At 68.0% G+C, this 57,033-nt stretch carries 49 protein-coding genes, 3 pseudogenes and 2 riboswitches (1 of these 54 only partly in view); of the genes and pseudogenes, 29 read left to right on the top strand and 23 right to left on the bottom strand.

All coding sequences use genetic code 11. The features are described 5' to 3' along the window. Nucleotides 1-129, bottom strand: a pseudogene (locus EBB59_RS06005) (oxygen-dependent coproporphyrinogen oxidase); the annotation flags it as partial. Between the two features lie 215 nt (nt 130-344). On the opposite strand from EBB59_RS06005, the gene ppa reads away from it, so the two are divergent. Next, entirely contained in the window at nt 345-899 is a 555-nt protein-coding gene (gene ppa / locus EBB59_RS06010) for an inorganic diphosphatase (protein ID WP_122101254.1), read from the top strand. Between the two features lie 67 nt (nt 900-966). Here ppa and EBB59_RS06015 read toward each other — a convergent pair whose 3' ends face one another. From EBB59_RS06015 to metE, 3 genes are all read right to left on the bottom strand, one after another. Beyond that, nucleotides 967-1,578, bottom strand: coding sequence for a DUF4136 domain-containing protein (locus EBB59_RS06015; RefSeq protein WP_122101255.1), 612 nt, complete (start codon nt 1,576-1,578; stop codon nt 967-969). Between the two features lie 113 nt (nt 1,579-1,691). Continuing rightward, nucleotides 1,692-3,572 (bottom strand): phosphomethylpyrimidine synthase ThiC, encoded by a 1,881-nt coding sequence (gene thiC / locus EBB59_RS06020; protein WP_122101381.1) that lies wholly within the window; start codon nt 3,570-3,572, stop codon nt 1,692-1,694. Nucleotides 3,573-3,645: 73 nt separating this feature from the next. Continuing rightward, nucleotides 3,646-3,739, bottom strand: a riboswitch (TPP riboswitch). A gap of 69 nt (nt 3,740-3,808) precedes the next feature. Continuing rightward, nucleotides 3,809-6,094: a 5-methyltetrahydropteroyltriglutamate--homocysteine S-methyltransferase gene (metE, locus tag EBB59_RS06025; protein WP_122101256.1), complete on the bottom strand. Its 2,286-nt coding sequence runs from the start codon at nt 6,092-6,094 to the stop codon at nt 3,809-3,811. A 198-nt stretch (nt 6,095-6,292) separates the two neighbouring features. Next, nucleotides 6,293-6,514: riboswitch (cobalamin riboswitch) on the bottom strand. Between the two features lie 275 nt (nt 6,515-6,789). Here metE and EBB59_RS06030 point away from each other — a divergent pair. From EBB59_RS06030 to EBB59_RS06110, 17 genes and pseudogenes are all read left to right on the top strand, one after another. After that, nucleotides 6,790-7,806 (top strand): annotated as a pseudogene (locus EBB59_RS06030) (threonine dehydratase); the annotation flags it as partial. 35 nt (nt 7,807-7,841) lie between these two features. Then, nucleotides 7,842-10,334 (top strand): bifunctional aspartate kinase/homoserine dehydrogenase I, encoded by a 2,493-nt coding sequence (gene thrA / locus EBB59_RS06035; protein WP_122101258.1) that lies wholly within the window; start codon nt 7,842-7,844, stop codon nt 10,332-10,334. Then, a complete protein-coding gene (locus EBB59_RS06040; protein ID WP_122101259.1) occupies nt 10,331-11,272 on the top strand; it encodes a homoserine kinase in 942 nt (313 codons plus the stop codon). Before thrA ends, EBB59_RS06040 begins: the two co-directional genes overlap by 4 nt. Continuing rightward, nucleotides 11,269-12,600 (top strand): threonine synthase, encoded by a 1,332-nt coding sequence (thrC, locus tag EBB59_RS06045; RefSeq protein WP_122101260.1) that lies wholly within the window; start codon nt 11,269-11,271, stop codon nt 12,598-12,600. Before EBB59_RS06040 ends, thrC begins: the two co-directional genes overlap by 4 nt. A 239-nt stretch (nt 12,601-12,839) precedes the next feature. Beyond that, nucleotides 12,840-14,537, top strand: coding sequence for a dihydroxy-acid dehydratase (gene ilvD / locus EBB59_RS06050; RefSeq protein WP_122101261.1), 1,698 nt, complete (start codon nt 12,840-12,842; stop codon nt 14,535-14,537). 44 nt (nt 14,538-14,581) lie between these two features. Then, nucleotides 14,582-15,574, top strand: a complete 993-nt coding sequence (gene ilvC, locus EBB59_RS06055; protein WP_122101262.1) for a ketol-acid reductoisomerase — start codon at nt 14,582-14,584, stop codon at nt 15,572-15,574. A 1-nt stretch (nt 15,575) separates the two neighbouring features. After that, complete coding sequence (gene ilvG, locus EBB59_RS06060) at nt 15,576-17,387, top strand: acetolactate synthase 2 catalytic subunit (RefSeq protein WP_122101263.1); 1,812 nt, start codon at nt 15,576-15,578, stop codon at nt 17,385-17,387. Continuing rightward, nucleotides 17,371-17,607, top strand: a complete 237-nt coding sequence (locus EBB59_RS06065) for an ACT domain-containing protein (protein WP_122101264.1) — start codon at nt 17,371-17,373, stop codon at nt 17,605-17,607. Before ilvG ends, EBB59_RS06065 begins: the two co-directional genes overlap by 17 nt. After that, nucleotides 17,598-18,503, top strand: a complete 906-nt coding sequence (locus EBB59_RS06070) for an aminotransferase class IV (protein WP_122101265.1) — start codon at nt 17,598-17,600, stop codon at nt 18,501-18,503. Before EBB59_RS06065 ends, EBB59_RS06070 begins: the two co-directional genes overlap by 10 nt. After that, entirely contained in the window at nt 18,500-20,071 is a 1,572-nt protein-coding gene (locus EBB59_RS06075; protein WP_122101266.1) for a 2-isopropylmalate synthase, read from the top strand. Before EBB59_RS06070 ends, EBB59_RS06075 begins: the two co-directional genes overlap by 4 nt. Continuing rightward, complete coding sequence (leuC, locus tag EBB59_RS06080; protein ID WP_122101267.1) at nt 20,068-21,483, top strand: 3-isopropylmalate dehydratase large subunit; 1,416 nt, start codon at nt 20,068-20,070, stop codon at nt 21,481-21,483. The genes EBB59_RS06075 and leuC overlap by 4 nt, the downstream gene beginning before the upstream one ends. Next, a complete protein-coding gene (leuD, locus tag EBB59_RS06085) occupies nt 21,480-22,058 on the top strand; it encodes a 3-isopropylmalate dehydratase small subunit (protein ID WP_122101268.1) in 579 nt (192 codons plus the stop codon). The genes leuC and leuD overlap by 4 nt, the downstream gene beginning before the upstream one ends. Next, nucleotides 22,048-23,133 carry a 3-isopropylmalate dehydrogenase gene (gene leuB / locus EBB59_RS06090; RefSeq protein WP_122101269.1) on the top strand — a complete coding sequence of 362 codons (1,086 nt, stop codon included), beginning with the start codon at nt 22,048-22,050 and terminating at the stop codon, nt 23,131-23,133. The genes leuD and leuB overlap by 11 nt, the downstream gene beginning before the upstream one ends. A 207-nt stretch (nt 23,134-23,340) precedes the next feature. After that, nucleotides 23,341-23,547 (top strand): annotated as a pseudogene (locus tag EBB59_RS14540) (TetR/AcrR family transcriptional regulator); the annotation flags it as partial. Nucleotides 23,548-23,583: 36 nt separating this feature from the next. Continuing rightward, nucleotides 23,584-23,982 carry a TetR/AcrR family transcriptional regulator C-terminal domain-containing protein gene (locus EBB59_RS14545; protein ID WP_425451805.1) on the top strand — a complete coding sequence of 133 codons (399 nt, stop codon included), beginning with the start codon at nt 23,584-23,586 and terminating at the stop codon, nt 23,980-23,982. 103 nt (nt 23,983-24,085) lie between these two features. Next, nucleotides 24,086-24,739, top strand: coding sequence for a protein-L-isoaspartate O-methyltransferase family protein (locus tag EBB59_RS06105; protein ID WP_122101271.1), 654 nt, complete (start codon nt 24,086-24,088; stop codon nt 24,737-24,739). Nucleotides 24,740-24,800: 61 nt separating this feature from the next. Then, nucleotides 24,801-26,204, top strand: coding sequence for a TolC family outer membrane protein (locus EBB59_RS06110; protein WP_122101272.1), 1,404 nt, complete (start codon nt 24,801-24,803; stop codon nt 26,202-26,204). Nucleotides 26,205-26,666: 462 nt separating this feature from the next. Here the strand turns inward: EBB59_RS06110 and EBB59_RS06115 are convergent, their stop codons facing one another. The 4 genes from EBB59_RS06115 to waaA all read right to left on the bottom strand — a co-directional run bounded on the left by EBB59_RS06115 (nt 26,667) and on the right by waaA (nt 30,155). Beyond that, the gene (locus tag EBB59_RS06115) at nt 26,667-27,218 is read right to left on the bottom strand and encodes an OmpA family protein (protein ID WP_122101273.1); all 552 of its coding nucleotides are present in this window, start codon (nt 27,216-27,218) and stop codon (nt 26,667-26,669) included. Further along, nucleotides 27,215-27,742, bottom strand: coding sequence for an OmpA family protein (locus tag EBB59_RS06120; RefSeq protein WP_122101274.1), 528 nt, complete (start codon nt 27,740-27,742; stop codon nt 27,215-27,217). Before EBB59_RS06120 ends, EBB59_RS06115 begins: the two co-directional genes overlap by 4 nt. Beyond that, the gene (locus tag EBB59_RS06125) at nt 27,742-28,434 is read right to left on the bottom strand and encodes a hypothetical protein (RefSeq protein ID WP_147455519.1); all 693 of its coding nucleotides are present in this window, start codon (nt 28,432-28,434) and stop codon (nt 27,742-27,744) included. The genes EBB59_RS06120 and EBB59_RS06125 overlap by 1 nt, the downstream gene beginning before the upstream one ends. Before the next feature lie 440 nt (nt 28,435-28,874). After that, nucleotides 28,875-30,155: a lipid IV(A) 3-deoxy-D-manno-octulosonic acid transferase gene (gene waaA, locus EBB59_RS06130; protein WP_122101276.1), complete on the bottom strand. Its 1,281-nt coding sequence runs from the start codon at nt 30,153-30,155 to the stop codon at nt 28,875-28,877. 48 nt (nt 30,156-30,203) lie between these two features. Between waaA and lpxL the strand changes: the two genes are divergently transcribed. Next, complete coding sequence (gene lpxL, locus EBB59_RS06135; RefSeq protein ID WP_122101277.1) at nt 30,204-31,118, top strand: LpxL/LpxP family Kdo(2)-lipid IV(A) lauroyl/palmitoleoyl acyltransferase; 915 nt, start codon at nt 30,204-30,206, stop codon at nt 31,116-31,118. Nucleotides 31,119-31,272: 154 nt separating this feature from the next. Here lpxL and EBB59_RS06140 read toward each other — a convergent pair whose 3' ends face one another. The 8 genes from EBB59_RS06140 to EBB59_RS06175 all read right to left on the bottom strand — a co-directional run bounded on the left by EBB59_RS06140 (nt 31,273) and on the right by EBB59_RS06175 (nt 37,310). Continuing rightward, complete coding sequence (locus EBB59_RS06140) at nt 31,273-32,037, bottom strand: glycosyltransferase family 2 protein (RefSeq protein ID WP_122101278.1); 765 nt, start codon at nt 32,035-32,037, stop codon at nt 31,273-31,275. Then, entirely contained in the window at nt 32,034-33,365 is a 1,332-nt protein-coding gene (locus EBB59_RS06145) for an O-antigen ligase family protein (RefSeq protein ID WP_122101279.1), read from the bottom strand. The genes EBB59_RS06140 and EBB59_RS06145 overlap by 4 nt, the downstream gene beginning before the upstream one ends. After that, entirely contained in the window at nt 33,362-34,471 is a 1,110-nt protein-coding gene (locus tag EBB59_RS06150; RefSeq protein ID WP_122101280.1) for a glycosyltransferase, read from the bottom strand. Before EBB59_RS06150 ends, EBB59_RS06145 begins: the two co-directional genes overlap by 4 nt. Nucleotides 34,472-34,481: 10 nt before the next feature. Continuing rightward, nucleotides 34,482-34,679, bottom strand: a complete 198-nt coding sequence (locus EBB59_RS06155) for a zinc-finger domain-containing protein (RefSeq protein ID WP_122101281.1) — start codon at nt 34,677-34,679, stop codon at nt 34,482-34,484. 334 nt (nt 34,680-35,013) lie between these two features. Then, on the bottom strand, nt 35,014-35,394 hold the full coding sequence (locus tag EBB59_RS06160; protein ID WP_211327696.1) for a hypothetical protein: 381 nt from the start codon (nt 35,392-35,394) through the stop codon (nt 35,014-35,016). A gap of 14 nt (nt 35,395-35,408) precedes the next feature. Continuing rightward, on the bottom strand, nt 35,409-36,122 hold the full coding sequence (locus EBB59_RS06165) for a pirin family protein (RefSeq protein WP_122101283.1): 714 nt from the start codon (nt 36,120-36,122) through the stop codon (nt 35,409-35,411). 7 nt (nt 36,123-36,129) lie between these two features. Continuing rightward, nucleotides 36,130-36,705 (bottom strand): YceI family protein, encoded by a 576-nt coding sequence (locus EBB59_RS06170; protein WP_122101284.1) that lies wholly within the window; start codon nt 36,703-36,705, stop codon nt 36,130-36,132. Between the two features lie 14 nt (nt 36,706-36,719). Further along, on the bottom strand, nt 36,720-37,310 hold the full coding sequence (locus EBB59_RS06175; RefSeq protein ID WP_122101285.1) for a malonic semialdehyde reductase: 591 nt from the start codon (nt 37,308-37,310) through the stop codon (nt 36,720-36,722). An 87-nt stretch (nt 37,311-37,397) separates the two neighbouring features. On the opposite strand from EBB59_RS06175, the gene EBB59_RS06180 reads away from it, so the two are divergent. After that, nucleotides 37,398-38,345 carry a mitochondrial fission ELM1 family protein gene (locus EBB59_RS06180; RefSeq protein ID WP_122101286.1) on the top strand — a complete coding sequence of 316 codons (948 nt, stop codon included), beginning with the start codon at nt 37,398-37,400 and terminating at the stop codon, nt 38,343-38,345. Between the two features lie 16 nt (nt 38,346-38,361). Here the strand turns inward: EBB59_RS06180 and glnE are convergent, their stop codons facing one another. Beyond that, the gene (glnE, locus tag EBB59_RS06185; RefSeq protein ID WP_122101287.1) at nt 38,362-41,148 is read right to left on the bottom strand and encodes a bifunctional [glutamate--ammonia ligase]-adenylyl-L-tyrosine phosphorylase/[glutamate--ammonia-ligase] adenylyltransferase; all 2,787 of its coding nucleotides are present in this window, start codon (nt 41,146-41,148) and stop codon (nt 38,362-38,364) included. Between the two features lie 566 nt (nt 41,149-41,714). On the opposite strand from glnE, the gene EBB59_RS06190 reads away from it, so the two are divergent. Then, complete coding sequence (locus EBB59_RS06190) at nt 41,715-43,520, top strand: monovalent cation:proton antiporter-2 (CPA2) family protein (RefSeq protein ID WP_122101288.1); 1,806 nt, start codon at nt 41,715-41,717, stop codon at nt 43,518-43,520. A gap of 878 nt (nt 43,521-44,398) precedes the next feature. Here the strand turns inward: EBB59_RS06190 and EBB59_RS06200 are convergent. Beyond that, the gene (locus EBB59_RS06200; protein ID WP_122101382.1) at nt 44,399-45,184 is read right to left on the bottom strand and encodes a crotonase/enoyl-CoA hydratase family protein; all 786 of its coding nucleotides are present in this window, start codon (nt 45,182-45,184) and stop codon (nt 44,399-44,401) included. 1,023 nt (nt 45,185-46,207) lie between these two features. Then, nucleotides 46,208-47,062: an alpha/beta hydrolase gene (locus EBB59_RS06205; protein ID WP_122101383.1), complete on the bottom strand. Its 855-nt coding sequence runs from the start codon at nt 47,060-47,062 to the stop codon at nt 46,208-46,210. A 65-nt stretch (nt 47,063-47,127) separates the two neighbouring features. On the opposite strand from EBB59_RS06205, the gene EBB59_RS06210 reads away from it, so the two are divergent. Next, entirely contained in the window at nt 47,128-47,886 is a 759-nt protein-coding gene (locus EBB59_RS06210; protein ID WP_122101289.1) for an SDR family NAD(P)-dependent oxidoreductase, read from the top strand. 15 nt (nt 47,887-47,901) lie between these two features. Here the strand turns inward: EBB59_RS06210 and EBB59_RS06215 are convergent, their stop codons facing one another. Genes EBB59_RS06215 through EBB59_RS06225 form a run of 3 tightly spaced genes read right to left on the bottom strand, consistent with a single transcriptional unit; the run spans nt 47,902 to nt 51,330 of the window. After that, nucleotides 47,902-48,108, bottom strand: a complete 207-nt coding sequence (locus EBB59_RS06215; RefSeq protein ID WP_122101290.1) for a hypothetical protein — start codon at nt 48,106-48,108, stop codon at nt 47,902-47,904. Next, entirely contained in the window at nt 48,105-49,244 is a 1,140-nt protein-coding gene (locus tag EBB59_RS06220; RefSeq protein ID WP_122101291.1) for a PepSY-associated TM helix domain-containing protein, read from the bottom strand. The genes EBB59_RS06215 and EBB59_RS06220 overlap by 4 nt, the downstream gene beginning before the upstream one ends. A 22-nt stretch (nt 49,245-49,266) precedes the next feature. Continuing rightward, on the bottom strand, nt 49,267-51,330 hold the full coding sequence (locus EBB59_RS06225) for a TonB-dependent siderophore receptor (RefSeq protein ID WP_158601727.1): 2,064 nt from the start codon (nt 51,328-51,330) through the stop codon (nt 49,267-49,269). Nucleotides 51,331-51,692: 362 nt separating this feature from the next. Here EBB59_RS06225 and EBB59_RS06230 point away from each other — a divergent pair, with 362 nt between their 5' ends. The 7 genes from EBB59_RS06230 (at nt 51,693) to EBB59_RS06260 (ending at nt 56,369) form a co-directional block, all read left to right on the top strand. After that, complete coding sequence (locus EBB59_RS06230; RefSeq protein WP_122101384.1) at nt 51,693-52,274, top strand: hypothetical protein; 582 nt, start codon at nt 51,693-51,695, stop codon at nt 52,272-52,274. Continuing rightward, nucleotides 52,271-52,591: a hypothetical protein gene (locus EBB59_RS06235; RefSeq protein WP_147455520.1), complete on the top strand. Its 321-nt coding sequence runs from the start codon at nt 52,271-52,273 to the stop codon at nt 52,589-52,591. The genes EBB59_RS06230 and EBB59_RS06235 overlap by 4 nt, the downstream gene beginning before the upstream one ends. Before the next feature lie 83 nt (nt 52,592-52,674). Continuing rightward, nucleotides 52,675-53,256, top strand: a complete 582-nt coding sequence (locus tag EBB59_RS06240; RefSeq protein WP_122101294.1) for a hypothetical protein — start codon at nt 52,675-52,677, stop codon at nt 53,254-53,256. Continuing rightward, on the top strand, nt 53,253-53,573 hold the full coding sequence (locus EBB59_RS06245; RefSeq protein ID WP_122101295.1) for a hypothetical protein: 321 nt from the start codon (nt 53,253-53,255) through the stop codon (nt 53,571-53,573). The genes EBB59_RS06240 and EBB59_RS06245 overlap by 4 nt, the downstream gene beginning before the upstream one ends. 83 nt (nt 53,574-53,656) lie before the next feature. Next, a complete protein-coding gene (locus EBB59_RS06250; protein ID WP_245979106.1) occupies nt 53,657-54,238 on the top strand; it encodes a hypothetical protein in 582 nt (193 codons plus the stop codon). Beyond that, nucleotides 54,235-55,761, top strand: coding sequence for a Tle-like phospholipase domain-containing protein (locus EBB59_RS06255; RefSeq protein WP_122101297.1), 1,527 nt, complete (start codon nt 54,235-54,237; stop codon nt 55,759-55,761). Before EBB59_RS06250 ends, EBB59_RS06255 begins: the two co-directional genes overlap by 4 nt. A 53-nt stretch (nt 55,762-55,814) precedes the next feature. Next, nucleotides 55,815-56,369, top strand: a complete 555-nt coding sequence (locus EBB59_RS06260) for a relaxation protein (protein ID WP_122101298.1) — start codon at nt 55,815-55,817, stop codon at nt 56,367-56,369. 24 nt (nt 56,370-56,393) lie between these two features. Here the strand turns inward: EBB59_RS06260 and speA are convergent, their stop codons facing one another. After that, nucleotides 56,394-57,033, bottom strand: partial view of an arginine decarboxylase gene (speA, locus tag EBB59_RS06265; protein WP_122101385.1) — the 3' end only. Its footprint extends 1,247 nt past the window's final position; the window shows 640 of its 1,887 coding nt (coding positions 1,248-1,887); the start codon falls outside the window, past its right edge — the gene reads right to left on this strand; the stop codon is at nt 56,394-56,396.

A 57,033-nucleotide genomic window follows, 5' to 3' on the forward strand; every position in this document is an offset into this window, starting at 1 on the left:
CAGTTGGAACTGGCGTTCGCGCTCGCCAAAAGGCGTGTCGCGGCGGCGCTCGACGATGGGCGGATAGGCGTCGAGGAAACCGTCGCCGACCGCGCGCAGGTAGGCGAAATCGGCTTCGGCATCGTCGCCATTCGCGACACCGACCCGCAGAAACGCCGCGAAAACGAGAGCGCGGAAAATCCGCAGGCCGCGTCCATCCACCGCCATGCCAGACGCGCGAGCATGGCCAGGCGAATGGCCGCCCACATGGACAGGTGCCGTGGACGCCCGCTTTCCCGGTGCGATTTGGTGCGACGCCGCATCCGATTAGAATGAGCGCCCCCACCCACACACGGAGCCGCCCGATGGGCCTCGACCTGGTCAGCACCGGCAATAATCCGCCGGACGAAATCAACGTCATCATTGAAATCCCCAAGGACGCCGAGCCGGTCAAGTACGAGGTGGACAAGGAATCCGGCGCGATCTTCGTCGACCGCATCCTGTCCACGCCGATGCGCTATCCGTGCAACTACGGCTACGTGCCGCATACCCTGTGCGGCGACGGCGATCCGGCCGACGTGCTGGTGATCCTGCCATTGCCGTTGGTGCCGGGCAGCGTGATCCGCTGCCGGCCGGTGGGCGTGCTGCGCATGACCGACGAAGCCGGCAGCGACGAAAAACTGGTCGCGGTGCCGGTCAGCAAGGTCTTTGCCGGTTATGGGCACGTCGAGGACATCGAGCAGGTCTCCGGCCACTGGCTCGAACGCATCGGCCACTTCTTCCAGCACTACAAGGATCTGGAGAAGGGCAAATGGGTCAAGCTCGATGGCTGGGGTGGCGTGGAGGAGGCGCGGCAGATCCTGCTCGACGCCATCCGGCGCTACAACGCCGTGCCGGAGGCGGACAAGCCGCACTTCTGATCGCTCGTCGGGCACAAGAAAGGCCGCGTCATCGACGCGGCCTTTTCGTTGGGCGATGCGGCGCGGCTCAGCGCTTGGGCAGCGGGGCCGGCTGCGAATCGCCAGCACGGTAGGGATATTTGGCGAAAATCGCGCCAATGGCGGTATCGATATTGGCGGCGCGCTGCTCCGGCGAACGCCGCACCACGCGGGCGATGGCATCGCCGGTCCAGACCATGCGGTTCTTCGCCGCATCGACCAGATCCACGGTCAACGTGCCCTGGGTGTAACGGCTGACCATGGTCTCGTCGTACCAGACCGGCACCGCGACGTAGCTGCGGGCGCGGTAGCTGTAGAGCCAGGCGATATCGGTGCGTGGCACCGAATAGACGTCGCTGCGCTCCTGCGCCACGGCCTGGAAATTGACCTTGAGGTCGGGCGATTTGGCCTGGTAACGGTAGCCGCGCGCCTCCATCTCGCGCTGCACGTTGGCCTTGATGCGTTCGCTGACCCAACTGGAATAACCGGCCTGCTCCATGGCGATCGGCGAATACCAGCCCCAGGTCTTGTACTGGCCGAAATTGGCCCCCGGGTCGTAGTCGGTGCGGACCGCGGGCCCGGTGACGCAGCCAGCCAGCAACACGCAGGCGGCGGCCACCGCGAGGAAGGGACGGAAAAACGGGTGACGGATGATGTTCATGGCAATTACCCCAAAGTCGTGGATCGAGTGTAGTGCGGAGCACGGAACCCGGCTTGAATCCGCCCCCGCCCACGCGCGCGCATTGCCCTGAGGTTCACGCTGGCCGCGGCGAATCACTCATCGCGATAGACCTCGGCGCCTTGCTGACGGAACTCGGCGGATTTCTCTTCCATGCCGGCCTTCAACGCTTCCTGTTCATCAATGCCGTGCCGGGCGGCGTAGTCGCGCACGTCCTGGGTAATCTTCATCGAGCAAAAATGCGGACCGCACATGGAGCAGAAATGCGCCTGCTTGTGCGCCTCCTTCGGCAGGGTTTCGTCATGGTATTCCATCGCCCGCTCGGGATCGAGGCCGAGGTGGAACTGATCTTGCCAGCGGAATTCGAAGCGAGCCTTGCTCAAGGCGTTGTCGCGCACCTGCGCGCCGGGATGGCCTTTCGCCAGGTCCGCCGCGTGGGCGGCGATCTTGTAGGCCATGATGCCCTCGCGCACGTCCTCGCGGCAGGGCAGGCCGAGGTGCTCCTTGGGCGTGACGTAGCAGAGCATGGCGGTGCCGTACCAGCCGATCATCGCCGCGCCGATCGCGCTGGTGATGTGGTCGTAGCCCGGCGCGATGTCGGTGGTCAGCGGTCCGAGCGTGTAGAACGGCGCCTCGCCGCATTCGGCCAGTTGCTTGTCCATGTTGGCCTTGATGAGCTGTATCGGCACATGGCCCGGGCCTTCGATCATGGTCTGGACGTCGTGCTTCCAGGCGATCTTGGTGAGTTCGCCCAGCGCTTCCAGCTCGCCGAACTGGGCGGCGTCGTTGGCATCGGCCAGCGAGCCCGGCCGCAGGCCGTCGCCCAGCGAGAAGGCTACATCGTAGGCCTTCATGATTTCGCAGATGTCCTCGAAGTGGGTATAGAGGAAATTCTCCCGGTGATGCGCCAGGCACCACTTGGCCAGGATCGAGCCGCCGCGCGAGACGATGCCGGTGACGCGCCGGGCGGTGAGCGGCACGTAACGCAGCAGCACGCCGGCATGGATGGTGAAGTAATCGACGCCCTGCTCGGCCTGCTCGATCAGGGTGTCGCGGAAGATATCCCAGGTGAGTTCCTCGGCCCGGCCATCGACCTTCTCCAGCGCCTGGTAGATCGGCACGGTGCCGATCGGCACCGGACTGTTGCGCAGAATCCACTCGCGGGTCTCGTGGATGTGCTTGCCGGTGGAGAGATCCATCACCGTATCGGCGCCCCAGCGGATCGCCCAGACCAGCTTTTCCACCTCCTCGGCGATACCCGAGCTGACCGCCGAGTTGCCGATATTGGCGTTGATCTTGGTCAGGAAGTTGCGGCCGATGATCATCGGTTCGCTTTCGGGATGGTTGAGATTGCAGGGCAGGATGGCGCGGCCGCGGGCGATCTCGTCGCGGACGAATTCCGGGGTGATGCGCGTCTGGATGCTGGCGCCGAAATCGTGGCCGGGATGCTGGTTCAGCAGATGCGCTTCGCGCACGGCGTCGAGCCGCTGATTCTCGCGGATGGCGACGAACTCCATCTCCGGGGTGACGATGCCACGACGGGCGTAGTGCATCTGGGTGACGTTCGCGCCCGAGCGCGCGCGGCGCGGCTTGGGACGGTTGGGGAAGCGCACCGCGCCGAGTTTCGGGTCGTGCTCGCGGGCACGGCCGAATTCCGAGGTGATGCCCGGCAGCGATTCGCTGTCGCCGCGCTCGGCGATCCACGCCGCCCGCAGCGGGGCGAGGCCGGCGGCCAGGTCGATGCGCGCATCGGGGTCGGAATACGGGCCCGAGGTGTCGTAGACCGTGACCGGCGCGTTGTCCTCGCCGCCGAACAAGGTGGGCGTACGGGTCAGCACGATCTCGCGCATCGGCACGCGCAGGTCGGCGCGCGCGCCTTCGACATGGATCTTGCGCGAGCCGGGGATCGGGCGCGTCACTTCGGTGGAGAGTTCCTCGGTCTGGCGCAGCAGGTCGGTGGCGGGGATGGCGTTCATCGGCATTCGTCCTTTGGCTCGGGGCGGGCGATGCCGGCTGGCATCGCGGACGAAGCGGCGGCGCGCACGCCCGGGGGCGTGCCGCGAAGCTTCCCTACGCGGGTCTCAACCCGATCAGGTTCGAAGGGTTTCTCTCAACCGGCGCGCCGGTACCCCCGCTTCATTGCGCGTCATTGTGCCCGTTTTCCCGCTGACCGGCGGCGGCCCCGTTCAGGCCCGCCGCCGCCGGCGCGGCCTCAGCCTGGGTGGCGCTCGCGCATGGTCCGCGCGGCGCGCACCATCGCTTCGAGCGCGGCGCGGGTCTCGGGCCAGCCTCGGGTTTTCAGGCCGCAATCGGGATTCACCCACAATTGCCCGGGCTTCAGCACCGCCACGGCCTTTTCGAGCAGCGCCAGCATTTCGGCCTCGTCCGGCACGCGCGGGGAGTGGATGTCGTAAACGCCGGGGCCGATTTCGTTGGGATAGCGGAAGCGCACGAAGGCATCGAGCAATTCCATCCGCGAGCGCGAGGTCTCGATGGAGATCACGTCGGCATCCATGTCCGCCACCGCCTCGATGATGTCGTTGAATTCCGAGTAGCACATGTGGGTGTGGATCTGGGTCTCGTCGCGCACGCCCGAGGCGGCGATGCGGAAGGATTCCACCGCCCAGCCGAGATAGGCCGGCCAGTCGCGGCGGCGCAGCGGCAGCCCTTCGCGCAGAGCCGGTTCGTCGATCTGGATGACGCGGATGCCGGCGGCCTCCAGGTCGCACACTTCGTCGCGCAGGGCCAGCGCGATCTGCCGGCAGGTATCCGCGCGCGGCTGGTCGTCGCGCACGAAGGACCATTGCAGCACCGTCACCGGGCCGGTCAGCATGCCTTTCACCGGCTTGTCGGTGAGCGCCTGCGCATGCCGCGACCACCGCACGGTCATCGGCCGCGGGCGGCTGACATCGCCCCAGATGATCGGCGGCTTCACGCAGCGCGAGCCGTAGCTCTGCACCCAGCCATGCTTGCTGAAGGCGAAGCCGTCGAGCCGTTCGCCGAAGTATTCCACCATGTCGTTGCGCTCGAACTCGCCATGCACCAGCACGTCGAGACCGATCTCCTCCTGGAAGCGGATGCAGCGTTCGGTTTCGGCGGCGATGAAGGCGTCGTAATCGGCATCGGCCAGCTTGCCGGACTTGTGGCGGGCGCGGGCTTCGCGCACTTCCAGCGTCTGCGGGAACGAGCCGATGGTGGTGGTGGGGAAGCCGGGCAGGTTCAGGCGTTCGGCCTGCCGGGGCCGGCGCTCGGCATACGGCGTGGCGCGGCGGGCGTCATCGGCATGCAGGGACGCGACGCGCCCGGCGACCGCCGCGCGATGCACGCGCGGCGAATCGCGGCGCGAGGCGATGCGGGCGCGGGCGTCGGCCAGGGCGTCGCCGGCGTCGGGACGGTCGGCCAGCACGTCGCACAGCAGGCGCAATTCGCCGACTTTCTCGCGGGCATAGGCCAGCCAGTCCTTGAGGTCGGCGGGTAGCGCCTTTTCCAGACGGAGATCGATCGGCACGTGCAGCAGGGAGCACGAAGGCGACAGCCACAATCTGTCGGCGGCGATCTTCGCGCGCGCTTGGCGGGCCAGGGCCAACGCGGCATCGGGATCGGTGCGCCATATGTTGCGGCCATCGACCAGGCCCAGCGACAGCACGCGGCCATCCGGCCAGTCCGCCAGCAACGCGGACAATTGCCCGGGTTCGCGCACCAGGTCGACGTGCAGGCCATCCACCGGCAACTCGCAGGCCAGCGCCAGGTTGTCGCGCAGGCCGCCGAAGTAGCTGGCGACCAACAGCTTCGGCCCCGCCGCGCCGGCCAGGGCCGCGTAGGCGCGGCGGTAGGCGGCGACGGCGGCGGCATCGAGATCGAGCGCCAGGCATGGTTCGTCGAGCTGCACCCAATCGGCGCCGGCTTCGGCCAGTTTGCCCAGCAGCTCCACGTAGGCCGGCAACAGCGCATCCAGCAACGCCAGCCGCTCGCTGCCGTCGGAAGTCTTGGACAAGCACAGGAAACTCACCGGCCCCAGCAGCACCGGGCGTGCCTCGAAGCCCTGCGCGCGCGCTTCGAGAAATTCCGCCAGCGGCTTGTCCCCGCGCAAGCGGAAGCGCTGCCCGGCATGCAGTTCCGGCACGAGATAGTGGTAGTTGGTGTCGAACCATTTGGTCATTTCGAGCGCGGGCAGATCCACCCCCTCGCGCTGGAGGCCGCGCGCCATGGCGAAATAAGCGGCCAGGGGCTCGCCCTCGGCCAGCGCTCGATAGCGCTCGGGAATGGCGTCGAACAGGAAGGCCGTATCCAGCACGTGGTCGTAAAGCGAGAAATCGTTGCAGGGAACGATGTCCGCGCCGGCCTCACGTTGCAGCCGCCAATGCCGGCTTCGCAGTTCGCGGGCGGTGGCGTTCAATGCGTCGGCATCGATGTCTTGGCGCCAGAACGCTTCCAGCGCGCGCTTCAACTCGCGCCGGGCGCCGATGCGGGGAAACCCCAGGGTGGTGACTATGCTCATGATGTTGTGCTTCCTCAGTTCGTGATGAATGAGGAACGAAGGCACCGCGCGACCTGCCCGATGACATGCCGCGCCGCCGACCTTCGCCCCCTCGGGCGAACCGGAGCCGCGTGGATGCGCGCAAGCGATGCCGCCGCCGCGAGGCGGTGCATGCGCCAGCCGCTTCCCCACGGAAGCTCCAGGCCAGACGGAAGGCTTTCGCGCCTTCCGGCCACGGCAGGTCTTCGGGCTCATGGACATGAAGCGCGCGCTTCGCCTAGTACCCGCCGCTTCCCGGTTGCCCAGTGCGCGTGGCGGGGTTCGTTTCCAATTACCGCTGCGGGGCAGCGCCGGAATGGATCGGAGGATCGCACCGGCTTCCCTTTTAATCCATCTCTCTATTTTGATGGAGAGATGGAACCAATGGCGAGGACAAGATCGTCGTTTCGGCGCCGGCCGTCAAGGGGGCGGGTCAACATGGTTGACAACGCCCTCGACGCCATGCTCTTCTCCCGACCATGATGCTTTACATCACCCATTCGCCCACATGGCGGCGCGCGGCCCGGCCGGCGGCATCCGCCACCACCACCACCATTACCACGCGAGAATTCGCGGGGTAGGTTGCGCACGGCAGCCGGTCAGGACACCTGAAACCCCGCATCGAAAGATGCGGGGTTTTTTGTTGCCGGCCCGATGCCGTGGGCGGAGAACGCACGATGCTGACCGACACCACCCCCTTCCCGCACGCGCCGCAAGCGGCCGGATCCGCCATCGCGGCGCGTCCCGAAGTGGGCGCCGGCGACATCCTCGCCGCCCAGGCGCGCCTGCGCCGCCACCTGCCGGTGACGCCGCTGGTGCATGCCGAGCGCCTGGGCTGCTGGCTGAAGCTGGAGAACCTGCAACGCACCGGCTCCTACAAGGTGCGCGGGGCGCTCAACGCGCTGCTGGCCGGGCGCGAGCGCGGCGACCGCCGGCTGCTGATCGCGGCCTCGGCCGGCAACCATGCGCAGGGGCTGGCCTGGGCCGGCCGCCAGTTGGGCATGAGCGTGATCACGGTGATGCCGGTCAACGCGCCCGAGACCAAGGTGGCGGGCGTCGCCCACTGGGGCGCGACGGTGCGCTTGCACGGCGAGAATTTCGACGAAGCCCGCGAGTTCGCCCTGCAATTGGCGGAGAAACACGATTACCGCTTTCTCTCCGCCTTCGACGACCCGGACGTGATCGCCGGCCAGGGCACGGTGGGGATGGAGATCGCCGAACTGCAACCGGACGTGGTGCTGCTGCCGATCGGCGGTGGCGGCCTGGCCACCGGCGTGGCGCTGGCGCTGAAATCGCAGGGCGTGCGGATCGTCGGCGCGCAGGTCGAGCACGTCGATGCGATGGCCCGCGTGCTGCGCGGCGAGCCGGAGCCCGAACGCCTGCCCGCGACGCTCGCCGACGGCGCGCGCGTGCGCGTGCCCGGCGAAATCACCCGCCGCCTGCTGGCCGGGCTGCTCGACGACATCGTCATCGTGCGCGAGGCCGAGCTGCGCGAAACCCTCGTGCAACTGGCGCTGGAAGCGCACGTCGTCGCCGAGGGCGCGGGCGCGCTGGCGCTGGCCGCCGGCCGCCGCGTCACCGGCAGGCGCAAATGCGCGGTGGTCTCCGGTGGCAACATCGATGCCGCCGTGCTCGCCCGCCTGCTGGCCGAAGTCCGCCCGCGACCGCCGCGCAAGCCGCGCCGGCGCAAATCCTTCCACTGACCCTTTTCCCCACTTGCGAGCACGCCATGTCCGCCTCTCTCGATCCTCGACCCCGATACCACGCCCACAAATTCGGCGGCAGCAGCCTGGCCGATACCGGACGCATCCGCCACGTCGCCCGCCTGCTCAAATCCACCACCGGCCCGCAATTGGCCGTGGTCTCGGCGATGCAGGGCGTCACCGACGCACTCACCGAATTACCGAAGCTGGCGGCGACCGGCGGCGACTGGCGGCCGGCCTTCAAGGCGTTGACGCGGCGGCATGTGGAAGCGGCTTCCATGCTCGACCCCGCCGACACGCTCGGCTCGGCGGCCTGGTTCGCCAGCGAGTTCGACACCTTGCGCGGGCGGCTCGAAGCCATCGCCGACACCCGCAGGCTGACGCCGGCCAAGGCCGATCTCGTGCAAGGGCTGGGCGAGGTCTGGTCCTCGCGGCTCATGATGCTGGCACTCGGCGGCGCGCCTGCCGGCTGGACCCGGCTCGACGCCCGCGAGGTGCTGGTGGTGCGCCAGAGCGCGCTCGGGGCGGTGGTCGATTGGGACGCCTCGCGCGCCAACCTCGCGCAATGGCGGCGCACCCATCCCGAACCCCACGTCGTCGTCACCGGCTTCATCGCCCGCGATGCCGAAGGCGGCATCACCACGCTGGGCCGCAACGGCAGCGACTATTCCGGCGCGATCTTCGCGGTGCTGTTCGACGCCGCCGAGCTGGTGATCTGGACCGACGTCGACGGCGTGATGAGCGCCGACCCGCGCCTGGTGCCCGATGCGGTGCCGCTGGCCGCGATGAGCTACGCCGAAGCCTTCGAGCTGGCCTATTTCGGCGCGAAGGTGCTGCACCCCCAGACCATGGTGCCGGCGATCCAGCACGCGCTGCCGGTCGTCATCCGCAACACGCTGAAACCCGAGGCGCCCGGCACCCGCATCGCCGCGGCGGCGACGCCCGGCGACGGCGACGCGCCGGTGAAGGGCCTCAGCATCGTCAAGGGGCTGGCGGTGCTGGAACTTTCGGGGGCGGGCATGATCGGCGTGCCCGGCACCGCCGAGCGCCTGTTCGCCGCCCTGCACGCGGCCGAGGTCTCGGTGACGATGATCACCCAGGCGTCCAGCGAGCATTCGATCGGCTGCCTGATCCCGCAGGCCCAGGCGGCGGCGGCGGCGGAAGCCGTGCGCACCGCCTTCGCCGATGCGATCCGCGCCGGCCTGATCGAAGGCGTGAAAACCGAATCCGGCATCGCCGTGCTGGCCGCCGTCGGCGACGGCATGAGCGGCAGCCCCGGCATCGCCGCGCGCCTGACCGGCGGCCTGGCCCAGGCGCGGGTCAACATCCGCGCCATCGCCCAGGGGGCGAGCGAGCGCAACATCTCGGTCGCGGTGGCCGAACATGACGCCGAACGCGCGCTGCGCTCGGTGCACAGCGCCTTCTGGCTCTCGCCGGCGACCATTTCCATCGGCCTGATCGGTCCTGGCAACGTCGGCCGCGCCCTCCTGGCGCAACTGGCCGCGGCGCTGCCGCGCTTCGCCGCCGACCCGCGCCAGTCGCGCCGGCTCGACCTACGCCTGCGCGCCATCGCCAACAGCCGCGCGATGACGCTGGCGGCGAAATCGCTCGACCCCGCCAGTGCCGTCGACGCCCTGGCCGAAGGCGAGCCGCTGGACATCGAGCGCTTCGCCGCGCACGTACGCGCCGCCCACCTGCCGCATGCGCTCATCATCGATTGCAGCGGCTCCGACGCGATGGCCGCGCACTACCCGGCGTGGCTGCAAGCCGGCATCCACGTCGTCACGCCGTCCAAGCACGCCGGCAGCGGCGAGCTCGCCCGCTACCGGGCGATCCGCGAGGCCGAGCGCCACGGCGGCCAGTTCCGCTACGAAGCGACCGTGGGCGCCGGCCTGCCGGTGATCCAGACCCTGCGCTCGCTCCTGGATACCGGCGACGAGCTGACCGGCTTCGAGGGCGTGCTCTCCGGCACCCTGGCGTGGCTGTTCAACCGCTACGACGGCAGCGTGCCGTTCTCGCAACTGGTGCTGGAGGCGAAAGCGCTGGGCTATACCGAACCCGATCCGCGCGACGACCTCTCCGGCACCGACGTCGCCCGCAAGCTGGTGATCCTGGCGCGCGAAGCCGGCGCCGACATCGGCCTCGACCACATCGAAGTGGAAAGCCTGGTGCCGGAAAACCTGCGCAACGTGCCGAAGGACGAATTCCTCGCCCGCATCACCGAAATCGACGCGCCGATGCAGGCAAGGCTCGCGGCCGCGCGCGCCGAGGGTCGCGCGCTGCGCTACCTCGCCAAACTGGACGAAAGCGGCCGCGGCGTGGTTGGCCTGGCCGCGCCGCCACCGGGGCATCCCAGCCTGCACAGCCACGCCACCGACAACCTGATCCAGTTCAGAAGCCGCCGCTACGCCGATAATCCGCTGGTGGTGCAAGGGCCGGGCGCGGGCGCGGACGTCACCGCCGCCGGCGTGTTCGGCGACATCCTGAGCATCGCCCGCAGCCTGGGAGCCTTGGCATGACACTGTCCCCCCCCATCGAAGCCCGCGCGTTCGCGCCGGCCAGCGTCGGCAACATCGGCGTTGGTTTCGACATCCTCGGCCATGCGATCGATGGCCCCGGCGATCACGCAAGCGTGCGCCGCATCGCCGAGCCGGTCGTGCAGATCGCCGCCGTGCGCGGCAATGGCCCCGGCATCGCAAGCATTCCACTCGACCCCGCGCGCAACACCGCCGGTATGGCGCTCATGTCGCTGCGCGAAGCGCTGGCGTTGCCGTTCGGTTTCGAGCTGGTGCTGGAAAAAGGCATTCCGATCGGCTCCGGGCTGGGCGGATCGGCGGCCTCGGTGGTAGCCGCGCTGGTGGCGGCCAACGCCCTGTTGGAAACGCCGCTCGCGCGCGAGGCGCTGTATCCGTTCGCGCTCGATGGCGAATCCATCGCCAGCGGTAGCCGCCACGGCGACAACGTGGCGCCGATGCTCCTGGGCGGCGTGGCGCTATGCACGCACCAGCGGATGATCCCGCTCGCCGCGCCCGACTGGCTGCACGCGGCGGTGGTGCATCCCGACCAGGTACTGGAAACCCGCCGCTCGCGCGCGGTGCTGGCCGATCCGTATCCCTTGGCGCAGATCGTGACCCATTGCGAACACCTGGCGCTGTTCCTCACCGGCTTGGCCCGCGGCGAACGCCAGTTGATCGCCGAGGGTCTGCGCGATGGACTGGTGGAACCCCGGCGCGCGTCTCTGATCCCCGGTTTCGAGGCGGTCAAGCAGGCCGCGCTGGATGCCGACGCGCTCGGCGCCAGCATTTCCGGCGGCGGCCCGAGCGTGTTCGGCTGGTTCGATGGCCGAGACGCGGCCGAACGCGCGGCCGTGGCGATGCGCCAGGCGTTCGCCGCGCGCGGCGTCACCGCGCACGCGCACGTCAGCCCGGTCAATGCCAAGGGAGCCCGACTGACATGAACCCACGTTTCCTCAGCACACGCGGCGGCGCGCCCGCCGTCGGCATCGAAACCGCGCTGAGCGCCGGCCTCGCCCCCGATGGCGGGCTGTACGTTGCCGAGCGGATTCCCCAGGCGGTGAATTTCGCGGCCGGCGACTCGCTCGCCGATACCGCATCGCGGCTCCTCGCACCGTTTTTCGCCGGTTCCAGCCTGGAGTCCCGCCTGCCCGCGCTCTGCGCCGACGCCTTCGATTTCCCCGCCCCGCTGACGCCGATGCAAGGCGCCGACGACCATCTGCTCGAACTGTTCCACGGCCCCACCGCCGCGTTCAAGGATTACGCCGCGCGCTTCCTGGCCGGCGCGCTGGCGGCGATGCGCGCGGCGGATGCGCCGACGCGGACCGTCCTCGTCGCCACCTCCGGCGATACCGGGGCGGCGGTGGCGGCGGCCTTCCACCGCCGCCCCGGCTTCGAAGTGGTGATCCTCTACCCCGAAGGCCGTGTTTCGCCACGGCAGGCGCACGGGCTGGAGTGCTGGGGCGAGAACGTGCGCGCCTACCGTGTCGCCGGCAGCTTCGACGACTGCCAGCGCCTCGCCAAACAGGCGCTCGGCGATACCGAACTGCGCGCGGCGCGCGCGCTGACCTCGGCCAACAGCATCAGCCTGGGCCGTCTGCTGCCGCAACTGGCCTATCACGCCCACGCCGCGCTCCGCTTCCACGCCGCGCGGGGGATAAAACTCAACCTGATCGTACCGACCGGCAACCTCGGCAATGCCGGCGCGGCTTTCCTCGCCCGGGCGATGGGCTTGCCGATCGGCGAGATCGTGCTGGCGGTGAACGCCAACGACGCGCTGGCGAAATTCGCCGATGGCGCGGCGTATGCGCCGCAACCGACTCTGGCCACCCTGGCCAACGCAATGGACGTCGGCGCGCCGAGCAATTTCGAACGCCTCACGCACTGGGCCGGCGGCGAGGAGGCGCTGCGCCGACAACTGCGCGCGTACTCGGTGGACGACGCCGCGATCCGCACCGTCATCGCCGCCGCGCCGGCGCGCCACGGCATCGTGCCCTGTCCGCATACCGCCTGCGGCCTGCGCGTGCTGGAGCGGCTGCGCCAGGCGGGCGACACCCGGCCGTGGGCGGTCGCCGCGACCGCGCATCCAGCCAAGTTCGAAGGCATCGTCGAGCCGCTGGTCGGACACGCCGTCGCGCCGCCCCCGGCGCTGGCGGCGGCGCTGGCGCGGCCCGCGCATGGCGAACAATTGGCCAACGATTACGCCGCCCTGCGCGCACTGCTGGCCGGCGCGGAAAAAAATTTCGCCGAACGCATTGACAACGACGAATGATCCGTGCTTTTCTCGCCACCATGTTGCAACGCAGCGCCACCGCCAAATCCATGACCGCCGGATCGCCCGGCGCTCACGCGCACGTCGCCCAACTCCTCCTCGTACTCGTACTCATTATCGTGACCACCGGCGCGAGGGTCGGGTTTGCGTAGCTGAAACATCGCAAAACCCAAGGTTCCACACCAAACCCCGCGCCGAAAAGCGCGGGGTTTTTCGTTTTCCACACCCACGAAGAACCCATGTACAAAAGTGACGCCATCAAATCCGGCCCCGCCCGCGCCCCCGCCCGCGCCATGCTGCGCGCCACCGGCCTGAACGACGCGGCCATCGCCCGGCCCTTCGTCGCGGTCATCAGCACCTGGTCGGACGTTTCGCCCTGCAACCTGACCCTGCGCGACCTGGCGCAGCATGTGCGCCAAGGCGTGATCGACGCCGGCGGCACGCCGATCGAGTTCAACACCATCGCCGTGACCGACGGCATCGCCATGGGCAGCGAGGGCATGCGCGCCTCGCTGGCCTCGCGCGAGACCATCGCCGACTCCATCGAACTGGCCGTGCGCGGCCATTGCCTGGACGCGATGGTGCTGCTGGTCGGCTGCGACAAGACCATCCCGGCCGCGGCGATGGCCGCGGCGCGGCTCGACATCCCCACGGTGATCCTCTACGGCGGCACCATCGAGCACGGCCACTGCCCGTCGAAGCCCGACACCCCGATGACGGTGCAGGACGTGTTCGAGGCGGTCGGCGCGCACGCGGCCGGGCGCATCGACGATGCCGGGCTGGCCGAGGCCGAACGCCATGCCTGCCCCGGCGCGGGCGCCTGCGGCGGCCAGTACACCGCCAACACCATGGCGATGGTGCTGACTTTCCTGGGCCTCTCGCCGTTCGGCCTCAACGACATCCCCGCCACCCACGCCGGCAAACCGGCGGCGGCGCGGCGCTGCGGCGAGCTGGCGATGCAACGGCTGGCCGATGGCGCGGCGACGCCGCGCGCGCTCATCACGCCCGAGTCGCTGCGCAACGCCGCGCGCGCGGTCGCGGCGACCGCCGGCTCCACCAATGCCGTGCTGCATCTGCTCGCCATCGCCCACGAGGCCGGCGTGCCGTTCGCGCTGGAGGAATTCGAAACGGCCAGCCGCGACACGCCGGTGATCGCCGACCTCAAGCCCGGCGGCCGCTACACCGCCGCCCAGATGTTCCAGCAGCACGGCATGGCCACGCTGGCGCGGACGATGATCGGCGCCGGCCAATTGCACGACACGCCCACCATCAGCGGCCGCACATTCTTCGCCGAGGCCGAGGCCGCCGAGATCGCGCCGACGCAGGACGTGATTCACACGGTCGCCGCACCAATCAAGCCGCGCGGCGGCTATTCCATCCTCCACGGCGATCTGGCGCCCGAGGGCTGCATCGTCAAGCTAGCCGGACATGGCCGGCTGCGCCACGAAGGCCCGGCGCGGGTGTTCGACAGCGAGGACGACGCCTTCGCCGCCGTGCAGGCGCGCGACATCCGGCCCGGCGACGTGGTGGTGATCCGCTTCGAAGGCCCGGCCGGCGGCCCCGGCATGCGCGAGATGCTGGCCGTCACCGCGGCGCTGGTCGGCCAGGGCCTGGGCGACGAGGTGGCGCTGATCACCGATGGCCGCTTCAGCGGCGCCACCCACGGCTTCATGGTCGGCCACATCGCGCCCGAGGCCGCGCACGGCGGCCCGATCGCCCGCCTGCGCGAAGGCGACCGCATCGTCATCGACGTCGAGCGCCGGCGCATCGATGTCGAGGCCGATCTCGCCGCGCGCGCGCCCACCCGCATCGCCGCGCGCGTCACCCACGGCGTGCTGGCCAAGTACGCCCGCGACGTGCGCTCGGCCGCCAAGGGCGCCGTGACCGCGCCCGGTCCGCTCGATACCCCGGTCATCGCACTCGCGCTCGCCGAGTGAATACCTCCCTTCCCTTTCCTATCCAACCCCACAGGAGCTTTCCCATGAACGACCAACCCACCATCGCCATCGTCGGCTACGGCAGCCAGGGCCGCGCGCACGCGCTCAACCTGCGCGATTCCGGCTTCGACGTGCGCATCGGTCTGCGCCCGAACGGCCCCACCTGGCACAAGGCCGAGGCCGATGGCTTCAAGCCGGCCCCGGTCGCCGAAGCGGTCGCCGGGGCCGACATCGTCGCCATCCTCACCCCCGACATGGTGCAGCCGGCGCTGTACGCCGACGACGTCGCGCCGGCCATGCGCCAGGGCGCCTGCCTGCTGTTCGCCCACGGCTTCAACGTGCATTACGGCCAGATCGCGCCGCGCCAGGACGTCGACGTGGTGCTGGTCGCCCCGAAAGGCCCTGGCGCGCTGGTGCGGCGCGAATACGAGATCGGCCGTGGCGTGCCCAGCGTGTACGCGGTGCACCAGGATGTCAGCGGCAAGGCCCGGCAACGCGCGCTGGCCTATTGCGCCGGCATCGGCGGCACGCGGCAGAACGCGATCGAGACCACCTTCAAGGAAGAAACCGAGACCGACCTGTTCGGCGAGCAGGCGGTGCTCTGCGGCGGCGCCACCAAGCTGGTGCAGGCCGGCTGGGAAACGCTGGTGGAAGCCGGCTACCAGCCGGAAATCGCCTACTACGAATGCCTGCACGAGCTGAAACTCATCGTCGATCTGCTGTACGAAGGCGGCATCACCCGGATGCATGATTTCATCAGCGAAACCGCGCAATACGGCGACCTGACGCGCGGCCCCTACGTGATCGACGCCCACGCCAAGGCGCGGATGAAGAAGATCCTCGAAGAAATCCAGGACGGCACCTTCGCCCGCCAGTGGATCGCCGAGTACGCCGCCGGCAACCCGCAGTACAAGGCGATGAAACAGGCCGACCTCGACCACCCCATCGAGGCGGTGGGCAAGAAGCTGCGCGCGGCGATGGAGTGGCTGGACGAGGCCGGCAAGCCCGACGCGCCGAAGCCCGCCAAGGCCGCATGAGATGAGCGCCGTGCCCGCCACTCTCCCCGCCGCCGCACCACCGTTGCCAACGCCCGCGCCCGCCGGCAACGGCGCCGACTGGCTGATCGAGGCCCTGATCGCCGAAGGCGTGGACACGCTGTTCGGCTACCCGGGCGGCACCATCATGCCGTTCTACGACGCCTTGCACCGGGCCAATGCCGGAACCCGCCGCATCCGCCACGTGCTGGTGCGGCACGAGCAAGGCGCGGCGTTCGCGGCGAACGGTTACGCCCGCGCCAGCGGCAGGGTCGGCGTGTGCGTGGCGACCAGCGGGCCGGGCGCGTCGAACCTCGTCACCGGCATCGCCGATGCGATGGGCGACTCGGTGCCGCTGGTGGCGCTGACCGGGCAGGTGGCCAATCCGCTGATCGGCACCGACGCCTTCCAGGAGCTGGACGTGTTCTCGATGACCCGCTGCATGGTCAAGCACAGCTGGCGGGTGCGCCGCATCGAGGACTTGCCGACGGTATTCGCCGAAGCCTTCCGCGTCGCCCGCGAAGGCCGGCCCGGCCCGGTGCTGATCGACCTGCCCAAAGACGTGCAGATGGCCGAAGCCCACGCGCTGACCGCGCACCAGCCGCTGCCGGTGAGCCGCCCCGCGCCCGCCGACGAGGCCGCGCTGGAAGCCGCCGCGCGCCTCATCACCGAAGCGAAGCGGCCGCTGGTGTACGCCGGCGGCGGCATCGTGCTGGGCGATGCGCTGGCCGCGTTCCGCCGCTTCATCGGCACCACCCGCCTGCCGGCCGTGCTCACGCTGAAAGGACTCGGCGCGCTGGCCGCCGACGACCCGCGCAACCTCGGCATGCTCGGCATGCACGGCAGCCGCGCGGCCAATCTGGCCGTGCAGCGCTGCGATGCATTGATCGCGGTCGGCGCGCGCTTCGACGACCGCGCCACCGGCAAGCTGGCCGAGTTCGCGCCGGACGCGCGGGTGGCGCACCTGGATGCCGACGCCAGCGAGATCGGCAAGCTGCGCGCCGCCGACATCGCCGTGCCGGGCGACCTGCGCGACGCGCTGGCACGGCTCGCCAATCTCTGCGCCGCCCAGGCCGGCAACGCCGAGGAAGACCCCGACCGCCGCCGCTGGCGCCATGCCTGCACCGAGCACAAGCACCGCTACGCCGCCCGCTACGACGCGCCGGGCGAGGCGGTCTACGCCCCCGCCCTGTTGCGCGAATTGTCCAGGCGCGCGCCCGATGCCATCGTCAGCTGCGATGTCGGCCAGCACCAGATGTGGGTGGCGCAGCACTGCCGCTTCGCCAATCCGCGCAAGCACCTGAGCAGTGGCGCGCTCGGCGCGATGGGCTTCGGCCTGCCGGCGGCCGTCGGCGCGCAATTGCAGGACCCATCGGCGCAGGTGGTCTGCGTCAGCGGCGACGGCTCGTTTCTGATGAACGCGCAGGAGTTGGCGACGATCCGTCGCTACGACCTGCCAGTGAAGATCATCCTGCTCGACAACCAGGCCCTGGGCATGGTGCGGCAGTGGCAGGAGCTGTTCTTCGCCCAGCGCTATTCCGAGATCGACCTCGGCGACAACCCGGATTTCCGCGCCATGGCGCAGTCTTTCGGCATCCCCGCCCGGCACATCCGCCACCGCGACGAGGTGGCCGACGCGCTCGACGCCCTGCTCGCCGCACCCGGCCCGGCCTTTCTGCACGTCGCCATCGATCCGGCCGCCAACGTCTGGCCGCTGGTGCCGCCCAACCGCAACAACGCCGAGATGCTCGACCCCGACCTCGTGCCCGTTCCGCTTTCCCCCTCGCAGGAGACCTCCCATGCAGTACCGGCTTGACCTTATCCTCCGCAACGCCGAGGGCGCGCTCGCGCGCGTGCTCGATCTGATAGAACGCAAGGGCTTCCGCGCGGTGAAGGTGGATGGCGACACCCGCAGCCACAGCGAACGCTGGCAGATGGCGATGACCATCGAAGGCGAGCGCGACGACGACGGCCTACGCGCGCAACTACAGAAACTGCACGACTGCATCCAGATCGAGGTGACGCCATGTCCGTGAGCGCATTGCCGCGCGGCGTGGCCCGCCCGAAGATCTGGTTCGATGGCGCGCTGGTCGACGCCGATGCCGCCGCCACCGCGCTCGACAGCCACGCCCTGCACTACGGCAGCGGCGTGTTCGAGGGCATCAAGAGCTATGCCACCGTTCACGGCGCCACGGCGGTGTTCCGCCTGCCCGAGCACCTCGAACGCATGCGCCGGGGCGCGGAACTGCTGGGCCTCGATTTTGACGCCGGGACGACCGCCGCGGCGATCGTCGCCACCCTGCGCGCCAACGGCCACCGCGACGCCTACATCCGCCCGCTGGCCTGGGCCGGCAGCGGCGGCTTCGGCCTCGACACCGCCGGCCATCCCAGCCACTGCATGGTCGCCACCACCGAAACGCTGGTGCACTTGAATGGCGCCCGCGTGCGCTGCGCGGTATCCACGCGCCGGCGCAACCCGGTGGCCGCGCTGCCCACGCTGAAACTCTGCGGCGGCTACGTCAATTCGATCCTCGCCAAGCGCGAGGCCGCGCGGCTGGGCTGCAACGAGGCGCTGTTCGTCGATGACGAAGGCTTCGTCGTCGAATGCACCGGGGCCAACGTGTTCATGGTGAAGGACGGACGGATCAGCGCCGCCACGCACCGCGACGCCCTGCCCGGCATCACCCGCGACAGCCTGATCGCACTGACCGGCGCCCAATCGCGCCCGATCCCGCTGGACGAACTGCTGGAGGCCGACGAAGTGTTCGCCTGCGGCACCGCCGCCGAAGTCGCCCCCCTGGCCACGCTCGGCCAACGCGAATACGCCGATGGCCCCATCACCCGCGAAATCGCCGCGCTCTACGCCCGCGCCGTGCGCGGCGAGGAAAGCGCCCATCGCCACTGGCTGACCGAATTCCGAGGAACGACATGAACGACCCCACCGTATCCACCGCCGCCGAGGACGAAGCCATCGCCCCGGTACGCATCTTCGACACCACCCTACGCGACGGCGAGCAATCGCCCGGTTGCAGCATGTCGCCACGGCAGAAACAGGTGATGGCGCGCGCGCTGGCCGAGCTGGGCGTGGACGTCATCGAAACCGGCTTCCCCGCCAGCGCCGAGGCCGACCGCGAGGCCACCCGGCTGATCGTGCGCGATCTCGCCGGCGGCCCTACCGCGCCCTGCGTGCTCTCGCGCTGCGTCCGCGGCGACATCGAAGCATCGGCGCGCGCGCTGGAAGGCAGCGCGAACGGCCGCATCCACGTCTTCATCTCCACCAGCGCGCTACACCGCGAACACAAGCTGCGGATGGACCAGGACGCGGTGATCGAAGCCATCGCCACACACGTCGCCCACGCCGCGCGGCTGATCGGCGACGTCGAATTCTCCTGCGAGGACGCCACCCGCACCGAGCCGGACTTCCTCCTGCGGGCGGTCGAGGCGGCGGTCGCCGCCGGCGCGACCACCATCAACCTGCCCGACACGCTGGGCTACGCCACACCCGAGGAAATGACCCGTCTCTTCGCCCGCATGCGCCAGGCGCTGCCGGCGCACGTCGTACTGAGCGCGCACTGCCACGACGACCTGGGCCTGGCCGTCGCCAATTCCCTGGCCGCCGTCGAAGGAGGCGCACGACAGATCGAATGCACGATCAACGGCATCGGCGAGCGCGCCGGCAACTGCGCGATGGAAGAGCTGGCGATGGCGCTCAAGGTGCGCCGTGGCTGGTATCGCGCCGACACCCGGCTCGACACCCGGAGGCTACTCGACACCTCGCGCCTGCTCTCGCGGCTGATCGGCATGCCGGTGCAGCGCAACAAGGCGATCGTCGGCGCCAATGCCTTCGCCCACGAATCCGGCATTCACCAGCACGGCATGCTCAAGCACCGCGAAACCTACGAAATCATGCGCCCGGAGGACGTCGGCTGGCCCGACAGCCAACTGGTGCTGGGCCGGCACAGCGGCCGCGCCGCGCTCTCGCACCGGCTGCGCGCACTGGGCTACACGCTGGAGGAAGCCGAGCTGGACCGCGTGTTCGCCGATTTCAAGAACCTGTGCGAACGCCAGCGGGTCATCGAGGAACGCGACCTGGAAACGCTGATGCAGGGCGAGGTGCGCGGCGACGGCTATCGCCTGGCCTCGATGACGGTCAGCGACCGTGGCCAGCGCGCCAGCGCGCAGGTGGAACTCTCCACGCCCGATGGCGAGCACATGATCGAAAGCGCGCTGGGCGATGGCCCGGTGGACGCGCTGTTCTCGGCGCTCGCCCGCGCCACCGGCGTGCGGCTGGCGCTGGAGAGCTATCAGGTGCACAGCATCGGCATCGGCACCGATGCGCGCGGCGAGGCCAGCCTGACCGCGAGCGACGATGGCCGCACCGTGTACGAGGGCATCGGCACCAGCGCCGACATCATCGAAGCCAGCGCGCTGGCCTGGCTCGACATCGCCAACCGCATCCTGCGCGCGCGCGGCGACACCCACGCGGAGGCCGCCGCATGAGCACGCCACGCACCCTGTTCGACAAGCTGTGGGACGCACACCTGGTAGCGCCGGAAAGCCCCGAGGCGCCGGCGATCCTCTACATCGACCTGCACCTGATCCACGAAGTCACCAGCCCGCAGGCATTCGCCGAACTGCGCGCGCGCGGGCTGCGGCCGCGCCGCGTCGAGCGCACCAAGGCCACGATGGATCACTCCACCCCGACCTTGCCCGCCGGCCCCGACGGCGTCCCGCCCTACGTCGACGCCGCCGCGCGCACGCAGGTGGAAACCCTGGCCACCCACTGCGCCGAGCACGGCATCGAGCTGTTCGATCCCGGCGCCGAGGCGCACGGCATCGTCCATGTGATCGCCCCGGAGCTGGGCCTGACCCAGCCCGGCATGACCATCGTCTGCGGCGACAGCCACACCAGCACCCATGGCGCGTTCGGCGCGCTGGCGTTCGGCATCGGCACCAGCGAGGTCGGCCACGTACTGGCCACGCAATGCCTACTGCAAAGGAAACCGAAGACGATGGCGGTGAACATCGAAGGCCGGCTCGCGCCGGGCGTGTCGGCCAAGGACGTGATCCTGCACGTGATCGGCAGGATCGGCGTCAACGGCGGCACCGGCCACGTCATCGAATACCGTGGCGGCGCGGTGCGGGCGATGGACATGGAAGCACGCATGACGCTCTGCAACATGTCGATCGAAGCCGGCGCGCGCGCCGGCATGGTGGCGCCGGATCAGATCACGTTCGACTGGCTGGCGAACACCCCGCGCGCACCCAAGGGCGAGGCGTTCGAACGCGCCAAGCGCGAATGGATGCGACTCTCGACCGACGACGGCGCGCATTTCGATACCGTAGTGGAGATCGACGCCGCCGACATCGCCCCGACCGTCACCTGGGGCACCCACCCGGGCACCGCGATCGCGGTCGACGCGGCGGTGCCGGCAAACGACGACCCCGCCGCCACCAAGGCCCGCGACTACATGCGCGCCCGCGCCGGCCAGCCGATGGCCGGCATGACGGTCGACGTGGTGTTCGTCGGCTCCTGCACCAATGGCCGGCTCTCCGACCTACGCGCGGTCGCCGAGGTGCTCGGCACGCGCCGCGTCGCGCCCGGCGTGCGCATGCTGGTGGTGCCCGGCTCGGCCGAGGTCAAGCGCGCGGCCGAGGCCGAGGGCATCGACGCCATCGTCCGCGCCGCCGGCGCCGAGTGGCGCGAACCAGGCTGCTCGATGTGCATCGGCATGAACGGCGACACCGTGGCGCCGGGGCAACTGGCCGTCTCCACCAGCAACCGCAATTTCGAGGGCCGCCAGGGCAAGGGCGCGCGCACCGTGCTGGCCTCGCCGGCGCTGGCCGCGTGGGCGGCGGTGGCCGGGCGGATCGTCGATCCGCGCGTGGCGGCGCGGGAGGTGGCGGCATGAGCGCCATGACGGAAATCCGCTCGCGCGCGGTGGTGCTGGCGCGGCCCAACATCGATACCGACCAGATCATCCCGGCGCGCTTTCTCTCCACCACCGAGCGCAAGGGGCTGGGCCGGCACGCCTTCAGCGACTGGCGCGACGACCCGGCCTTCCCGTTCGGACGCGCGGAAAACGCCGGCCGCCGCATCCTCGTCGCCGGGCGCAACTTCGGCTGCGGCTCCTCACGCGAGCACGCGCCCTGGGCATTGACCGACCTCGGCGTGCAGGCGGTGATATCGAGCGAGATCGCCGACATTTTCCGCGGCAACGCGCTGAAAAACGGACTGGTGCCGGTGGTGCTGGAGGAAGCCATCGTCCAGCGGCTGATGCGCCGCCCCGACGACGAACTGGTCATCGACATCGGCCACGCCGAACTGCGCACGCCCGCCGGCGACGCGCATCCGTTCGCGCTGGACGCCTTCGCCCGCACCTGCCTGCTGGAAGGCGTGGACGAACTGGGCTGGCTGCTGACGCACGGCGACGAGATCGCCGCCCACGAATCCAATCACTCACAGGAGTTCGCTCATGCACGCTGACATCGCCGTATTGCCGGGCGACGGCATTGGTCCCGAGGTCTGCGCCGCCGCCGTCGAGGTGCTGCGCGCGGTCGCCGCGCGCCACGGCCACCGCTTCCATTTCCACACCCACGCCATTGGCGGCGACGCCATCGATAGCAGCGGCGAACCGCTGCCGGCGGCCACGCTCGCCGCCTGCCAAAGCGCCGACGCCATCCTGCTTGGCGCGGTCGGCGGGCCGAAGTGGAGCGATCCCAACGCGAGGATCCGCCCCGAGCAGGGGCTGCTCGCCCTGCGCAAGGCGCTCGGCCTGTATGCCAACCTGCGCCCGGTCAAACCCCTGCCGAAGCTGGCCGAAGCCTCGCCAATCAAGCCGCACCTGCTGATCGGCGTCGACCTCATGGTGGTGCGCGAGCTGACCGGCGGCATCTATTTCGGCGAGAAATCGCGCGAAGGCGACAGCGCGCGCGACGTCTGTACCTATTCGGTGGCGGAAATCGAACGCATCGTCCGCCGCGCCTGCCAACTGGCGATGGGCCGGCGCCGGCGCGTCACCAGCGTGGACAAGGCCAACGTACTGGAAACCAGCCGGCTCTGGCGCGACGTCGCCAGCCGCGTCGCCGCCGAGGAATTTCCCGAAGTCACGCTGGAGCACCAATTGGTCGATTCGATGGCGATGCACCTGATCGGCCAGCCGCGCGCCTACGACGTGATCGTCACCGAGAACATGTTCGGCGACATCCTCACCGACGAAGCCTCGATGCTGGCCGGTTCGATGGGCCTTCTGGCCTCGGCCTCGCTGGGCGAAGGCCGGCGCGGCCTGTACGAGCCGATCCACGGCTCGGCCCCGGACATCGCCGGGCGCGGCGTCGCCAACCCGATCGGCGCGATCCTGAGCGCGGCGCTGCTGCTGCGGCACTCGCTGGGCCTGGAAACCGAGGCCGCCTGCATCGAGCAGGCCGTGGCCGCGGCGCTGGCCCATGCCCCGCTCACACCCGACCTGCAACCCGGCGGCAGCGCCAATACCACCCGCCTGGCCCAGGCGGTGGTCGCCGAACTCGACAGCGCCTACCCCGGCATCCTGCTGCGCGATTGAAAGCCCTGGGCGTCCATCTGGCCGAGCGGCGCGCCGGTCGCGCCGGTCGCGCCGGTCGCGCCGGTCGCGCCGGTCGCGCCGGTCAGCCGGTCAGCCGGTCAGCCGGTCAGCCGGTCAGCCGGTCAGCCGGTCAGCCGGTCAGCCGGATCAAGCTGCCCGGAAAGCACCCGGCAAACGCTCACCATCGTTTACCACTACAGTTTCCGCATGTGCTCAGTCACCGCGTCCCCTCTCGCCGCCCGCCCCAGCCCCGGCCGCCCGAAAGACCCGGCCAAGCGCACCGCCATATTGAGAGCGGCCAGCCGGTTGTTCCCCCATCACGGCTTCAGCGGCGTCAGCATGGAACAGATCGCGCGGGCCGCCGGCGTTTCCAAACTCACCGTCTACAGCCACTTCGGCGACAAGGGCGGCCTGCTCTCGGCGGTGGTGCGCGCGCATTGCGAACAGGAAATGCCCCTCACGCTGTTCGAACCGGCCCCGGACACGCCCCTACGCGAGCGCCTGCTGGACATCGCCCGCGCCTTCTTCGCCATGGTCATGGCGCCCGCCGCGATCGCCGGGCACCGGATGATGTGCGCGCCGCAAGGCATCACGCCCGAGCTCGCCCTCATGTTCTGGGAAGCCGGGCCGGCGCGCATCCAGGTCGAACTGGCGGCCATGCTGAGCCGCCACGACCAAGCCGGAGAGCTCACCATCGCCGACGCCCGGCTGGCGGCGGCACAGTTCCTCACCCTGATCAAGGGCGACATCCACCCCCGGCTCATGATCGGTATCGAGTGCGACGAAAGCGCGACCGCCCGGCATCTGGAAAGCGCGGTCGACCTGTTCCTACGCGGCTACCGGCCATGACCTTCGGCCGGATGACTTCCGGCACTCAACCCCTCCCGCTTTCACCGGCATGCTGAACCCGGCCGCGATAAAATTCCCGTCCCACCGACTTGCATGCCACCTCATGACGATCAACTACGCCCAGGCCCGTGAAAACATGGTCGAACAACAGGTTCGGCCTTGGGAAGTGCTCGATCGGCGCGTGCTGTCGGTCATCGGCCGCATGCCGCGCGAAGCCTTCGTCGACCCCGCCCACCGCGAACTGGCCTATTCCGACCTCTCCCTGCCGCTTGGCCACGACCAGTTCATGATGAAGCCGGTGGTCGAAGGCCGGACCCTGCAAGCGCTGCTGCCAGAAGCGTACGAAACCGTGCTGGAAATCGGCACCGGCAGCGGCTATCTCACCGCTTGCCTGGCGGCGCTGGCGAAATCGGTGCACAGCCTGGAGATCCAACCGGCGCTGGCCGAGAACGCGCGCACGCGGCTAGCCGGGCAAGGCTCGGCCAACGCCACGGTGGAAACCGCCGACGCCATGCAATGGTCGACGCAGCAACGCTTCGACGTGGTCTGCGTCACCGGCGCCGTCGCCGAAATCCCCGCGCACTTCCGCGACTGGCTGGTGCCGCGGGGGCGGATGTTCGTGATCCACGGCGAATCGCCGGTGATGGAGGCCACCGTGGTGCATGCCGATGTCAACGCGCGCCCGGCCGAGTCGTTGTTCGAAACCGATATCCCATACCTGCTGGGTGCCGCCCCCGCGCCCCGCTTCGTACTCTGACCCGCGCGCGAGCCAGCTCCGGCGGCTCGGCGCACCGCTTCCGCCTTTTCGAGGATTTCCGATGCGTTTCCGCCCGCTTGCCCTGGCTCTGACCGCCGCTTTCGCCGCCCCCCTCGCGCAGGCCGGGGACCTCATGCAGACCTACCAGTTGGCCCGCGGCCACGACCCGCAGATCGCCGCCGCCGAAGCCGGCCAGCGCGTCACCGCCGAAGGCGAGGTGCAGACCCGCGCGGCGATGCTGCCGCAGATCGGCGCATCGACCGGAATCAACCGTAGCCGCAGCACCAACGAATCCGGCCAGGCCATCTACGACCCCACCACGGGCCTACTAATCTCCGGCGGCCAGCGCGGCTCCACCTCGACCACCCGCAACGCCGGGTTCAACATCGATCAGATGCTGTTCAACGGCCAGACCATCGGCCGCCACCGCGCGCAGAAGCTGCAAACCCGCGCCGGCGATCACGACCTGGAAGCCGCCGGCGACCAGCTCATCACCCGCACCTCGCGCGCCTACTTCGACGCGCTGATCGCGATGGAAACCCTGGCCGCCGCCGAAGCGCAGGAAGCCGCGCTGAAGAAACAATTCGATTTCGCCAGCAAGCGCCTGGAAGTGGGCCTCGCCCCCATCACCGACCAGCACGAAGCGCGCGCCCAGTACGAAGGGGCCCGCGCCAACACCATCCTGCAACGCAACGCGCTGGAGGACGCCTACCAGGCGCTGGCCGAGATCACCGGCCAGCCGGTGCGGAGCCTGATGGCCCTACCCGACGACTTCAAGCCGCAGTTGCCGGCCGAGGGCAGCGCCGAGGACTGGGTGAACCTCGCCGTGGACAACAACCCCGCCCTGGCCGCGCAGAAGACCCGCGTCGCCGTGGCCGAGCAGAACATCAGCACCGCCCGCGCCGGCCACCTGCCGAGCATCGGCGCGCGCGGCACCTGGGGCTACCAGCGCTTCAACGGCGTCAACGAGCAGATCCGCCGCACCTTCAGCAACAACGGCTGGGGCCGCAACGCCAGCATCAGTCTGAACGTCAACATCCCGATCTTCAGTGGCGGCGCCACCCAGTCGCAGGTGCGCCAGGCCATCGCCCAGCGCGACGTCGCCGAGCAACAACTGGAGCAACAGAAACGCGCGCTGGAGCGCAACACCCGCAACGCCTACCAATCGCTGTCCGCCGGCATCAGCGCGGTCGAAGCGCGGCGGCTGGCGCTGGTCGCCGCGCAAAGCGCCTACGATGCCTCACAAGTCGGGCTGGAAGTCGGCACCCGCACCGTGATCGACGTGTTGCTGAACCAACAGAACCTGTTCAACGCCCAGCAGAACTACGCCAAGGCCAAGTACGACTACCTGCAAGCCCACCTGCTGCTGCGCCAGGCCGCCGGCACCCTGGAAACCAACGATTTGCAGGACATCAACCGGCTGTTGACCGCCCCGGCCGGAAAAGCCCCACGCGTTACGCTCTGAAGTAACGTTCAGCCGACGAAACGCCGGGCCTGCCCCGGCGTTTCTGATTTGGCGTAAAACTCACTGGGCAGCCCATGCCACAAAAAAGAGTCATTACATTAATTGCCGCAGACATCCATGACGGCGGAAGAGACCAGGGTCTGGGTCTTACCAACGGATATCCCCCCACCGCCGAGCATGAAGGCACTCGCTGAAAACCGTGCTTTAACGACCCACCCCATGCGGGAATTATTGGCTCGTCACACATCCCCGCCACTGGCCTCAGGAATGGCCCGCCCCGGAATCCCCCGGAACACGTCATGAACGCCGAGCGGTCTTCAACACCTTGATACCAGAAATACCGCGCCCCACCCCGAAGCTCATAACGCGCCCCGAGGATTTCTCGCTTCGAGCCAAGCCCCCAGGCGCGCTTGCGCCGCCCCTGAGAACAACGCGCGGAAACCCCGTCTTTTTCCTGCTTTATCATTTCTCCCGCTGGCGCGGGATCGACAAGGACAGCAAGTCGGTTTCCACCCGGTCATTCAACGATTGATCGCACGCGCTTGGCTTGCTCAATAGTGGAACGCCGTGCCCCACCCAGCGCACCTGTTGAATGACGGCAGGATCGACCCCCGCCGCCAACAGCCAAGCCTCGACCACCAGTGCGCGCTCCCGGGATAGCGCAAGATCAGCTTCCGCACTCATGCAGACATCGGCGTGTCCGACGATCGCTATTTTTATGTCATAGGCATGGCTTTGCTTTATGCCAAGCACTAAATTCCTAATCGCACATTTTCCATGTGGCGTCAGTTTTGCACTACGCCGTTCGAACGTCGGGATCGTGTCATTGAGATTGACCGCCCGCTCCGGACACCAGAGTCTGTCTTCATTACGCCAGCTCTCATATTTCCGGGCGGGAGACTGCGCCATACTCGCCATTGGAGCAGCGCCGACATGGAAAGCAACCAGCACAACCAATATCAACGCCCTTCGTTTTTTCATGCCGAAACCCCGTCTTTCTTCCTGTTTTGTCATTTCTCCCGCTGGCGCGGGATCGACAAGGACAGCAAGTCGGTTTCCACCCGGTCATTCAACGATTGATCGCACGCGCTTGGCTTGCTCAATAGTGGAACGCCGTGCCCCACCCAGCGCACCTGTTGAATGACGGCAGGATCGACCCCCGCCGCCAGCAGCCAAGCCTCGACCACCAGTGCGCGCTCCCGGGATAGCGCAAGATCAGCTTCCGCACTCATGCAGACATCGGCGTGTCCGACGATCGCTATTTTTATGTCATAGGCGTAGGTTTGTTTCATGAAAATCACCAGATTTCTGACGGCACACCTGCCGCGCGGCGTCAACCTCGCACTGCGCCGTTCGAACGTCGGGATCGTGTCAGTAAAATCGAAGGCTCTCTCCGGACACCAAAGCCTGTCTTCATTACGCTGGCTCTCATATTTCCGGGCGGGAGACTGCGCCATACTCGCCATTGAAGCAGCGCCGACATGGAAAGCAACCAGCACAGTCGATATAAGCACACCCAGATTTTTATTTCTGAACATCAGTCCACCCCTGGATATCGGCCCCAATAAAACTCCTTTAACTCCGCCAAGGCCTCTTCATCGCCACCCGCTCTCCGGAGAATGTCATAGGCCGCCATAGCGTGAATACCCAGCCCCTCAACAGAAGTCATACCGACTCGCCGAAGGGCTTTATAGGCATATAAAGACGCCACCGCCTCATTATAGGCCCACAGATCCCGGTTGACCGGCACGCCAGGCGTCAAGCGACTCTCCGCGAAATGATAGATTTCATGCGCCACCACGAACGAAGCGCTCCCCAGGTGCACTGCGTCCGGCTCAAGATGTTGTTGACGCAACGTGATGGTGGGCGGATAGGCCCCGTCATAAGTGGCTTGCTCGATACTTCCATCGATCACGAACCGTCCATCCGCCCGGATGAAATCGGCGAATGCCCGGGTCAAATCGGAGTCCTTGAATACATTGGCTTTCAAGGCTTGGCTGAGCTTTTGGAACTCCGGGCTGCCCACCAATACTTCAGTATCCGGATCGACCTCGTAAACCACCTCCCCTTCTCCATCGATCGGGGGCTCCGAATCGCGCGGCTCTCCCCCCTTCCCGCCTCCATACTGGCCATCCAGCCAGTCGACCATGCTGGCCACATCAGGGAACCCGGCAAAACGATAAGGATCACCCACAGCGCGAACCACGATTCGTAAAATTTCGCCACTCATGGCATGCCCCTCGGACCAAGAAGTGTTCTTCAGTCCTACTCGCCATATGTGACAGTAACGTGAATGAATCTGACTTTGGAAACCCGAGCAGATCAATAAGCAGATTTTCTACTCAATGAAGTGATGCGTCGCCACCGCATCTGGCGCGCCACTGGCGGAAGCATTGGGTCGTGGCCGTGCTGACAACCCATTTCGGCCGTGATCTACCCCTGGAACCCGACGATCTGTCTGGTGGTGAACGGCGTTTCTCATGTCTGCCCTCGCGGTTGAGAGGCTTCACGGAGGCAGGCGGCATGGTGCTTGGGGCAGATCGGCTCCGAGCATTGGAAGTGCCCGTGTTACATGGACGCCACTGGCCCGCCGGCCGCGCGCGCTTGCGCTCATAGCGTGGCGCGTGTGCATGAGGAGCATCACGACTTGCCGGCCGCCCGCGCTTGCGCTCATAGCCCGAGCGCCCGCAGCGTCTTCGCCAGCGCGCCACGCCCGGCTTCGACCAGTTCCCGCTCGGCCGCGCCCACCCGGCGACGGGCGTCGGCATCGGCCAGCCAGCCGGCCAGCGCGGTTTCCAGCCCGGATTCGTCCTCGGCGACGGCCAGTGCGCCGATCCGCTTCAGGCTGTCGGCGATTTCGGCGAAATTGTGCAGGTGCGGCCCCGTCACCACCGGCACGCCGACCGCGGCCGGTTCCAGTAGGTTGTGGCCGCCGATGGGTTGCAGGCTGCCGCCGACGAAGGCGACCTCGGCCACTTCGAAGAACACCGGCAGTTCGCCCAGGGTGTCGATGACGAACACGGCATCCTCGCCGTCCGGCCAACGTTCACCCTGGCGGGTGGCGACGCGCAGGCCGCCGCTGCGCGCGAGTTCGACCACCGCCCGGAAGCGCTCCGGGTGGCGCGGCGCCCACAGCATCAACAGGTCCGGCCAGCGGCGGCGCAGGCGGCGATGGATATTGAGCGCCACCAGTTCTTCGTCCGGATGGGTGCTGGCGGCGATCCAGGCCATCCGCCTGCCCGCGCGCGCGCGGAAGTTTTCGATGAAGACGCCGGCATCCTCGCGCACGGCGACATCGAATTTCAGGTTGCCGGCTTCGACCACCGTCTCCGGCCTTGCGCCGAGCGCGATGAAGCGCGCGGCATCGGCCCCGCTCTGGGCGCAGACCCGGCGCACCGTGGCCAGCGCGCGCGACACCAGCGGCGCCAGCACCTGGTAGCCGCGCAGCGAACGCGCCGACAGCCGCGCATTGACGATGTGGGCGGGAACCCCGCGATCGCGGCAACCGAACAACAGGTTCGGCCACAGCTCGGTTTCCATGATCAACGCGGTTTCGGGGCGGAAATGGTCGAGGAAGCGCCCGACCGCGCCGGGCAGGTCGTAAGGCAGGTAGACGTGGGCCACGCGATCGCCCCACAACGCGCGGATGCGCTCGGAGCCGGTCGGGGTGATGCAGGTCATCACCAGGCGGCGGCCGGGGTATTTCTCCAGCAGCGCATTGACCAGCGGCGCCGCCGCCGCCACCTCGCCCACGGAGACTGCGTGCACCCACAGTGGCGCCGGCGCGGGCGGCGCGTCGCCATAGCGGCCATAGCGTTCGCCCCAGCGCTGGAAATAGGCCGGCTGGCGGAATCCACGCCAGATCAGGTGGTAGATGGTCACCGGCGCCAGCGCGTAGAGCGCCAGCGAATACAGCACGCGCAGCACGCGTTCGACGGGTTCCGGTTTCATCGCGCAAGGATAAAGGAAGCCCGCGACGCCACCGCCTAGAATGCGCGCATGGCCGATTCCGCTCCGCTGCCGCGCGCGCTCCTCGCTCCCCGCCATTGGCCGACGTGGCTGCTGCTCGGCCTCCTCGCCGCGATGGCGCGATTGCCCTGGGGCCTGCAACGCGCCATCGGCGCGCCGCTGGGCCGGGGTCTGGCGCGGCTGCTGAAGGATCGGCGCGCCGCCGCCCGCCGCAACCTCGAACTGTGCTTCCCGCAACTGTCGGCGGAGGCGCGCGAACGGTTGTGCGGCGAGAGTTTCCGCGACCTCGGCATCGGCCTGTTCGAATTCGCCCGCGCCTGGTGGGGTACGGTCGCGCCGATGCGGCGCGCGATCGACATCGAAGGGCTGGAACATCTGCGCGAATTGCAGGCGCAAGGCCGTGGCGTGCTGTTGGTCTCCGGCCATTTCATGACACTGGAGATGTGCGGCCGCCTGTTGTGCGACCACGTGCCGCTGGCCGGCATGTATCGCCGCCATCGTGATCCGGTGTTCGAGTGGGCGGTGCTGCACGGCCGCCTGCGCTATGCCCGTGCGATGTTCACCAACGACGACCTGCGCGCGGCGGTCCGCCACCTCAAGCGCGGCGGTTTTCTCTGGTACGCGCCCGACCAGGACATGCGCGGCAAGGACACGGTGTTCGCGCCGTTCTTCGGCATCCCCGCCGCCACCATCACCGCCACCCACCAGCTCGCCCGCATCAGCGGCTGCGCGGTGGTGCCGTTCTTCCACCGTCGCGAGGGAGGCCGCTACGTGCTGCGGATCGCGCCGCCGCTTTCGCCCTTCCCCGGCACGGACGCCATCGCCGATACCGCCGAGGTCAACGCCGCGATCGAGGCGATGGTGCGCGAGGCGCCTTCGCAATACCTGTGGATCCACCGCCGCTTCAAACGGCAGCCCGATGGCGTGTCGCTCTACGAGAAGTAGCGCCGCCATGCGGCCCGGCCTCGCCGCGGGCCGCCGTTGCCGGGAAAGCGATCACGCCATCCCCGGCCAAGTACGCGGATGCGGGCCAGCCTCGCCCGGGTCGCCGCCGCCTGAGCCGCACGTCCCCGGGCCGCCGCGCCTGGCGAATGCAGGGCTACGCCAGGTCGCGCTTTTTATCCGCCTCCAGCAACTTGGCGTACTTGAGGAAGGCGTAGAACGACTGTGTCCTGGCGGCGAAGAAACCGGCCCAGCCGTTCAGGAAATAGCGCTTGCCGAAATAGAGCTTCAGGAAGGCCAGCGTCGGATAGCACAACAGGCGCAGCGCCATGAAGCGCCGGCGTTTGCCGCGGGTATGCTCGAGCAAGCCGCTGGAATAGCGGTTGATCTTTTCCACCCGTACCGCCAGTTCCGCCTCGCCGTGGTGGCGGAACGGCGCGTCCAGGTCGAGCACGCGGCCGCGCGATTCCGGCGCCGCGTGCACCGGCACGGCATTCATCGCCCCCCGCGAGCGGCGGAACAGCCGCAACTGGAAATTGCCCCGGGTCGCCGGATGCGGCCAGCGCCAGAACAGCCATTCCTCGCGCGGCAGGCGATAGCCGTCGGCGCGCGGGGCCATCAGCTCCTCGTCGATGGCGAGCGCGCCTTCGTCGGTGATGAATTCATCGGCGTCGAGCAGCAGCACCCAGTCGTGCGCGGCCTTGTCGATCGCCGATTGCTTCTGCGGGCCATAGCCCTTGAATGGCTCGACGAACACCCACGCGCCGCACGCCTCGGCGATGTCGCGGGTGGCATCGCTGGAGCCGGAATCCAGCACCACGATTTCGTTGCAGAACCACAGGCTTTCCAGGCAGGCGCGCAGCGTGGCGGCATTGTCCAAGGTAGTGACCACCCCGGACAGACGCGCGCGCTGAAGACTCATGGCGCGACGGTTTCGTCGCGCGCCAGCAGGCTACCGGCATAGAGCGCGACAAGCAGCAGAAACACCCCGCCCCAGAATGCGGAATGGAAGGCCAAGTGGGTGTTGAAAGGGAAGGTCGTCACCCCCAGCGCCAACATCGCCGGGCGGGCGCGCTGGCGCGCCGCCGGGGTGGCCCAGCGCCAGGCGCGCCAAGCCAGCGCCGCGCCCGCCAGCCACAGAAACAGCCCCAGGAAGCCGGTCTCGCTGAGTATCTCCAGCAGCAGTTGGTGCGCGTGCAGCGCCGGGCCTTCGCCCCAGGCCGGTTGTACGCCGGGCTCGGGATCGCAGCCGGCCCAGGCACGGCGGAAGTCACGCACGCCGACGCCGTTGACCGGATGTTCGCGGATCATGCAGCCGGCCGCGCTCCATATCCGGCCACGGCCCGACAGCGCCGAATTCACGCCCGCTTCGCTGCCTTGCATCAGCAGCGCGGTGCGCTCGATGCGTTCGCGCATCGGCGCATGCACCAGGGCCAGCGCCACCAGCACCAGTGCGCCACCGGCGAACAGCGGCAGGAGCTTCTTCCACCCCAACACATGCCAGCCGGAAAACAGCAGCACCAGGGCATAGGTCAGCCAACTGGCGCGCGCGCCAGCCAGCAGCACGGCGATGCCGACCAGCACCGCCCCCAGCAGCCAGCCACGCACACCGAACACGCGCCAGCCGGCGAACAGCACGAAGGCCGAGAAACTCGCCAGCAGCACGCCCAACACCGGGTTGCAGGTGCCGAACACGCCGTTGAGGCGATCCAACCCGCGTTCGGCCTGCCCATCGCACATCGATTTGCCGCGCACCATTTCGTACAGGCCATCGAGGGCGCCGTTGAGAGGGCTGGCCTGGCCGCCGCTCACTCCCTGCACCAGCAGGTCGAGGGTCCACGCCAGCATGACCACGACGATGCCGCCGAACACCTTGCGACGGCCATCGGCGGTCGCCACGGCGATCGCCACCAGCCACAGGAAGGGCAGGTAGCGCAGGCCGGCCAGCACTTTCTTCAAGGCCCGGGCCGGCTCAATGGCGTCGAAGGTGGAAAACAGCTGCGGCAACCAGTAGGCGAAGAACAGCGCGGTGGTCAGCGCCCAGGCCGCATGGCTCAGCAGGCGCTCGCCATGACGGAAGCGCGCTTTCGCCAGCAGCAGCAGCGCGACGATGGCGCCCAGCGAGAGGATCGCCTCCGACACCCGCGCGGCCGGCCAGAAGGCGACGTAGGCCAACACCCACCATGGCGCCCAGCGCCAGCCGGTGGGTGCGGGCGGATCGGGACTGACGGGGGCGGGCGCGGTGGTCATGCGAGTTCGTCGTACACGGCGAGAGTGGCGTCCTGCATCGCGCGCAGGCGGTAGGGCATGGTAGCCGGCGGGGCGGGCGGCCGCTTCAACAAAGCGGTGGCGCGCGTCGCCAGCGCATCGCCATCGAACGGGGCCACCGCGCCGCCGGGCTGCAATTGCGCCAGCAGTTCGCCAACGCCGCCATGCGCCCAGCCCAGCACCGGCGTGCCGACGCTGAGCGCCTCGACCACGGTGCGGCCGAAGGCTTCGGGCTTGCGCGAGAGTTGCAGCACCAGGTCGCTCATCGCGTAGGCGGCGGCGATGCCGGCGGTGGGCGCGGTGATCGCCAGCGCATCGATGAAGCCGCGCCGCCGGGCTTCGCTTTCCAGTTCGGCGAGGTAAGCCTCCCGGCCGGATTCGCGCGCGCCGGGCATCCACAACCGGGCGTCGATACCATGCTCGCGCAGCCGTCCCAGGAGCGCCAGCGCGTCGGCATGGCCTTTCAGCCGGGTGCCGCGACCGGGCAGCAGCAGCAGCGGGCCATCGCCGCCAAGCTGCGGATGTCGCATCGCCAGCGCAGCGCGGGCGACGCGGTCAACGTCATCGCGGGGCGGAAAGGCATCGGTGTCGATCCCACGCGGGATCACCCGAAGCTTGCCGGGATCGGTCTGGGGATAGTTCGCCAGCAGGTAGTCGCGCACGGTGTTCGATACACAGATCACCCGCTCGCCGCTGGCCATCACCGCGCTGTAGCGCGAGGGCGAATTGAGCCCGTGCATGGTGGTGATCCAGCGTGGCCGCCGGCCGGCCAGCCCGGAGAGCGCCATCCGCCCCATCCAGGCCGGCAACCGCGAGCGGGCATGGACGATGTCGGCGCCCGTCTCGCCCAACACGCGGCGCAACGCGCCGACGCGAAGCACGGTGGCGGGCGATTTACCGCCGATATCGAGCGTGACGTGCTCGCCGCCCAGTGCCTGCAAGCGCGGCAGCAGGCGGCCGCCCTTCGAGACCACGATGGCGCGGTGGCCCGCGCGCACCAGCGCTTCGACGATTTCCAGGGTGGAGCGTTCGACGCCGCCGGACTCCAGCGCCGGGAGTAGTTGCACCACGCTCAAGCGACGGCGCATGCCGCCGCCGTCAGTCGGCCAACCGATACTTCGCGCCGCAATACGGGCATTCGGCTTGACCGCCCTCGGCCTCGATCGGCAGGTAGACGCGCGGATGCGAATTCCACAGCGCCATCGACGGCAGCGGGCAGGACAACGGCAGGTCGGCGCGGCGGATTTCATATTCGCGCTGGGCGTTGGCCTGGGTGGCGTGGGCGGCGTCGGTCATGGTGTCATGGCAGTGCGGCGGGGAACCGGTGAATTCTAGCCCACGCGCCACGGCGGGCCGTCAAAACCGAACGGGCCGGACTGCGGCCGCGGCCGCCCCCCAGCGTCGCTCTTCCCTTCCCCGCGTCTTCCTCATGGACGCGGGCGATCGGGCGCCATCGGCCACTTCAAGTCTTACCGGCGATGGAGCTTCTCTTCCACACGCACGCACGATCAGGCATGCGGTCGGTCAGTCGGTCAGTCGGTCAGTCGGTCAGTCGGTCAGTCGGTCAGTCGGTCAGTCGGTCAGTCGGTCAGCCGATGTTGACCTCACTCTCTCTTCCACACGTACGCGATCAGGCATCGCCCAGCACCACCGCATGCTCACGGAAGACCCGCCAGCCATGCGCGCTTTCGTGCCGCAGCATGAGATTGAAGACGACGCGCTTCGGCCCGACGCCCAGGTCGAGCCTGCGGCTGACGATGACGTAGCCGGTATCGCCTTGCACCTCGGCATGTTCGAAACGGGCCGAATTATCCAGCGGCGGCGCGCCCGCCGCCTTGAGGTCGCGGAAGAAAGCCATGTTCTCGGCATGGTCGACCGAAAGCAGCACGCCATCCTCGAGAAAAATCAGGATGCGCAGATCCGGCGCGTACAGCGTGGCCAGTTCATCCAGCCGGTAATGGCAACCGGCCTCGATCAGCCGGCCGACGGTACGCGTCAATTCCGTGTGCATCTCCATCCCTCCGTTCAACGCGGCAGGTCGAACAGCAAGACTTCGGCCTCGCCATCGCCCGCGCCTTCGACCGACAACGCGCCGGCTTCGTCCACGAACCCCAGCGCGTCGCCGGCCCGCAGCGTGCGCTCACCGGCCACCTTAACCTCTCCACGGGCGATGTGCAGCCAGTAGCCGCGCGCGGCGTCGAGCATGGCTTCCACCTGTTCGCCCGGCATCAGCGCCACCGCGCGCAAGGCGGCGTCCTGGCGGATCGGCAGGCCGCCGTCGCGGCCCTCGAAGGAGGCGAAGGTGTCCCATTTTCCGCGCCGGGCCTGGCGTTCGAAAGCGCGCTGCTCGTAGGCCGGCGCGGCGTTGACGCGATCGGGCTGGATCCAGATTTGCAGGAAATGCGTGGTCTGGTCGGGATCGCCGTTGTATTCGCTGTGCTCCACGCCGTGGCCGGCGCTCATCCACTGCACTTCGCCGGGGCGCAGCACGCCCTCGCCGCCGGTGCTGTCCTTGTGCGCCAGCGCGCCTTCCAGCACCACACTGATGATTTCCATGTTGGCGTGACGATGCGGGGCGAAACCGCCGCCCGGCGCGACGCGATCCTCGTTGATGACGCGCAGCGCGCCGAAGCCCATCCAGCGCGGGTCGTGGTAATGGCCGAAGGAGAAGGTGTGCCGGCTGTCCAGCCAGCCGTGCTCGGCATGGCCGCGCGCGCGGCCGGGGCGTTCGATGATCATGGCTATCTCACTTTTTCTCGGCGTGGGCTTCGGTGGTGATGCGCAGTTGCACGGCGTCGCCGACCATCGGTACGTACTTGCCGATACCGAAGGACGAGCGATTGAAGGCGGCGGTGGCATCGAAACCGATCGCCCGCACGCCCAGCATCGGGTGAATGCCGCGCTTGTTCAGGCGGACGTCGAGCGTGACCGGCCGGCTGATCCCGCGCAAGCTCAGCTCGCCCTGCACTTCGTAGCGGTCCTCGCCCAGCGGCTTCACTTCCCGGCTGACGAAACGGGCCACCGGGTACTTCGCCACGTCGAAATAATCCTTGCCGCGCAGTTCGTCGTCGAGTTTAGGCACGAAGCTCGTCAGTGCTTCCATCGGGATGTCGACCCGCACGCTGGACGCGGCCGGGTCGGCCGGGTCGAACAGCAAGGTGCCGGTGGCGCCGGCGAAGTTCGCCATCGGGTTGGAATAGCCGAAGTGGCTCCAACTGGCGATCACCATGGTGTGGGTGGGGTCGATGGCGTATTCAATCTTTTCGGCCAACGCCGGCAGGGCGGCGGCGGCGAGCAGACCGGCAAGCAACGGACGTTTCATGGCGAGGCTCCGGGTTAGAGGATGCGCGCGGCTTCGTCGAACGACAGACGCGGGCTGCGCGGGAAGAGGCTGGCCGGATCGCCCTTGCCCAGGCAGACCACGAAATTGGCGACCACCCGCGTGCCGGGGAAGAATTCGCCGCTCATGCGCTCGGCGTCGAAGCCGGACATCGGACCGCAATCCAGCCCCAGCGCGCGCGCGGCCAGCATCAGATAAGCGCCCTGCAAGCTGCCGTTGCGCATGGCGATGCGGTCGAGCACCGCCTCCGGCGCGCCTTCGAACCAGCTTTTCGCATCGGTATGGGGGAAGAGCACGGGCAGTTTCTCGGCGAAATCCAGGTCGTTGCCGATCACCGCGATCACCGGCGCGCTCATCGCCTTGGCGCGGTTGCCTTCGTCGAGAATCGGCGCCAGCCGCGCCTTCGCTTCCGGCGAGCGCACGAAGACGATCCGCGCCGGGCAGTTGTTGGCCTGGGTGGGGCCGAATTTCATCAGGTCGTAGAGGCGGCGCAGGGTGGCGTCGTCCACTTCGCCGGAAAAGCGGTTGTAACTGCGCGCGGCGAGGAAGAGTTGGTCGAGCGCGGCGGCGTCAAGTGCGTGAGTCATGGCCTTTCCCGTTGGATGTCGAAGCCGGCAGTGTAGAGTGGCGCCATGGCCGCGTCGCGGTCATGGCCGCAACAGCCAATCGCATCGATGGAACACCGACACACGCCCGCGATCAGCCTCAGCGACGGCCACGCCGGCAACCGCCGCCAGGCCGAGGCGCTGGCGCGCGCGCTGGGCCATGCCGAAGCGCCGCACTTGGTGCTGGCGCCCTCGCGGCTGGCGCGCGCGCTCGCGCCCCGGCTGTTTCCCGGCGCCGCGCGCGCCTTCGGCGGCGACTTCCACGCCTTACTCGCGCATCCGCCCGCGCTCGCCATCGGCTGTGGCCGGCAGGCGGCGCTGGCGACCCGGCTGCTGCGCAAGGCCGGCAGCCGCGCGGTGCAGATCCTCGACCCGCGCCTCGACCCGCGCCACTGGGACGCGGTGATCGCCCCGGCCCACGACGCCCTGGCCGGCGCGAACGTGATCGCTCCGCAAGGCAGCCTGCACGAGGTGGACGACCTCTGGCTGGCGCGCGCGCGCCACGATTTCCCCGCCATCGGCGCGCTTCCCGCACCGCGCATCGCCGTACTGGTCGGCGGGCCGAGCCGGCACTGGGCGATGGACGATGCCGGCTTCGATGCCGCCCTGGCTTCGCTGGCCGCCGCGGCCCGGGCACAGGCCGGCAGCCTGCTGCTGGCCGCCTCGCGCCGCACCCCGCCCGGCTGGCGCGAGGCGATGGGCCGGCGCGATGCCGCGCTGATCTGGCGCGACCAAGGCGACGGCGACAATCCCTATCGCGGCCTACTGGGCTGGGCCGACGCCATCGTCTGCACCGCCGATTCGGTGAACATGCTCTCGGAAGCCTGCGCCACCGGCGCGCCGGTGTACGTGATCGGCGGCGAACGCTTGCAAGGCCGGCCGCGACATTTCCTGGGCCACCTGTGCGATGCGCACCGGGTGCGCGCGTTCGATGGCGGGCTGACGCCCTTCGCCGCCGAGCCGCTGCGCGAGAGCGCCCGGGTGGCGGCGACACTGCGCGAACGGCTGACGCCCTAGCCGCGCGGACGCGGCCTCACCGCATCAGCCCATGCCGGCGCAAGGCCGCGACGATGACCTCTACCGCCCGCATCGCCGCCGCGTCGCCGCGCGGGGTCATGCGCTTGCGGCGGTCGAGCGTGCAGTGCAGACCGGTGTCGAGCAGGACCTCGTGCGCCTCGGCCAGCGCGCGCGCCTCGGCCTCGCCCAGCACGGCGGCGGCGGCGAGCGCGGCGATGAGCGCTTCGTTCGCGCGCGGCGCGGCCAGCGCCGGATGCGCGGCGGCCTCGCGCAGCACCAGGTATTGCAACAGAAATTCCAGATCGACCAGCCCCCCCTCGCCCTGCTTGAGATCGAGCCGGACGGCATCGCTGCGATCGAGTTCGGCGCGCATCTTAGCGCGCATCGTACGCACCTCTTCGCACAAGGCATCGGCGATGCGCGGCTGCGCCAGCACCTCGGCACGCACTTGCTCGAACGCGGCGTGGAGGGCTGCATCGCCCGCCACGCCACGGGCGCGCACCAGGGCCTGCCGCTCCCAGGTCCAAGCGCGCTCGCGCTGGTAGTCGGCAAAGCTGGCCAACGTGGACACCAGCATCGCCTTGCTGCCGTCCGGGCGCAGACGCACGTCGACATCGAACAGGCGACCGGCGGCGGTCGGGGTTTGCAGGTAGCCGACGATCTTCTGCGCCAGCCGCGCGAACCAGCGCTGCGCATCCAGCGGGCGGCGGCCATCGCTTTCGGCGGCGGGCAGCGCATCGTAGAGAAAGACCAGATCGAGATCGCTGCCGAAGCCCAACTCCAGCCCGCCCAGGCTGCCGTAGCCGATGACGGCGAAGCGCGCGCCGGCCACTTCGCCATGCGCGGCGGCGAGCTCGTCCCAGGCCAGGCGCAGCACCCCGGCGAGCACCGCGTCGGCCAGTTCCGCCAGTTGCCGCGCGCTGTCGCCAGCCCGTTGGCGGCGGTCGAGCGTGGCCAACCCGATGCGGAAGCTCGTCGCCTGCCGGGTCTCGTTGAGCAGACGCAGCGCGCTGTCGATGTCGCCCCCGGCTTGCCCGACGGCCGCCGCGCAGGCATCGCGCATGGCCACCGCATCGGGCAGCGGCCCGCCGGCGCGGCGGTCGAGCAGTTCGTCCAGCAACAACGGGTACGTCGCCAGACGCTCACTCAGCAGCGCGCTCTGCGCCAACGCCTCGACCAGCCGCTTCAACGCCTGCGGTTGCTCATCGAGCAGGGCCAGATAGCTACTGCGGCGCAGCACGTTCCGCACCAATGCCAGCACCCGGCGCAGCGCGGCATCCGGCTCGGAGGCGCCGGCGCTGGCGGCGATCAGCGCGGGCATCACTCGGTCCAGCCGCGCCCGGGCGATGTCGGAGATCTGGCGCGCGGCGGCCCCGCGCAGGAAATCGCGCAGTTGGGCATCGAGCGTTTCCACCTCGGCGAAGCCAGCCTCGGCCAGCGCGGCGCGGTCGCCGGCATCCGGCAACAGCCGCCAGTAATCCTTCAGCGCATTCGGCCGGTGCTGTTTCTGCCGCTGGCTGAGCAGCGCATCGAACTCCGCCGAGACCTGGGCGCGCACCATGTCCAGCACCGCCAGCAGCGCGGGCCAATCGGCAAAGCCGAGGCCGGCGGCGAGACGCGTCCGTATCACCGTATCCTCGGGCAGGGAATAGGTCTGCGCGTCGGCCATCATTTGTAGGCGGTTCTCCAGGCGGCGCAGGAAACGGTAGCTGTCGGCGAGCCGCGCCCCGGTCGCCGGCGCGATCTGCCCCGCCCCGACCAGCGCCGAGAGCGCGGGCAACAGGCCGCGCCGCTGCAAGGCCGGCTCGCGACCGGCGCGGATCAGTTGCAGCGCCTGCACCAGGAACTCGATCTCGCGGATGCCGCCCGGGCCTCGCTTGATGTCGCCGGCCATGTCCTTTCTCGCCACTTCCGCCGCGATCAGCGCTTTCATTTCGCGCAGACCTTCCAGCGCGCCGAAATCCAGATATCGCCGGTAGACGAACGGCTGAAGCAGATCGAGAAAACGCTCGCCCGCGGCGATGTCGCCGGCCACCGGGCGCGCCTTCTGCCAGGCGTAGCGTTCCCAGTCGCGGCCTTCGCGCTGGAAATACTGCTCCAGCGCCGCGAACGACCACGCAATACGCCCGGCATTGCCGTAGGGCCGCAGGCGCAGATCGACGCGATGGCTGAAACCCTCGGCGGTCACTTCGTCCAGGAGCTTCGCCAGCTGCTGGCCGAGCCTGGCGAAATACGCCTCCGCCGGCAGGCCGCGCGGGCCATCGCTTTCGCCATCTTCCTCGTAGGCGTAGACCAGATCGATGTCGGAACTGAAATTCAGCTCGCCACCGCCCAGTTTGCCCAGTCCGAACACCACCAGCCGCTGCGGCCGGCCCGCGCCGTCGCGCACCACGCCATGGCGCGCGACGAATTCGCTTTCCAGCGCGGCCAGGGCGATACCGAGGCATTGCACGGCCAGGCGCGTGGTACCGCGCAGGGTCGCCTCGACCTCATCCAGCCCCAGCACGTCGCGCCAGATCAGGCGGGTGGATTCACCGGCCCGGTAGCGGCGCAGCAACGTCCCCCACTCAAGACGGTTCTCCGCCGTCAGTACCGGGCTTGGAACGGCTTCGGCGCCATCGCCCGCCAGCAGCGCCACCAGCAGATCGCGCTGGCGCGCCAGCGTATCGAGGGCGAAATCGCTGGCGATGGCGACGCGGGCAAGCCGCGCTCGGTCGGCCGCGGCGGCATCCGGCGGGTCGAGTCGGGCCAGCGCGCGCGCCACGATTGAAGCGAAGGCCGGAGCAACGGCGATGTCGTTCATCCGCCGATGATGACATGCAAGCCAACGAAACCCGCCAGCGACCGGGGCGGCGCACCGCCACCGCATGGGAGCGGCGCCACCGTGGCCGAGCGTGTCGCCGTTCGGCCAGGGACGCGATGCGAGTTGCCGGATCCGGCGTGGCGGCCAGCCGGCAGCGAATGTCGGGGGCGGGGAGCGACGTCACCATGGCCGGGCGTTTCGTCGTTCGGCCAGGGACGCGATACGAGTTGCCGGATTCGGCGTGGCGGCCAGCCGGCAGCGAATGCCGGGGGCGGGGAGCGACGTCACCATGGCCGAGCATGTCGTCGTTCGGCCAGGGCCGCGATGCGAGTTGCCGGATCCGGTGTGGCCACAAGCCGGTAGCGAATGCCGGGGGCGACACAATAGCGCCGGCCATCTCCCTGTATCGCGGCATTCCAGCGCCCGCATCCGCGATGCTGTGGTAGAGCGGTATCGCAATCTTCCATTCATCGCGGCCGATGCCCGGCGCGGCGCGTGCAATCGGCCGCCTGCCGCCGCACGCCGCCGCCTTCGGCCTGCCCGCATAATGTCGGCAGGAGGTGCGCATGCACGGCGATGGTCTGACTCTGGCCCTGATGTTCCTGATCGCGGCAGTGATCGCGGTGCCGCTGTTCAAGCGCTTCGGGCTGGGCGCGGTGCTCGGCTACCTGGCCGCCGGCGTGGTGCTGGGCCCGCACGGGGCCAAGGCGATCCGCGATGCCGGGCCGGTCCTGACCGCGAGCGAGATCGGTGTGGTGATGCTGCTGTTCGTGATCGGGCTGGAAATGTCGCTGCCGCGTCTGAAGGCGATGCGACGGCCGATCTTCGCGGTCGGCGGTTTGCAGGTGGCGGCCTCGGCGCTGCTGCTGTGGCTGCCGATCTCGCTGACCGGACAATTCTCCGCCAAGGCGGCCTGGGTGGTGGCCTCGGCGCTGGCGCTCTCGTCCACCGCCGTCGGCCTGCAATTGCTGGCCGAGCGCAAGCAGTTGCAGGCGCCGCACGGGCGCGCCGCGCTGGCGGTGCTGCTGTTCCAGGACATCGCGGCGATCCCGCTGATCGCGGCGGTGCCCTTGCTCGGCACGTTGAGTCCGCACAACGACGGCATCTGGTGGCAGGCGCTGCTGAAGGCGGCGGTGGCGGTGGCCGTGCTGGTGATCGGCGGGCGCTGGCTGTTGCGCCGGATGTTCGCGCTGGCGGCGCGCATCGGCGTGGCCGAGCTGATGACCGCCACCGCGCTGCTGGCGGTGCTGGGCGCGGCCTGGGTGATGGGCCAGGCCGGCCTGAGCATGGGCCTGGGCGCCTTCATCGCCGGCGTGCTGCTGGCCGATTCCGAATACCGCCACGAGATCGCCGCGCAGATCGCCCCGTTCGAGAGCTTGCTGCTCGGCCTGTTCTTCATGGCGGTGGGCATGAGCATCGATATCGGCCGCATCGCCGACGAGCCGCTGCTCATCGGCGGCGCGGTCATCACGCTGCTGGCGCTGAAGGCGCTGGTGCTGTTCGCGGTCGGGTTCCGCCCGGCGAGCCTGCCGAGGCCGGAAGCGGTACGGCTCGCCTGCACCTTGGCGATGGGCGGCGAATTCGCCTTCATCGTGTTCAACGAATCGTTGCGCGTCGGCTTGCTGGAAGCCACCATGCGCGACCGCCTGGTGGCGATAGTCGGCCTGTCGATGGCCCTGACGCCGGTGCTGGTGATCGCCGCCAACCGGCTTCTACCGGTACGCAAGGCCACGCCAGCCAGCCAGCCGTTCGACCGCATCAACGACGACCATCCGCAGATCATCATCGCCGGCATGGGCCGCTTCGGGCAGATCGTCGCGCGCATCCTGCGCTCGCGGCGCATCCCGTTCACCGCGCTCGACCGCGACCCCGAGCAGGTGCGCTTCCTGCAACGCTTCGGTGGCATGGTGTATTTCGGCGATGCCGCCCAGCCCGCACTGCTGCGCGCGGCCGGCATCGCCCACGCGCAGGTGCTGGTGCTGGCCACCAGCCATCTCGAAACCGCTCTGCACATCGCCCGCCGGGTGCGCCGGGAGCATCCGCATGTGCGCGTGCTGGCGCGCGCGCGCACCCGGCAGGATGCTTTCAAGCTGATGGACGTGGGGACCAAGGTATACCGCGAGACCTTCGGTTCCAGCCTGGAAATGGGCCGCGACGCGCTGCGCGCGATCGGCATCGACGAAGCCCGCGCCGACCTCTACGTACGCCGCTTCCGCGAGATGGACGAGAAGCTGCTGGCCGAGCAGTATCTGGTGCACGACGACGAAGATGCCCTGATCGCCCATGCCCGCGACGCCATCCACGAGCTCGAAGCTCTGTTCGAGGCGGATGCGATGCGGGAGCGCGAACCACAGGACACACCCCGCACCTGAACCCGCATCGCGCGCCCCGCCCACCTGCGGCCATCGCCCCCCTCGGATGACGACCCGCGCCCAGGCAGCCGCGGGTGCTCAGGCGGGCGTATCGGCCGGCGCCCCCCCACGAGCACGGGAATCCGGGGCGGCCGCCGATCGCGGCCCGCCTTGCGCACCGAGTCGGGATCGACCCGGCAACACGCGCGGATGCCCCCGACGTCCCGCCCTGTTCGACCTATTCGACCTATTCGACCTGTTCGACCTGTTCGACCTATTCGACCTATTCGACCTATTCGACCTATTCGACCTATTCGACCTATTCGACCTATTCGACCTGTTCGACCTGTTCGACCTGTTCGCCCTGTTCGACCTGTTCGACCTGTTCGACCTGTTCGACCTGTTCGACCTGTTCGACCTGTTCGACCTGTTCGCCCTGTTCGACCTGTTCGACCTGTTCGACCTGTTCGACCTGTTCGACCTGTTCGACCTGTTCGACCCCTTCGACCCCTTCGACCCCTTCGACCCTTCAGCACGAACACGCACTAGCCGATGGAGATCGGACGAGTATCGCCCTGGCATCGCTTTCAGCCCGGTTGGCCGGGAGCGCCGGCATTCACCCAATCTTCCGCGCATCCCGAGAGGCCCGTCACCGATGCCAGCCGCTCGGAACCGCGCCGCTTTGGAGGCGCCTTGGCCGGGCAACGCATCACGGAATCATCGAGGGACGCCGGCCGTGACCGTTGCCCCCGGCTTCCCCCTTCGCCCAGGATCAGTCCGGCCCGATTTGCCCCACCGCCTCCGCAAACCCGCGCCGTCGCCATCGGGCAACACACTCGATGGACATCGATGGCGGGAAAAGCCGCGGCAGACGCCCGGTGGCGCGCATGGCGACCCGATCAATCGAACTGACGCGGCACCCATGGCTTTTCCGGCGTCTTGGCCCGCGCACGGGCCACCGCGCTGTTGCGGCCAAGCAGCAACTTCACCTGCCACCACTTCTCAAGCCACAGCGCCCGGCGCCGACCGGTGTGGGTCATGGCGTCGATCACGCGTTTTCCAGCCAGCACCGCATCCGGCGAACGGCCTGCCAAGTCCCCGGCGAGCGCTTGCGCGACGGCCAGCGGGTCATCGGCCAGGTACGTCACCAACCCCAATCGATGCGCCTCGGCCCCATCGAAGATGCGAGCACTCCAGGTCAGCTCCTTAGCGATGTCGGTACGCAGCACCCCGCGCAGCGACGTGGTGATCCCCATATCCGGCACCATGCCCCAGCGCCCTTCAAGGATGGCCCACTGGCTGTCGGCCCGGGCGATCCGGATATCGGCCGACGCCGCCAACTGCAACCCACCGCCAAGACAATGCCCATGCACCGCCGCGATCACCGGCACCGGCAATTCGCACCAGACCAGTGCCATGCGCTGGAACAGGCTCCGCGAAGGCTTCAGCAACTCACGGAAAACGAAAAACCGGTTGCCGCGATTACCCAACTCGGCAACATCCAACCCGGCGCAAAACGACTCCCCCGCCCCGCAGAGCACCACCGCCCGCAGAGCGCGATCACGCCGCAAACGCCCGGCAAGCGCCGTCAACTCACGCATCAAATCAAACGACAAAGCGTTCCGCCTGTCTGGACGATTGAGACGGACAATCGCGATGTGACCGCGCATTTCAAGCTGCAACATATCCCGCATGAAGCACCTGGACCCGATCCGATCAATGAGACGAATTGTGACACAGCGAGCAGAAACACATGCCATCGGGTACCCACACCTCGCATTGTGCGATCCCGCCTTTCGGCAGATACCCCGCCGCCGACTTCCACCACAGAAAGGTCGTGCCATAAAGCGACGATGGTTTTGAAAACCCGCAGCCAAACCACGCCCTACTTCGCAATGGATACCGACTAAACCGCCGCCCCCGATTGCCAGCCTACGACGAGAAGAAACAGGTTTTAATTCACATCGGTGAAGGCGTGACCGCATCGCCAAACCAAGTTTCAACTCCCACGCTCGCGAAGGCGTGACTCGTGGCCAGGCCGTTGGACATATTCTTATAGTTGTTTCAATTCCCACGCCCGCGAAGGCGTGACGCGTGCGCAAGCTGCACCTCGACCACCTCACCACGGTTTCAATTCCCACGCCCGCTAGGGCGTGACGTCGACGCGCTCGGGACTGCGGCCGCGTACATGCTGTTTCAATTCCCACGCCCGCGAGGGCGTGACATGAGTACATAACACGATGTCTCTACCTTACGAGTTTCAATTCCCACGCCCGCGAGGGCGTGACCGGCGTTGATGGCCGAGTTCGGTTTAAGCCGGGAAGTTTCAATTCCCACGCCTGCCAAGGCGTGACGCGACCTGTTCATCACGCTGCACCATCCATTCCTGTTTCAATTCCCGCGCCCGCAAGAGCGTGACGGTCGCATCCGTAATCTTCCCGGTGCTCGCCCGTGGTTTCAATCCCAAGCCCGCGAGGGCGCGTCCCAGGTGCAACAGCGAAGCCGGCGACCTTTCGAGGTTTCAATTTCCACCCCCGCAAGGGCGCGAGCCAAGGGCAAGGCCGGGAATCACGGAGCACGTCCCGTTCCCCGCCCCAAGGGCATGATCAGTTCCTCAACCTCCGGCAAGCGCCAGTCGGCGTTTCAATTCCCATGCCCTTGAGGGCCTGACGTGCCTGCCTTGTCACGGCCTCCATGCACTTCGATTTTCAACGCCCACGCCCGGGAAAGCGCGCATCCAGCCAGGCGCGCAAGGCGACGAATACCGGCTCTCGGTCGCGTTCGTTGAACAACTCGTGGTAGAGACCGGGAAACTCGCGGGCCGTGACCATGCGCGGTGGTGCCGCGGCGGCGAAGCGGCGGCTGCCTTCGGCATCGACCAGATAGTCGTCGCCGGCGAACAGCAGCAACGTCGGCACCCGCCAGCGCGGCGCGGCGGCCACGGTCGGTGCGCCGTTGACATCGATGAAGTGAGCGAGACGGGCACTGACGCGGTCATGGCCGAGCGGGTCGTCGCGGTAGGCGGCGACTTCGGCCGGGTCGTGCGAAATGAATTCCGGCTTCAGCCCGTTGCCGATGGCGAAGTGCGGCGCGAGGCGGGCCAGCAGCGCCGCCGTGGCGCGCTGGAGCGGCGACATCCCGCTGGCGAGCGCCGGCGAGGACAGCACCAGTCCATCGATCGGACGCACGCCTCGGGCGACGAAATCCGCCGCCACCAGTCCGCCCATGCTGTGCCCGAGCAAGATGAGCGGCCACGCATCCCGCATCCCGGCGCGGCACCGCTCCACCATCGTGGCGAGGTCCTCGCGCAGGCGACCCGGCGTCGAGAGCCGCCCGCGCGCGCCGGAGGATTCGCCGTGACCTTCATGGTCGTAGCCATCCACCGCGAAGCCCCACTGGTTGAGGCGCGCGGCGACATGGGCATAGCGGCCGGCGTGTTCGCCAAGGCCATGCACGATCAGGACGTGGCCGCGACCGCAAGCGCCTTCGGGCAGCGGCCAGTGGCGCAGACGCAAACGGCCGCCAGCGGGCAGGCCGAGGAAATCGGCGGCGGTATCGCTCATCGCGGGGCATCGGGTATCGGCATCGCGCGGCACAATAGCGCTTTCCATCGCGCATCGTGGCCGCCATGAGTCCTCGCACCGCCTTCGTCACCGGCGCTTCCTCCGGCTTCGGCCGCGCCATCGCCCGCAAGTTGCTGGCCGAGGGCTGGCGGGTCGTGGTCAGCGGCCGCCGCCGCGAGCGGCTCGACGCGCTCGCGGCCGAGTTCGGCGATGCCGTTCACGTCGCCTGCTTCGACATGCGCGATGCCGCCGCCATCGCGGCCGCGCTCGCCGCATTGCCCGGACACTTCCAGCGCATCGACCTGTTGGTCAACAACGCCGGCCTCGCGCTCGGCACCGCGCCGGCGCAGCGGGCCGAGCTGGCGCAGTGGCGGCAGATGATCGAGACCAACGTCACCGGGCTGGTGACGCTGACCCACGCGCTGCTGCCGCGCCTGATCGACGCGAAGGCGTTGATCGTCAACATCAGTTCGATCGCGGCGACCTATCCTTACGCCGGCGGCAACGTCTACGGCGCCACCAAGGCTTTCGTCACCCAGTTCTCGCTGGGCCTGCGCAGCGATCTGCACGGCAGCGGCGTGCGCGTGACCAGCATCGAGCCGGGCATGGCCGAAACCGAGTTCACCCTGGTGCGCAGTGGTGGCGACCAGGCCGCCAGCGATGCGCTTTACCGGGGCCTCACGCCGATCAGCGCGGAAGACATCGCCGAGCAGGTGGGCTGGCTGGCCAACCTGCCGCCGCATCTCAACATCAACCGCATCGAGACGATGCCGGTGAACCAGAGTTTCGCCGGCTTCCAGGTGCACCGCGCGCCGCCGGGGTGAGGCCGCGCGCGCTCGTCAATCCCGCTCTGGCCGCGCCGGCCGCGCGCCGCGCGGATTGCCCCAACGCCACGCCCAGATCACCACGGCGACCGGCAGGGCGAGGCCCAGCCACACGAGCACGTCGCCCAGCCCATCGTCGACCAGACCAATGACCAGCCCGGCCAGTGACGCCAGTGCGATCGACACCGGCCAGGCCCAGGTGGATTGGCGCAGGCGTTTCATCGGGATGCCGCCATGCGCGCATCCAGCTGCGCGTCGATCCGCGCGCGCGATCCACGGCGCAGCCACAACACCAGGCCGCTGACCAGCACCACGATGGTCAGGGCGTCGAGCAAGGCCCACAGGATTTTCAGCGGCATCCCGGCGTAATCGCCGAAATGCAGCGGCTGCGAGAGCAGCAGCGCCTTCATCCAGATCGGCGGCTCCACGCTGCCCGCCACCCGGCCATCGGCGACATCGACGAATACCGGCGTCACCAGCCGGGCGGTCAGCGGCGTATTGCCGCGCATGAAGACGCCGTAGTGGCCGTTGCCGCTGTAGCCGGTGCCGGGAAACGACATCCAGGACGGCTCGAAATCGGGATGAAGCGCGCGCGCCGCATCGATCGCCGCCTGTGCCGAGGCCGCGGGCCGCCGTGGCGGCGTCAGCCCGGCCGGCTCGTGCAGCACGTCCTGCACGTGCTCGCGCTGCCACAACGCGACCAGGGGGTCTTCCAGCGTGTTGATCACCCCGGTCACGCCGACCACCAGCACCCAGCCCAGGGTGACGATGCCGGTCAGGTTGTGCCAGTCCAGCCAGGCCAGCCGCCTTTGCCCGCCGCGCAGCACGCCAAAGGGCAGTTTGCGCATGAAGGGCGCGTACAGCACCAGCCCGGAGACGATGGCGATCACGAACAGCGCGCCCATCGCCCCCATGAAAAGCAGGCCGGGCAGCCCCAGAAAGATGTCCGTGTGCAGCCGCAACAGGAAGAACATGACGCCTTCGTTGAACGGCTTGGCCTGAAGCGGCAGGGCGGTGCGTGCATCGATCGCCTGGGAGTGCATTTGCGAGGCGGGCACGTCCGCCCGCGCGCCACTGGTGACGTAGGCGATGCGCGGGTCGTCCGGGTCCCAGCTCAGGTACATCGGCACGTCTTCGGGATGCTTTTCCAGCGCGCGCGCCAGCACGGCGTCGGCGCCGGCCCGCCGCGCATCGTCGGTGAGCGTCGGCAGTTCCGGCTCGGCGCCGGTGAGATGCGCGATCTCGTGCCAGAAGATCAGCGGCAGACCGGTCACGCACAGCAGCAGCAGGAACAGCGTGCAAATCAAGCTGCTCCAGCGATGTACGTGGAACCAGGCGCGTAGCGTGTTGCGCTTCATGGCCGACTTTTCCGGCGCCGCGCTAGAAGCGCAGGCCGACCTCCGTCATCAGCGTGCGCGGCATGCCGCTGAAGCAGTCGCCCAACATCCGGCACGGCGCGAAGTACTGCTTGTTCGTCACGTTGTTGAGGTTGATCCGGGCGAAGAAAGCCTCGCGGCCATATTCCATGCGCAAGTCGTAGAGCGTGTAGCCGGGCGTCGGCAGCGCGCCCCGCGCCGACCAGGACGTGGTGGGCCCCACCCGCCGCGCGCCGCCGCCCAGCGACAGCCAGCCACCGGCGGCCAGGTCGGTACGCTTGTCCAGCCACAGCGCGCCCTGGTAACGCGGCACGTCGGCCAACTGGCGGCCGCGCTCGTAGCCGTAGTTGCTCTCGATCACGGTGACATCGTGATAACCGGCCGAGGCGGTGGCGCTCCAGCCATGCGCGCCGCTATAGAGCAGTTCCACTTCGCCCCCCCGCGAGCGCACGCGCCCGGTCTGGATGGAGTTGGCGATGTTGTTCGGATCGTTGGTCATGCGGTTGCGCTCTTCCATGCGGAAACCCGCCAGCGTCAACGCCAGCCGGCGCGACGGCATCCACTTCACCCCGGCCTCGAACTGTTCGCCGCGCAGAGGCTGGTAGGGCTTGCCATAGACATCCACCCCCTGCACCGGCGTGAACGATTCGCTGTAGCCGATGTAAGGCGAAAGCCCCGGCGCGACCTCGTAGACCAGGCCGGTACGCCAGGTGGTGGCGTTCTGCCGCGTGTCCGGGCTGCCTTCGGTAAGAATCGCCACTTGGTCGTGGCGCGCGCCCAGCACCCAGGTGAAACGCTCGCCGAAGCGCATCTGGTCCTGCGCGTACACGCCCAACTGGCGGCTGCGCTGCCTCGGGCTCGCCTTGTACGGCAACGCCACCACCCCGGTGGACACCGGCGCATCGAGATCGATCGGCGTGGTCTTGCCCGAGGCGGTTTCGCCGTGCTGGCGGAAACGGGCGTAATCCACGCCAAACAGCAGATCATGCTCGATGACGCCCGTCCCCATCTGCCCGCGCACGGTGACATCGGCCTGCTGGCTGCGCATCACCGGGCGCACACCATAGTAATAACGGCCAACGACGCGCCGCGCCGAGTCCAGGAACGGATCGAGCGGATTGCTGAAGCTGTCGGCATAGATCTGCACGAAGTCCGTGCGGCTCAGGCTGTCGCGCACCTTGGCCGACAGCGACCAGCCGCCGTCGAAATCATGCTCGGCCAGCAGCGTGTTCATGACCTGCCGCGCATTCAACCGGTCATGCGCGCGGTCGCCGACGAACAAGCGCACGTCGTCGAGCGGCTTGCCACGCCAGCCACGCACCGCCGCCACCGGCAGAAACTGCTGCGCCGACGCGCTGTTGTCGCGCTGCACCAACCCCAGCCAGGTCAGGCGCGTACGTTCACCCACCTGCCATTCCAGCGAGGGCGCGAGCAATTGCCGGTCATTGGGCAGGCCGCGCGTGGGCAGTTCCGCATCGCGGGCCACCGCCACCATGCGCCCGGTCAGGGTGCCGGAGGTATTCAGCTCGCCAGTGGCATCCATCCGCAATTCACGGTGGGAAAAGCTGCCCAGCCGCACCGACATCTCCGCGCCGGGCTGGGCCCGCGGCCGCTTGCTCACCGCGTTGACCAGGCCACCGGCCGTCCCCTGCCCGTACAGCACCGAAGCCGGCCCGCGCAGGATTTCCACCCGGTCGATGGCGAACACATCCACCCTCGGCACCGGGCTGTAGTTGTACAGCCGCCGGAAACCATCCAGCGTCTGCTGCGCATCCAGTCCACGCACGAAGAAACCATCCGCGCGCGGGTCCAGCCCATACGGCTCCGCCGTCACCCCGGCGCTGTAACGCAACATGTCCTGAAGGGTGTCGGCGCCACGCGAGCGAGCCAGATCGGCGGAAATCACGCTCACCGACTGCGGGATACGGTTCAACGGCGTATCGGTCTTGGTGGCGATCCCGGCGCGCTGGGCCACCACCGTCACCCGGTCGAGCCGCCGCGCCTCCGCCGTCTCCTGCTGGGCCAACCCCACCGACGACACCGCCACCCCCGTCAAAGCCAGGGCCACCGAGGCCGCCAAAGGGGAACGAACATGAATGCGAACCGGAAGACTCATGACAGGTACCAGCGAAAGGGAACGGCATGCTAGGCAGATACGCACACAGGCGCAAATGATTCTCATCAAGAATTTAGGCGCGAGCCAGCCCCACTCCCGCGATGGACAGGCCCCGCCCAGCCAATACCCCCATTCACGCGCCGCATACCGCGTACCGCCACGCCGGCTGATTTTCTCGATTTGTCCATCGCGGTTACGCTGCTTCTAATTCCCCCGGCCCATCGACCGTGATGAAGCGCCCACCCACCTGTCATCCCCTCGCCGCTCTGCTGACGCTGGGCCTCCTGCTCGCCGGCTGTTCCAGGAATGTGTCGATGAACGCGAACGACCCGAAACCTTTCGACCCGCAAGCGCTGGATCGCGGCCCAGCCAAGCTCAACCCCACGCCTCAGCAAGCCTACGAAATCACCCTGACCATCGACAACGCGCCGGGGCCGTTTGCGGTGGTGGAGGGCGCAGCGCAGTTCGATGTCACCAACGAAGGAGAGTGCGGCTACATCGACCCGATATCAGGCGCCCTGCATCGGATCACCAGCATAGAGCCATTCCCACTTACGAAACTATCCGACAACGAATACAAAGGCATCATCTATCTGGATTACATGCAGGACGATGCTTACTATGACCGCGCAGTGTGTCATTGGGAATTCACCGTCGTCAGCGCGAAACTCCGTGCTACAAATGATGAGATCAGCACTCGTTTCCGCCCCAGAATTTTCCGGAAATCTGTACTTGCCGAAACATCTACCACCACCTATTTCTGGCGAGGCGGGTATCCACGTGATGAAATGGCCAACTATCCAGACTCCGGCTATAGGACCCCGGAACGCTTCAAGCCAGAAATCCGCAACGATCTATTCTCCATCACCCTCAGCGCCCGCAAGGTGACTCCATGAGCATTACCTCATTGCAATATGCTCGTCTTTCTGAAGACAGCTACGATACTACTCGCAAGGCGGGGCAGCGCGAGCCGGGGCAAGAAATTATCAATATCAACGGCGTGGAATTCGAAGTACTCGAACACGTGGAAAACCGCTTCAACGGCTACGCAGGCACCATTTACCAACGGGTGGACACCGGCGAAATCGTGGTCGCGCACCGGGGTACCAACGAAGTATTTCGCGATGGCATCCTGACCGATGCCGGCATGCCCGCCAACCGGGCCTGCTTTGACCGCCCCCCGCCATATGGCTACGCCGCCTTTCGACCGTGATGAAGCGCTCGCCCGCCTGTCATCCCCTCGCTGCCCTACTGATGCTAGGCTTCCTACTCGCCGGCTGTTCCAGGAATGTGTCGATGAACGCGAACGACCCGAAACCCTTCGACCCGCAAGCGCTGGATCGCGGCTCCGCCAAGCTCAACCCCGCGCCTCAGCAAGCCTACGAAATCACCCTGACCATCGACAACGCGCCGGGGCCGTTTGCGGTGGTGGAGGGCATTGCCCAGTTCGATGTCACCAACGAAGGGGAGTGTGGGTACATTGATCCATTTGCCGGCGTACCCCATCGCATCACCAGTAGCGAACCCTTCGAATTGAACAAAATTTCGGAAAACGAGTATCGCGGCACCCTCTATCTGGATTACATGCAGGACGATGCCTACTACGACCGCGCCGTCTGTCATTGGGAGTTCACCCAAGCCCGAGCACGGCTCAGGGCTACGGAAAGCCCGGACGACACCCGATTCCTGCCAAGGCTCGACCGCGATGAACTGCTAGCGCAACAATCCAGGACCACTTATTTCTGGCGAGGCGGGTATCCGCGCGATGAAATGGCCAACTATCCAGACTCCGGCTATAGGACCCCGGAACGCTTCAAGCCAGAAATCCGCAACGATCTATTCTCCATCACCCTCAGCGCCCGTAAGGTGACTCCATGAGCATCACCTCCCTGCAATATGCCCGGCTCGCAGATAATAGTTACGACACGACGCGAAAACCGGGCACTCGCCAACCAGGCGAAGAGCCAATTGACATCAATGGAGTCAAGTTCGAAGTACTCGAACACGTGGAAAACCGCTTCAACGGCTACGCAGGCACCATTTACCAACGGGTGGACACCGGCGAAATCGTGGTCGCGCACCGGGGTACCAACGAAGTATTTCGCGATGGCATCCTGACCGATGCCGGCATGCCCGCCAACCGGGCCTGCTTTGACCGCCCCCCGCCATATGGCTACGCCACCTTTCGACCGTGATGAAGCGCCCGCCCGCCTGTCATCCCCTCGCCGCTCTACTGATGCTAGGCTTCCTACTTGCCGGCTGTTCCAGGAATGTGTCGATGAACGCGAACGATCCAAAACCCTTCGACCCGCAAACGCTGGATCGCGGCTCCGCCAAGCTCAACCCCACGCCTCAGCAAGCCTACGAAATCACCCTGACCATCGACAACGCGCCGGGACCGTTTGCGGTGGTGGAGGGCATTGCCCAGTTCGATGTCACCAACGAAGGGGAGTGTGGGTACATTGATCCATTTGCCGGCGTACCCCATCGCATCACCAGTAGCGAACCCTTCGAATTGAACAAAATTTCGGAAAACGAGTATCGCGGCACCCTCTATCTGGATTACATGCAGGACGATGCCTACTACGACCGCGCCGTCTGTCATTGGGAATTCACCCAAGCCCGAGCACGGCTCAGGGCTACGGAAAGCCCGGACGACACCCGATTCCTGCCAAGGCTCGACCGCGATGAACTAATGGCGCAACAATCCAGGACCACTTATTTCTGGCGAGGCGGGTATCCACGTGATGAAATAGACAACTCTCCGGACAATGGCACTATCAACCCTGACCGGGTTGCACCAGAAATCCGTGACGACCTTTTCAGCATCACTCTTAATGCGCGCAAGGTGAGCCCATGAGCATCACACCTCAACAATACGCAGACCTTGCTGCTGATAGCTACCGAGAACGCAGCCCGGGCATACGCTCCCCGGGCGAAGAAGAGCCAGTCATTTCGGGAGGCGTCAAGTTCGAAGTGCTCGAACACGTGGAAAACCGCTTCAACGGCTACGCAGGCACCATTTACCAACGGGTGGACACCGGCGAAATCGTGGTCGCGCACCGGGGTACCAACGAAGTGCTGCGCGATGGCATCCTGACCGATGCCGGCATGGTCATCAGCCGGATGAATGCCCAGCAAGACGATGCGCTGGAATTAACCAAGCGCGCACTGCAAGAAGCACAAAAGAACGCCAGATACAACGGCGGCAAAGCCCCCGAAGTCACCGTCACCGGCCATTCCCTGGGCGGTACGCTGACGCAGATCACCGCCCATCATTACGGTCTGCGCGGCGAGACCTTCAACGCCTATGGTTCGGTCAGCTTGTACCGGCGCATCCCGGAGGGCGGCGACAAGGTGGTGAACCACGTCATGGCCAGCGACGTGGTATCCGCCGCCTCGCCCCATTACGGTCAGGTGCGCGTCTACGCCAAGCCCGATGAAATCCAGCGATTGCAGCGGTTCCGCTACGACAATGGCCCCGGCGGCTTGCTCGACCTCATGGACCGCGACGCGGTGAACGTCGCCGCCCGTTCGCTGAATGCGCACAGCATGCACCTGTTCACCGACAAGGATGCCAACGGCGGGCCCGACATCCCGGTAATGGCCGACCCCGCCGCCAAGCGGCTGGCCGCGGACAACGCCGCGATGATCGACAAATACCGGAGCGACGTGCTGACCCTCCGGCGCGGCGTTTCCGCCATCATGGGCGGCCCGCTCAATGGCATGCGGATAGGCGTCGACCTTTTTCTCGACCCGATCGAACCCGGCATGGGCCGGGAAAAGCCCCCTTACTCCCTCCCCGAACCTTCGCCGTTCCAACAGGACGTCGAAACGATCATCCAGGAGATGGACAAGTATTTTCCGAATCGCTCCCCCGGTTCGACGAATCCTTCCAACCGCCCCGCGCCCGCCGAGCGCGGATTGCCAGGATTCGAATCCTCGCCGTTCCAACAGGACGTCGAAACGATCATCCGGGAGATGGACAAGTACTTTCCGAATCGCTCGCCCGGTTCGACGAATCCTTCCGGCCACCCGGCGCCCGCCGAGCGCGAATTGCTGGAGGACGTCCAGCGCTATCTACAGCGGGGATACCCGGCCGCGCCAACGGGGATGCCCGGCAAGCAGAGTTCGCTCGAACGCGACCCAGAGTCCTACGTCGATCGCATGCTGGCCGCCGCCCGCTCGGGCGATCACGAGCAGTTCCGCGCCCTGACCCAACAGGCCGCGAACACCACGGCCGGGCAACAGTTGCGGCAAGACGCCATCGCCCAGGTCGATTCGCAGGAGCGCGAGCAGGAACAGCAGGCCCGGCTGGCACAACAGCAGCAAGAGCAGCAACAGCAGCAGCAAGCCATGCAAGGGCCACGCATGCGGATGTGATTCATCGCTACAACGAGGGGCTTCGAACAATGCGGGAACAAACACTACCGGACTTGATCGCCAAAACCGCCAGCCTGATGGAACAGTTCGAGCGGCGCTGCGCCAAGATCGAACAAGACCAGCAAGTCCTGACCCAACGCCTGGCGGCAATGGCCGAGCACATTCCGGGCATCGTCAGACAATCGGCCGATACCCATCTGCAACGCATCTCCAGCAACATCGCCGGCTCCGCGCGCGAGGGGCTGCAACAGGCCGTATCGGGCTACGAGCAGGGCCTGAACCAATCCGGCGCGGCGCTGAAAAACCAGGCCGCCACCCTCAACACCGAACTCAAGCGGCTGGAAGCGCTGCACCGCCACCTGATATTGAAAGTGGCGGCGATACTGACGTTCGGCCTGGGTCTGCTGATCATGGGGACGCTCTACCTCTCGACCCACTATCGTTCCGTCATCGAACAGAACCAGGTTTCCGCGGAGCTGCTGCGCGCCTACAACCGGGCCGACGTCACGCTCTGCGGCGACACGCTGTGCGCCAACATCGACCCCAAGGCCAAACCCTATGGCAGCGGCAAGAAGACCTACCACCCGGTCAAACCCCGCCAGCCCTGATTCCGCTCCCCTCGGCCGGCGGATTCATTCGGCCGGCGAGTCGTCCAGATAGGTATAGCCGGTCAGGCCCGCCTCCAGCGCTTCGTTGAAGCGCGCGGCCTGCGATTCGGTCAGGTCGGCGGCGGTCACGCGGGCGCGGTAGGCGCGGCGCAGGTCTTCCAGTTTGTAGCCGACGTAGTCGAGCATCACGTCGGTGGTATCGCCCCGGCGCTGCTGGACGATGCGGCAATCCTCGCCATCCACCCTGACCGCGATGGCATCGGTGTCGCCAAACAGGTTGTGGATGTCGCCGAGGATCTCCTGATACGCGCCCACCAGGAAGAAGCCAAGCCGGTAGCGCTCGCCCTTCCTCAATTCGTGCAGCGGCAGCGAGCTGTCGAGGTCTTCGTTTTCCACGTAGACATCGATCTTGCCGTCCGAATCGCAGGTCAGGTCGGCGATGATGCCGCGCCGCGCCGGGCGCTCGTCGAGGCGCTCGATGGGCACGATCGGGAATACCTGGTCGATCGCCCAGACGTCCGGCATCGATTCGAACACGCTGAAATTGACGAAGTACTTGTCCACCAGCCGCTCGTTGAGTTCGTCCAGCAGGTCGCGGTGGCTTTTCTCGTCGTAGGTGAGGCGCGCCTTGACCTTGTGGGCGATGGCATAGAACAGGTCGTCG

The sequence above is a fragment of the Solilutibacter pythonis genome (assembly GCF_003697345.1).
Lineage (GTDB): Bacteria > Pseudomonadota > Gammaproteobacteria > Xanthomonadales > Xanthomonadaceae > Solilutibacter > Solilutibacter pythonis.

Excerpts from the sequence above, each read along its gene's own strand:
- ppa (WP_122101254.1), top strand. The coding sequence starts at position 345 with ATGGGCCTCGACCTGGTCAGCACCGGCAATAATCCGCCGGACGAAATC.
- EBB59_RS06015 (WP_122101255.1), bottom strand. The coding sequence starts at position 1,578 with ATGAACATCATCCGTCACCCGTTTTTCCGTCCCTTCCTCGCGGTGGCC.
- thiC (WP_122101381.1), bottom strand. The coding sequence starts at position 3,572 with ATGAACGCCATCCCCGCCACCGACCTGCTGCGCCAGACCGAGGAACTC.
- metE (WP_122101256.1), bottom strand. The coding sequence starts at position 6,094 with ATGAGCATAGTCACCACCCTGGGGTTTCCCCGCATCGGCGCCCGGCGC.
- thrA (WP_122101258.1), top strand. The coding sequence starts at position 7,842 with ATGTCCGCCTCTCTCGATCCTCGACCCCGATACCACGCCCACAAATTC.
- EBB59_RS06040 (WP_122101259.1), top strand. The coding sequence starts at position 10,331 with ATGACACTGTCCCCCCCCATCGAAGCCCGCGCGTTCGCGCCGGCCAGC.
- thrC (WP_122101260.1), top strand. The coding sequence starts at position 11,269 with ATGAACCCACGTTTCCTCAGCACACGCGGCGGCGCGCCCGCCGTCGGC.
- ilvD (WP_122101261.1), top strand. The coding sequence starts at position 12,840 with ATGTACAAAAGTGACGCCATCAAATCCGGCCCCGCCCGCGCCCCCGCC.
- ilvC (WP_122101262.1), top strand. The coding sequence starts at position 14,582 with ATGAACGACCAACCCACCATCGCCATCGTCGGCTACGGCAGCCAGGGC.
- ilvG (WP_122101263.1), top strand. The coding sequence starts at position 15,576 with ATGAGCGCCGTGCCCGCCACTCTCCCCGCCGCCGCACCACCGTTGCCA.
- EBB59_RS06065 (WP_122101264.1), top strand. The coding sequence starts at position 17,371 with ATGCAGTACCGGCTTGACCTTATCCTCCGCAACGCCGAGGGCGCGCTC.
- EBB59_RS06070 (WP_122101265.1), top strand. The coding sequence starts at position 17,598 with ATGTCCGTGAGCGCATTGCCGCGCGGCGTGGCCCGCCCGAAGATCTGG.
- EBB59_RS06075 (WP_122101266.1), top strand. The coding sequence starts at position 18,500 with ATGAACGACCCCACCGTATCCACCGCCGCCGAGGACGAAGCCATCGCC.
- leuC (WP_122101267.1), top strand. The coding sequence starts at position 20,068 with ATGAGCACGCCACGCACCCTGTTCGACAAGCTGTGGGACGCACACCTG.
- leuD (WP_122101268.1), top strand. The coding sequence starts at position 21,480 with ATGAGCGCCATGACGGAAATCCGCTCGCGCGCGGTGGTGCTGGCGCGG.
- leuB (WP_122101269.1), top strand. The coding sequence starts at position 22,048 with ATGCACGCTGACATCGCCGTATTGCCGGGCGACGGCATTGGTCCCGAG.
- EBB59_RS14545 (WP_425451805.1), top strand. The coding sequence starts at position 23,584 with ATGCCCCTCACGCTGTTCGAACCGGCCCCGGACACGCCCCTACGCGAG.
- EBB59_RS06105 (WP_122101271.1), top strand. The coding sequence starts at position 24,086 with ATGACGATCAACTACGCCCAGGCCCGTGAAAACATGGTCGAACAACAG.
- EBB59_RS06110 (WP_122101272.1), top strand. The coding sequence starts at position 24,801 with ATGCGTTTCCGCCCGCTTGCCCTGGCTCTGACCGCCGCTTTCGCCGCC.
- EBB59_RS06115 (WP_122101273.1), bottom strand. The coding sequence starts at position 27,218 with ATGACAAAACAGGAAGAAAGACGGGGTTTCGGCATGAAAAAACGAAGG.
- EBB59_RS06120 (WP_122101274.1), bottom strand. The coding sequence starts at position 27,742 with ATGTTCAGAAATAAAAATCTGGGTGTGCTTATATCGACTGTGCTGGTT.
- EBB59_RS06125 (WP_147455519.1), bottom strand. The coding sequence starts at position 28,434 with ATGAGTGGCGAAATTTTACGAATCGTGGTTCGCGCTGTGGGTGATCCT.
- waaA (WP_122101276.1), bottom strand. The coding sequence starts at position 30,155 with ATGAAACCGGAACCCGTCGAACGCGTGCTGCGCGTGCTGTATTCGCTG.
- lpxL (WP_122101277.1), top strand. The coding sequence starts at position 30,204 with ATGGCCGATTCCGCTCCGCTGCCGCGCGCGCTCCTCGCTCCCCGCCAT.
- EBB59_RS06140 (WP_122101278.1), bottom strand. The coding sequence starts at position 32,037 with ATGAGTCTTCAGCGCGCGCGTCTGTCCGGGGTGGTCACTACCTTGGAC.
- EBB59_RS06145 (WP_122101279.1), bottom strand. The coding sequence starts at position 33,365 with ATGACCACCGCGCCCGCCCCCGTCAGTCCCGATCCGCCCGCACCCACC.
- EBB59_RS06150 (WP_122101280.1), bottom strand. The coding sequence starts at position 34,471 with ATGCGCCGTCGCTTGAGCGTGGTGCAACTACTCCCGGCGCTGGAGTCC.
- EBB59_RS06155 (WP_122101281.1), bottom strand. The coding sequence starts at position 34,679 with ATGACCGACGCCGCCCACGCCACCCAGGCCAACGCCCAGCGCGAATAT.
- EBB59_RS06160 (WP_211327696.1), bottom strand. The coding sequence starts at position 35,394 with ATGCACACGGAATTGACGCGTACCGTCGGCCGGCTGATCGAGGCCGGT.
- EBB59_RS06165 (WP_122101283.1), bottom strand. The coding sequence starts at position 36,122 with ATGATCATCGAACGCCCCGGCCGCGCGCGCGGCCATGCCGAGCACGGC.
- EBB59_RS06170 (WP_122101284.1), bottom strand. The coding sequence starts at position 36,705 with ATGAAACGTCCGTTGCTTGCCGGTCTGCTCGCCGCCGCCGCCCTGCCG.
- EBB59_RS06175 (WP_122101285.1), bottom strand. The coding sequence starts at position 37,310 with ATGACTCACGCACTTGACGCCGCCGCGCTCGACCAACTCTTCCTCGCC.
- EBB59_RS06180 (WP_122101286.1), top strand. The coding sequence starts at position 37,398 with ATGGAACACCGACACACGCCCGCGATCAGCCTCAGCGACGGCCACGCC.
- glnE (WP_122101287.1), bottom strand. The coding sequence starts at position 41,148 with ATGAACGACATCGCCGTTGCTCCGGCCTTCGCTTCAATCGTGGCGCGC.
- EBB59_RS06190 (WP_122101288.1), top strand. The coding sequence starts at position 41,715 with ATGCACGGCGATGGTCTGACTCTGGCCCTGATGTTCCTGATCGCGGCA.
- EBB59_RS06200 (WP_122101382.1), bottom strand. The coding sequence starts at position 45,184 with ATGTTGCAGCTTGAAATGCGCGGTCACATCGCGATTGTCCGTCTCAAT.
- EBB59_RS06205 (WP_122101383.1), bottom strand. The coding sequence starts at position 47,062 with ATGAGCGATACCGCCGCCGATTTCCTCGGCCTGCCCGCTGGCGGCCGT.
- EBB59_RS06210 (WP_122101289.1), top strand. The coding sequence starts at position 47,128 with ATGAGTCCTCGCACCGCCTTCGTCACCGGCGCTTCCTCCGGCTTCGGC.
- EBB59_RS06215 (WP_122101290.1), bottom strand. The coding sequence starts at position 48,108 with ATGAAACGCCTGCGCCAATCCACCTGGGCCTGGCCGGTGTCGATCGCA.
- EBB59_RS06220 (WP_122101291.1), bottom strand. The coding sequence starts at position 49,244 with ATGAAGCGCAACACGCTACGCGCCTGGTTCCACGTACATCGCTGGAGC.
- EBB59_RS06230 (WP_122101384.1), top strand. The coding sequence starts at position 51,693 with ATGAACGCGAACGACCCGAAACCTTTCGACCCGCAAGCGCTGGATCGC.
- EBB59_RS06235 (WP_147455520.1), top strand. The coding sequence starts at position 52,271 with ATGAGCATTACCTCATTGCAATATGCTCGTCTTTCTGAAGACAGCTAC.
- EBB59_RS06240 (WP_122101294.1), top strand. The coding sequence starts at position 52,675 with ATGAACGCGAACGACCCGAAACCCTTCGACCCGCAAGCGCTGGATCGC.
- EBB59_RS06245 (WP_122101295.1), top strand. The coding sequence starts at position 53,253 with ATGAGCATCACCTCCCTGCAATATGCCCGGCTCGCAGATAATAGTTAC.
- EBB59_RS06250 (WP_245979106.1), top strand. The coding sequence starts at position 53,657 with ATGAACGCGAACGATCCAAAACCCTTCGACCCGCAAACGCTGGATCGC.
- EBB59_RS06255 (WP_122101297.1), top strand. The coding sequence starts at position 54,235 with ATGAGCATCACACCTCAACAATACGCAGACCTTGCTGCTGATAGCTAC.